Below are 57,671 nucleotides of genomic sequence, written 5' to 3'. Positions count from 1 at the left end.
CATTTGGATAAGAATAGAGCGTTTCTTGCGTATATTACCTTATACGAAGGACGGTTACATGAAGATGGGAAGGATACCATATGAGAATTGCATATTTAATATTGGCACATACAGATGTCAAACAATTGAATCGATTGTTAAAACAGTTATGTGAAATGCAGGATGTGTATTTGCATGTGGATCAAAAGGCTGATTTCTCCATCGATGAAATAAATGACTATTCATCCTTATATATCCTTACACAACGCACAAGGTGCTATTGGGGAGATATCAGCTTAGTAGAAGCTACCTTATTACTGTATCGTGCCGCATTACAGAAAAAATATGATCGCTATGTTTTATTATCCGGACAAGATTATCCATTGTATGCACAAAAAGATTTGCAGACTTTTTTTGCAAAGCATGCCGATGTAGAGTTTATCAGAGGATTTGCAATCACGGATAAGAACCAAGATTATTTTAAGATTCAGCAACGACATTTTATGAAGCCTTTTTTCCATAACAAAAAAGCGGATAGATTTCTTCATCACCTGTTACGTTATGGTATTACAAAGAATCGTCTGTTTTATAAAAAAACGGACTTAATTCTACAAGGACAAACTTATACGGTGTATGGTGGAGGACAATGGCACGCGTTAACGCATGCGTTTGCAAGCTATATGATGGATTTGATTGATACCCAGCCAAAGTTATTAACATATTTTCAAACTTCATATGCACCGGATGAAATGTTGTTTCAAACGATCCTCTTTAATTCACCTTTTCGTGATCATACGTTTAAAAAAGGTGTTGAAGCGGCTTATGTTGATGATATCCATCGGTGGACAGCTTTGCATGTGATGAAAATCAATGCATATGGTGAAGTCTCGCCATATAGTAATGACGATTACGCATATCTTAAAGCAAGTGAAGCATTATTCTTTCGCAAAGCAGTTAGTGGAATCAGTGATACCTTGATAGATCGATTAGAAGAGGAGTTTTATGCAGCAAGCATATGAGCAACGAAATCAGTACTTTGATTTCATAAGAGGAATCGGTTGTTATCTGGTCTTTTTTGCACATGTTTGTATCCTACATCTGGATTTTGTGATGAACTCTGTTTTCTTACATACCCTTTTCAATGCGATTGTCTATGCAATACCGATTTTTATCATCATATCGGGAAAGTTGATGTTGCGAAGAGCGTATAGCTATCGCGAAATATCTAAGAAAATCATGCATTTTATCGCTTTGATTGCGTTTTGGAATTTCTTATATGCTATAGTTGTCTATTGGCAACAAGGGATTCTTACTATCTTACAAATGACATTGCTACAGATGATAAAAGATGTATGGCAGGGGAGTTATTTTTATCAATTTTGGTTTTTATATCTCTTGATGTTTTTATACAGTATCACCCCATTACTATATCGCTTATATACCACGCACAAAAAACGTTATCTTCAAGTAGTTATGTGGTTGGGGCTACTGTGTATCTTATTTGATAGTATTAATTTGGGATGTGAAATACAAGGATATGCTTGCATAATGCGAATACCACAAATATTGCGAATGTGGATATGGCTATTTTATTTTATGCTTGGTGGCTGCTTATCGGATGTTTGTCAAAGGATGGAAAGGTGCATGATCGTAACGAAAAGTAAGGTCTTGCTAAGTGTGTTTATTACGCTTTTTCTGCTATTGATAGCAAGTGAGCGAATAGACACTTGTATGCCTGAAATGTTTTATGGTTCGATACTGGTCATATGCAGTCTTTGCCTTTGCTTTACGTATCGGCAGCAAGCTGCTTTACAATTGCATAGGTCATTGCATATCGCAACTTATTTTATAGGAATCTATATCCTGCAATTGCCATTATTAACGATGACATCTCCATTATTTCAGTTCATATTGCAATGGCCTTTCAGCACGATATGGTATTTTCTTTTCAGTAATTTCGTATTTGTTGTGCTTGTAGTGGTATGTAAGGTTTTATATAAAAATAAATACTTGCGTGAAACTTTGCGTTAATAGGGAAGGAGGATGAAAAAATGGAGATATCAGTCATTGTACCAATGTACAATTCTGAAAGCACGATAAAAGCTTGTGTAGAATCAATCTTACAACAACAAGGTGTTGCGGAAATTTTACTTTGTGATGATGGTTCTACGGATAATACGGCACAACTATGTCAACACTTAGCGACATTATACCCATGCATACAGTATTTGTCTTGTCCACACCAAGGCCCTTCAGCTGCTCGTAACATCGGCCTGCAACATGCAAAAGGTAAGCTTATTTCTTTCATTGATTCAGATGATACGATTGATAAACACATGTATGAAGAAATGTCGAAACAATTTCACAAGGACGTAGATTTAGTCATGTGTTCCTATGAGTTATCTTTTCGTAATATTAAACAACCGATGTTATTTCCGTTTTCACAAGAACAGCAGGAATACACACATGAAAAGGTTATGCAGGAAATTGTTCCTGCTATGGTATCGGAATATTCAATAACGAATACACGACAGAAGATTATCATAGGAAGTGTGTGTCGGTGTTTATTTCGTAAGGAGCTCATTCAGAAAAAACAGCTCACGTTTGATACCGCTGTGCGGTTTACAGAAGATTTACAATTTTTGGTGGATTACATTTTACAATGCCGAACTGTCGTTTTTATGAATCAGCCGTTTTATCATTATCAAAAAACCAGACGGACGACGACGCAAAGCTATATGCCTCATTATTTTACAGATATGGTGCATAGTCATGAGCTATTGCTAGAGAAGATCACGTTGCATCAGCCTGCTTTGGCAAAGCAATTAAAAAAGAGTTTTGCTTATCGCAGGCTCATGAATTACTATGAGGAAATCGTGAATCAAAGTAAAGTCGATGCAAAGGCCTCCTTTTGGAAACGTAGAGCCTATCTAAAGCAGGTTTTTAAAGACTATCATATACAAGAGGAACTTTCTTTATTTCATCTTGAGGAACTATTCAGTATTCCCCGAAAATATCGCAAAGGATTTTATCAGGGACATGTCACACTCATGTTCGCTGAACAATGCATAAGAAATAGAATAAAATGGATTTTATATGCCACAGAAAGGAAAAAGAGATGAAATTTGATTATGTAATCGTAGGTGCAGGGATTGCCGGTTTGTGTATGGCAGAACGTATTACAAATGTTTTGCATAAAGAGGTTTTGATTATTGAAAAAAGATCACATATAGGTGGCAATCTATATGATTGCTATGATGAGAATGGGCTTCTCATACAAGCCTATGGACCGCATATCTTTCATACAAATGATGCATCTGTATTTTCTTACTTAAGTACATTTACCACTTGGCATGAATATCAACATAAAGTGCTTTCTTATGTAAATGGCGAATATGTTCCATTTCCTGTAAATCTATGTACACTTAGCCAAATATTTCATGAGCCGTTTACGAAAGAAAAAGCACAACAATATTTTCAAAAGGTACAACAGGATCCTCAATCTTGCAAAACTTTTGAGGATATAGCAATAGCCAGTGTGGGAGCTGATTTATATGAGATGTTTTATAAACACTATACGGAAAAGCAATGGGGTATGCCATGCAAAGAATTGGATGCTTCCATCTTTTCAAGAATACCGATTCGTCTGAATAATGATCAACGTTATTTTTCTGATCGTTACCAGGGAATTCCCAAAGCCGGCTTTACAGCCATGATGAAGCGAATGTTAAATGCGAAAATGCATATTCTTCTGAATACAGATTATCAACAGATTAAAGATGAAATATCCTATGAAAAACTAATCTATACAGGACCATTGGATGCCTATTATGATTATTGTTATGGGCACCTTCCTTATCGTTGTTTACGTTTTGCGTTTGAAACACATGATACCCCATCGTATCAACAAGCAGCGGTAATCAATTATCCCAATGATTATGATTACACACGTATCACCGAATTTAAAAAGCTGACGGGCCAAGAACATAAGCACACGGTCATACTGAAAGAGTTTCCCGTGCAAGAGGGAATCCAATGTTATCCGATCTTACAACCTAAAATAAATGCGATATTAGCACAATACCAGAGATTGGCAGAACAGGAAAAGGATGTTATTTTTTTAGGACGATTAGCAAATTTTAAATACTATAACATAGATCAGATCGTAGCTGAGGCATGCAAATGTTTTGCTCAGCTGTGTGAGAAAAGCGATGCATAAAAGATTAATTAGCAATTATATTTATAACACCCTTTATCAAATTCTGATCATTTTCCTTCCTTTGTTGACGACCCCTTATCTGGCAAGAGTTTTTGGTGCTGAAGGAATAGGAAGTTTAAGCTATGTACAATCGATTAGCTCATATTTTATTTTATTTGGAACATTAGGAACCGGGTTGTATGGACAAAGAGAAATCGCTTATTATCAAAATAAACAAGAAGCGCGTTCGCAAGTCTTTTTAGAAATACTGATTATTCGCTGTCTAATGCTGATGGTAAGCATCATAGTATACGTATTGTATTTGCGACAGGTACAGGAATTACAGTTTTTGTTTTTACTGCAGATGATTGAAATTATCGCGAATGTGTTTGATATTTCTTGGTATTATCAAGGAATGGAAGATTTTCGCTATATCACATTTCGTAATATAGCCGTAAAGCTCATCGGAGCAATTTGTATCTTTACATTTATCAGAAGGAAAGCTGATATGTGGCTGTATATCGTATGTTTGGGGATGGTTGGACTCATCGCTAATCTATCCTTATGGTTAGCCTTACATAAAACGATGCAGTTATCAAATATTACAAAGCTTCATTTAAAACGTCATCTTTTTCCTATTTTCATGGTATTTTTACCTCAGATTGCCATGCAGATCTACACCTTATTCGATAGGACCATGTTAGGGTATTTATCTACCTATGCGCAAACCGGATATTATGATCAGACACAGAAAATCATTCGTCTGATTCTCATCTTTATCACATCCCTTGGCACGGTCATGATGCCACGCATTGCAAGTATTCAGGCAGAAGATCAGGACGACAAGATTCTTCATTATCTTTATATATCCTATAAATTTGCATTGTTATTAGCAATGCCTGCGATTTTTCTATTGCTGTGCATTGCCAATCGTTTTATCCCATGGTTTTTAGGACCATCTTATGATGCGGCAATCAGCTTATTAAAATGGAGTACACCTTTGCTGTTGCTGATTGGCTTAAATAATGTTACCGGCATGCAATACTTGATATCTACAAGAAGACAAAATGCATTTACATGCACGGTAGTGTTAGGAGCTGTTTTAAATTTTATCATGAATGCCTTACTGATACCGCAATTTGCTGCCAAAGGGGCAATTCTTTCAAGTGTCTGTGCAGAGTTTTTGATTACCGCAGTGCAATTTTATATCGTTCGCAAGAAGATAGCATTTCGCAAAGTTTTCAGAGAATGCGTTCATTATGGTTTATGTGCCGGCATTATGTTTCTTTGCATCATTTGGATCAACGTTTTGGATATTCCCATCATCCTTTATATGGTATTGGTGGGGGTTATGGCGAGTGTTTCTTATGGAATAGCTTTATATATAAGCAAGGACACCTTATTTGGCAATATGTTACACTTCTTGTCGCAAAAGCTGGGTAGGTGTAAAAAGGAGGTCTGATGGATATGAATTGGCGTAATTTTCGATTTATCCAATATTTAAAGCATATCAAAAAGTTGTATCAGAAACATCAGCGTTTATTTGAAAGAGAAAACGATTTGCTGTTTTTATGCAAGGCTTTCTTAAAAACAAGAATCGTAATGAGAAGTGATGATGCAGCAAAAGACTTCCAAAATTTATGCCAAAAAGCATCCTTTCACAAACAAGGGTGTTATCAATATTTTTATTATTATATAAATCCCTATCTATCCTTAAGCCAGCGACATCATGTGTTTAGTAATATCACGATTGCATATGAAAAATTCATTCAAAATAGTTTTCAAGCCTTGTTAGCAGAAGGCGAGAACTTACCCAATACATCATTTAAAAAACAGCAAAACTGCGTGTTATTAGCTATCATGACACAAATTGAAACAATCAGCACAAAGCTTCATGCTATGCAACGTTTTGATTTACAGCAGCTGTTTGCCGAAATGGTGCAGGGTGAAGCTAGACATCTACAAGATGGGATGCAAAGAATATTGTTTTTGAATCAGATGCTTTGGCAAAGCGGTCATGAATTGGTTGGATTGGGACGCTTTGATGCATTGTTGTTTCAATTATATGAGCAGGATTTACAGACTGGGTATATCACAGAAGAAAAAGCAAAGTCTATGCTTTTGGAGTTTTGTCATATTTTACATCAAGATTATTGGTTTAAAAGCAGTGAGTTATTAGGGGATACGGGGCAAATTTTGATTCTTGGTGGAAAAGATCTCCAAGCGAATACGGCCTTTACGAAGCTTATCTTACAAGTTTTTGAAAAATATGATAAACCAGAGCCAAAGCTGTTGTATCGATATACCCAAACCTGCCCTAATGTCATAAAGGAACAAATTTTTAGGGTTCTAAAAAAGGGGAATGGATCGCCTTTGCTAAGTAATGACGATGTTATTCTAACTTGTTTGCAACAAGCAGGTATTGCACAAGTTGATGCTTTGCATTATGGAACATCCGCTTGTTGGGAACCTTTGCTTATCGGAAAAGATAGTTCGCAAAATAATACATCGATTCTGAATTTCCTTGTTCCTATCGTAAAACTTATGAACGATGATCTTTTGACGATAGAAGAAGTCTATCAACGATATTTTAGTTACTTAAAGGAAGAAATTTTAAGAATTTGTCAGGCTTCAAAAGCATTGGTATATGAAAAAGATGCATTTTTATCTTTATGTATTGATGGTTGTTGGCAGTCTGTAAAGGATGTTGCAGAAGGTGGTGCCTGTTACCATAACACCGGTATTACCACGGTGGCTATGGGCAATGCGATAAATGCTCTTTTCAATATTGAAGAATTCGTGTATAAGAAAAAACTTTTCACGCTTGCTCAATTGCAAATGTATTTAGAAGATGCAGAATATGGAGAACAATTTCGCTATTTTCTGCAACAAAAAGGTGTTTTTGGTGATGATGAACAGAAAACGATGATTTCACGCATCAATCAAATAACGGCCTATGCAGCACAAGTATTTGCCGAAGAAAAAAATCAATGGGGCGGTCATTTTGTTTTTGGTCTTAGTTCTCCAGGCTATGTAAGTAGTGCTGCTACCTTTCCTGCAACGGCAGATGGGCGCGCATATGGAGAGCCTTTCATGACACATATTTCCGGAATCGCAGGCAGAGCTTATACGTCATTATTAAATTTTGCGGCAAAACTACATTATGATCATGGCAGGTGCAATGGTAATGTGGTAGATATCATGATGAATCCTCAATTATTGAATAATTTCGAAGATAAATGTCGGACACTGCTGTTTTGTGCCTTGGATCAGGGAATCTTTCAATTGCAAATGAATGTATTACAAAAAGATGTTTTACTGGATGCACAGCAACATCCTAAAAAGCATGCAGATTTGATTGTTCGCGTATGGGGATTCAGTGCGTATTTCATTGATTTACCAAAAAGCTATCAGGATATTGTCATAAGGAGGTGTGAAGAATATGAAACTGTGTATCACTGACATACAACGCTTTTGCCTTTATGATGGTCCTGGTATACGTACGACGATATTTTTAAAGGGATGTCAATTGCGATGTCCTTGGTGCTGTAATCCGGAAACACAATCGCTGCAAGAACAAATGGCCATCGATATGGATAACTGTTTCTATCCAATTTGCCCCAGTCGTAAGTCAAATGCTGTTTGTCTAGCTATGCGTTCAATTGGAAAAAGGATCGATGTGCAAGAATGTCTTGCGGCCTGCATGCAAGATCGAAAGTATTATCAAGCTGATGGAGGTGTCACCTTTAGTGGTGGTGAGCCATTGTTACAAGCAGATGTTTTGGTAGGTGTCATGCAAGCCTTAAAAAAAGAACAAATAACGATTTGTGTGGAAACCTCATTATATGCTTCGCTAAAACAGTTGCAATTGCTGCTTCCCTATGTGGATACATGGTATGTGGATTTAAAGAGTTTAGAACCTGCCTGCATCAGTAAGCTAAAAGGGAATTTAAATGAGTATATAACAAATCTAAATTACTTAACTGCTCAGCAAAAACATATCATCCTACGGATTCCGTTAGTAAAACCTTACACGTTCACAAATGCCAATTTGGAAGCTATCAAACGGTTTTTACCCAATTACCAATTTGAAAAGATTGAACTATTTTCAATACATAAGTTAGCGACAAAGAAATATCAAGTATTGGGAATGACGCAACCTGCATATGAAGGTGTATCTGAGGAAGAGTTACAAACATTTGCACAAGCAATTGCGCAAAAGGATCAAGTGATTGAGGTGATGCGTATATGAGGGTATTACATGTCGTATCTGTATTGCAAAGCGGTGGCATTGAAACCATGCTTTATCGCTATCTTCACTATATGAAGGACAGGAATATCACTTTTGAAATTATGACGCATGATGAGAATGAGCAAGGTATGCTTTATCAACGATTTTTACAATTAGGTATTCGTATATATCGCATTCCCTCCAAACATACTTCGTTAAGAAAAAATCTGGCTGCCATGAATAACATTATTGCCCACGGTGCGTATGATGTCATTCATGTTCATCAAGGCTATCTGTCATGTTTCCCTTTACTGATTGCACGTTTCCATAACGTTCCTTTGCGTATTACCCATGCGCACTCCACCTACGCTTTGACAACACAACGACCAAATCTCATGATTCGCCTAATGAAATTTCTGAATGTGCATATGGCAAATGATTATTATGCGACAGGGCCAACGTGTGGAGAGTTGTTGTATGGCAAAAAACGTTGGAAAGAACATGGGTTTCTTATGTACAATGCCATGTCTCTTTCTGATTTTCAATTTGATGAAGCCACACGTATCCAATATCGCCGTCATTATCAGTTACAGCACAAAATGGTATTGCTTGTAATTTCACGTTTATCCAAAGAGAAAAACATCGCCTTCACTATTCGTCTAATGAAGTTGTTAGATGACCAATATCATTTGGTCATTGTCGGTGAGGGGGAACAAAAAGCAGCGTTGACATCTTTGACTATGTCATTAGGTTTACAAGAGCAAATTACATTCCTTGGGCAACGAAATGATGTTTGTGCCTTACTCGATATGTCTGACATCCTATTGGTGCCTTCCTTCTATGAGGGTTTTTGTATATCGGCAATTGAAGCACAAATCAATGGATTACAAGTTATTTTATCAGATACGATTCCTCAGGAAACCGATATCACACATACTTGCCTGCGAGCATCCATTCAAAGCAAGGAAGAATGGGCTGAAAAAATTATGAACTTGCCTCGTATGTGCAGACATAACAACGATAAAATGGTGTTTCGTGAATTGTCAATTGAGACAGCGGCTGTATCTTATGAACGTAGGCTGAAGGAGATGATAAAATGAACATATATCAGTTAGAGGATTATGATGTGCAAGGTGTTGATGCGGGCAGTAAAGCGCGTATTGATGTATGTCAGATTCTGCATGAACAAGGCATCGAAGCCCTTTTGCATCATTATGAAAAAAGTCGGTTGAAACGATTATTAGAAAGCATTAAACTGACTTTTATTAAGAAAAAGGACAAGCGTTTGATTGTCCAATATCCCATCAGCAGATGGAATCAGAAAATCTTAAGACGCAGCAAAGGACAAGGAATTATTTATTTGATCCATGATTTGCAATCCATACGTTGTGGGCGTTTGCTGCAAGAAGATCTGCAAAACTTTACGTCAATGGATACACTGATTGTTCATAATAGCGTGATGGCAAAACTAATCAGACAAACTGGTTTTCAAGGGAACATCATAGAACTTATGGTATTTGATTATCTAAGCAATCCCATACCTTGGCAACAAAGAAAGCTGACAAAGGAAATTGTCTATGCGGGCAATTTAGAAAAAAGTCATTTTATATCGCAATTGCATCATTTGGACAATCTTATTTTTCGTTTATATGGAAGATATATAAAGGCAAATCAGAGCAGACATATTTTATATGAAGGAGCATATCCGGCGAATACATTACCGGCTGCTTTAAAGGGAAGCTTTGGACTCATTTGGGATGGTGATGATTTAAATGGCTGTCGTGGGTTAAATGGAGAATATATGCGTTATAATAATCCACATAAATTATCCTTATATATCGTTTCATTATTGCCAATTATAACATGGTCAAAAGCGGCAATCGCACCATTTGTAATACAGCACAACATTGGTTTTGTCGTAGATAGTTTAACGGAAATAGAAGGTCGAATCCTAACGATGCATTCATCAACCTATCAGCTATATGTAGATAATCTTTTACGTTTACGTGATAAGCTGCTTATGGGAATGTATACAAAGCAAGCAATAACAAAGGCTTTGCACGTGTATGAATAACAGTTTCCAGAAATTGATGCATTTTATAAACAAACTGCTCTTTCTTAGTATTGCATGCATCAGTTTTACGCCTATTCTATTGCATAACACATCGTATATGTTCATGATTGGTCTGCTGCTGTTATGGTTTGTGACAGCCTTCTTGCACGATGCAACTTATTTTTTGACTTTTCGTCTCATGCATCTGCTTCTGCTTTTTTGGATCTTTTATTTAATGTTATTACAAATCTTACACATCTCAGATAATAATATCGGAAATTTGTATACTTGTCTGACCTTTTGGCTATGTATAATTTTTTATGATTATTATCGCAATCATATGCAAATGGCAGAAAAAAATACATGCAAAAGAGTGCTCTATGGTATTCTGATTATCAATATGTTCAGTAATTTCATTCAACTCATCCAAGATCCATATCTATCAAAATATGTAACAGGTGGTCAATTTGCAGGTAACGTCACACAATTAAATATTTTTACCACCACGGAGCTATTAGGGGAAATCGTCTTATGTCTGTTATTCTTACATCGTTACTTAACGATCAAAACACGCATTCGTTATTTACATTTGCTTCTTGCTCTATGTACCTATTTTACCATTATTCTGTCTTCCTCTATGATATCAATCATCATATGTACATGTAGTTTGATAGGCATGCTGTTATATTATTTGAGACAGCGAAATGAACAACTTTTTCTATGTATATTGGCTATCTTTGGCATACTGCTTCTCTATTTTGTGATAAATTCCGATGCGATCATGAATGGCTGCAATGCTTTAGTTTCTTCAATACCGGATGAGATGATCAAGAAACGTGGTTTAGAAATCCTACATATGTTGGATAATCAATTTCAATCAGAAATCACGATGTCTGGTCGTCTTACACTGTATCAAGACAGCTTGCATACTTTCATTACCCATCCCTTCTTTGGCATAGGAAGACATCACAGCAATGTTCAAGGGCTCATTAGCTTACATAGTCAAATATTAGACGATTTTGCATACTATGGCGGTATCGGTGTGACCTTTTATATATTGAGCATCCGTTGCTTTTTAAAGCAGATACGATATCGTAGCATGCAGAAGGGAGCCTGTATCATATGCATGCTTGCCATTGGCTTTTTCTCATTAATGAACCCAATATTAAGCGTGGCAAATGGGTTGATTATCTTCGTATTATTGCCTTTAGAAATAGAAACAGGGCACCATCGTATTAAGCTTCCTAAAAAATTTTTAGCAGACATAAAAGATATCCTGCAGCAACGTCAATACTATTTGCAAACCATTATGCTTATAGCGGTGATGATCTTTGTAAGTCAATATAAAATAAGTGATGATTATTATGGTGATGTGGCATATTATTTGCAAAATGAAATCAGTCCTAATGCTTCAGTGAATGCAAATACGATTCTTGTCAATCAGGGGTTATTAACAGATTATAGCTATATGATCAATAGTGATGACGCTCATATGGAGATAGCGGAAAAGATGCATGTGAAAACGGTCAAATATCATGCAAAAAGTAGCGGAAGTGTTTTACATATATCGATTCAAGCTGAAAAGCAACAGGATGTCTTAAAAATAGACAAGCGTATTGAAAAACGCATCTTGCAGGATTTTAAAAAGCATAATAAAACATTGTATAAAATTAATGAAGAAGTAGCAAAGCATCAAGAGACCACCCAAGAGAGCATAGTTCGTTATCTCTTATGTGCCCTAAGTTCCTCTTTCCTCATCTTGCTTGTTTTCTACATACGAAAGCGCCAGCACAATACATTTCAATCAAAGGATGAAGTTGAAGATTTGACTGGTTTTGTTGTTTTAACGCAAATCGCGTATCAGAAAGATATAGAGGTGTAATAAATGGATGAAAAAGAAATAAAGCTTCGCTTAAATGATTTAATCGGGATATTTAAAAAGCATTACAAAGTCATTCTCTTTTGTACTTTGCTGTGTATGGTGTTTTTAATGGTCGTTTCTTTGTGTATATTGCCAAAGAAGTATGCGAGTGATTCCAATATATATTTAAAACCAAAGACAACCTCTGAAGGAATTATTGATAATCAAACCGTCATTACGAATCGTAATTTGGTAAAAGATTATGAAAAAATCTTGCAGGGGACAACCGTCTTGTCACAGGTAGATAAAAAGCTGCATTTGGCGGATGGTACATGTAGCAAAGCTATCCAAACAAATGTCGAAGATAATTCCAATATCATCACCATAAGGGCAAATAGTGAGGACCCGTATTTATCCCAAAACATTGTGAAAGAGACCATTGCTGTTTTTACACAAGAAATGATGAAAATCAGTGAAATAGATAACATCACAGTAATTGATAAAGCTACCTTACAAACGCATTATATTTCGCCAAACATTAAATTGAATAGTATTGCAGGCGGTATTTTTGGCTTTGCTTTATCCTATATTTATTTCATCTTGGTATTTTTGCTTGATAATCGCATTAAATCCAGTGATCAGGCGGAAGAATATTTTGGTTATCCGGTGTTGGGAAGTATTCCTTTTGTCGATGAATTAAACCAAGAGAATCATCCAAGAAAAAGCATCAAAAGGAGGGTCAAAGCATATGTCAAAAAATAAAAATACCTATAAATTTGATAACATGGAAGCATTTCGTAAATTGAAAACGAACATCGAGTTTTCCGCAGTAGAAAAACCGATCAAAGTTGTTAATATTACTTCTTCCTGTGCGAATGAAGGAAAATCAACAGTGGCTTTTCATCTTGCGCAAGTGTATGCGGCAAAGTATAAAAAGGTATTGGTCATCGATTGCGATTTACGCAGACCGAAAATGCATCGTTATTTTCAAATCAGTAATCAAGTAGGCTTATCTGATTTGCTGGTGTTTATCGATAAACAGCCGGATTTAAGCACTTATATTCAAGAAGTTACAGTAACGGATTGTGAGAATGCTATTTCCGTTTTGACATCTGGAAGTAAAGTGCCAAATCCTCAAGAATTGTTAGGATCATCCAAATTCAAGAAGCTGCTGCAGGCTTTATCCAAACAATATGATTTCATCATTTTGGACTGTCCTCCTATCAGTATGATCAGTGATACTTTTTATGTAAGTAATGTCAGTGATGGAACTATTTTTGTCATATCCATGAAAGATACAAAAAAAGACATAGCACTATCTTCGATACGGCAATTAGAACGCAGCCGGTCAAAGATATTAGGAATTGTTTTAACAAAAACACAAAATTTATCATCCTATGATTACTATTACACCTATGAATAATCAAATAGCTGTATGGCAAATGAATCTAAAGAGTGCTTATTGCAAGATATCATCCTGTCTATACAAGCTAAGAAAATGGAGAACCTTATGAAAGAACTATATGTGGTAGAACAAGATGTCGTACATGCCCTAGAGCGTATTGAGGCTGAACAAAACGATTCGTATTATGATATATGGCACTTTGAAATTGATCGAAAAGCAATCAGTAAACAAATACTCATATGTCGTTTTGAAGATTTCTTTCGTATATGGGAAATGTTAACTACAAAGAGTATTGAGAAAAGTGTGCGTTTTATCCTGCGTCAGGATGAGAATGAACGATATTGGATGGTGGTGGAGGATAAGGAGTTGCTTTTATCCGTGTATGAACGTCTGTCTAAGTTGAGGAAAAGTGCATTTTATCAGAAATTGGTTAAAAAACCCGGATATCGCTATACAACAGGGTATGAAAGTGATATTAAAGAAACATTAAAGCGTATGAAAACAGCAATAGGTCAAGCCATTGCCATGGATGGATCCCTTTTTATGCTGATTCAACGATTTTAAGTTGTAAGCTCATCGCCAACATAGAAACTACGATGTTAAAAAAGGAAGTTTTAAACGTGCATGGATGCGTTTGTAACTTCCTTTTACATTTTGCTATACTGGAAACGATATGCTGAACAAAAGTCAATTTTATTTTAAAGAATGCTTAGGTTTTTTCAACCGTGCTTCTTGCACACAGATCATTCATCAATTGTTGTGCCGCTCGACCACTCATACCGCCATGACTCAATTCCCATTTACGTGCTTCGGCAAGCAATTCTTCTTCTGTCAAAGTAATTTCGGGATAATGTTTTGCCAATTCTTTTACAATGTGGAAATAATTTTTCTGATTTGGGCGCTCATAACAGATACTTAAACCAAAGCGAGCAACCAAGGATAGTTTTTCCTGCATGGTATCACTGTGATGCAGCTCATCTTGACTCATATCACTGCGATCGCCCCATGTTTCCCGAATGAGATGACGTCGGTTGCTAGTGGCATAAATGAGTACATTATCTGGCTTAGTTTCGACACCGCCTTCAATCACGGCTTTTAAAAACTTATATTCAATTTCGAACTCTTCAAAAGACAAATCATCCATATAAATGATAAAACGGTAATTACGATTCTTAATCTGTGAGATAATGGCCGATAGATTTTGGAACTGATGCTTATAAATCTCAATCATGCGTAATCCATCTTTGTAAAATTCATTGACGATTGCCTTAATGGATGTGGATTTACCGGTACCGCTGTCACCATATAATAATACATTATTCGCATTACGTCCTTCCACAAAAGCTTTTGTATTATCCACAAGCAACTGTTTCTGAAGCTCATAGCCGATGAGATCATCTAGATATACATTTTCCATATTATTGATTGGTAAGAACTTTACACTGCCATCTATATTGGGTTGTATACGAAAGGCTTTATTCAGACCAAACATACCGACGCCGTATTGGGCGTAAAAGTCGGTAATAATGTGAAAGATATCTTCTTCATCTTTGGCTTGTTCAATTTGTTTACTGATCTTGCGGACCATTTCAGAGACATTTTTATTATACATGCGTTCTTTTTTTTCAATGGCATGATACTGGGTGATGATGGTGAAACAATCGATTTGCAGGGTTTCTTCCATTTTTGAAAAATCATAATCAAACAAGTTTTTAAAGATTTTAAAATCATTTTTCGCGAAATGATTCACACTCCCTTGTTGAGCACCTCGTTTTTCACTGACTAAAGAAAAAGAATTTTCATTCATCAGTAATAGGTATGTCAGATAATTATGCCATAAATTATCATCAAAGCCATAACTCGTTGAAAGATCCAAAAGGGCTTTGATTTGTACATAGATACGTTCAATTAAGACACTTTCCTTATACTGTCCTTCATCAAAATCACGACAAATTTCACATAACTGTTGAAAGATACTGTCATTTCCAAAATTGCGATATAAAACTAGCTTAGCACTTTCTTTATACATAGGCACGCCTCACTTCCTGAATTGTCTTTATTATACCGAAGAGAAAGTGTTTTGAAAAGAAAATGAATAAATAAAATATAATTTTCATGAATTACTGTAAATAATTTACAGTTTTATTGAAAATATTATCAAAAATCATTGACAACGTTTCAAAAAAGATTTAAACTATATGCAATCAGTAACTTGAGTGAGGCAATAGAAAGGAAGTGGACTCATGGTGACTATAACGATTAGCGTCATTATTATTATTCTCATAGTCCTAAGTAAGTCTGTTTTTCTTTCAAGACTCATATGATGAGTCACTCACCAACAGATCACTTTTGTCGTATGTACAAGGGCGTAAGAGAACGAAAGAAAAGCAGCCATGAGAAAATGTGCTGCTTTTTTGATTAAATAGGAGGAAGTCTTATGAATAGCAAGGAAGTCGAGATGGCAGCCGCGAGGTTGCAGGGGAATATCCATAACGTTAAGGTCACAAGCTCGAAAACTTTTTCGGCGATGAGCGGCTGTGATTTATTTCTAAAATGTGAAAATCGTCAGAAGACAGGCTCCTTTAAGGTTCGCGGAGCATTTAATAAATTGGCGAAATTGAAAGAAGAGGGAAAAACCAACGAGGTCATAGCGAGCTCAGCTGGAAACCATGCACAGGGGGTCAGTTATGCGTCCAGTAAGCTAGGTATGCATGCAACGATCGTTATGCCCAAAAGCACACCGATTGCGAAGGTGTTGGCAACCAAAGGGTATGGTGCTGATGTCGTGCTCGCTGGTGATAATTATGATGAATGTTATGAAGAGGCCTTGCGTTTACAAAAAGAAAAAAAGGCAACCTTTATTCATCCTTTCGATGATGAGGATGTGATCGCTGGACAAGGTACAATTGCTTATGAAATCTGTCATGATTTACCTAATGTCGATATGATCGTTGTTCCTGCGGGAGGAGGCGGATTACTTGCCGGTATTAGCTATTATGCAAAACAAATCAATCCGCGCATCAAAATTGTCGGGGTACAGGCGGAAGGCGCTGATGCAATCGTTCAATCGTTTCAGCAAAAGAAGCATTGCTCAACAAAACGTGTCAATACGATTGCGGATGGAATTGCTGTTATGAACCCCGGTGAAAAAACAGTAAAGCTCATACAGGAAAATGTCGATGAAATGGTGAGTGTCAGTGATGACGAGATTGCCGCAACGATACTGCTTTTGTTAGAACGCGAAAAGTTGGTAGTAGAACCGGCCGGAGCGAGTTCTTTAGCAGCGGTGCTGAATCATAAGATGGATGTTACCGCAAAACGTGTCGTTTGTGTGTTGTCCGGAGGTAATATTGATGTTTCCTTTATTCATAAGGTCGTAGAAAAAGGCCTTGTAACACGAGGTCGTAATATAAAGTTTAAAACATTAATGTTAGATGTACCGGGAAGTCTGGAACATTTTGCTCATATCGTCAAAGAGGCAAATGCCAATATCATTGAGGTTCAATATGATCGCATTCAAGCGGATTTGAATTTGAATGAAACAATTATCCATGTGGCCGTTGAGGTTTCCAGTAAAGAACATGGGGATGCGTTAATCAAAGCATTAAAACAGAAAGGTTATGAAATTACAATGGAATAATAATTGATGATAACCCGTTTTTAAGGTGTTATTAAGGATAAAGATGGTAAGGGAAAGTTGTGAGGAGGTTTACACACATGAAGATGAATGGTTCGCAAATACTGATACAAGCCTTAATTGATCAAGGAGTGGATACCATATTTGGATATCCAGGAGGTTCCGTTTTAAATATTTATGATGCTTTATATGAGCGAAGTGATGATATACATCATATTGTTACATCACATGAACAAGGTGCTGCGCATGCCGCCGATGGTTATGCCAGAAGTACCGGGAAAACCGGTGTGTGCTTGGCAACCAGTGGCCCGGGTGCTACGAATTTAGTTACGGGAATTGCGACAGCTTATATGGATAGTATTCCTGTTGTTGCCATTACAGGTAATGTGCCGAATGATTTATTAGGGAGAGATTCCTTTCAAGAAGTGAATATTGCTGGAATCACGATGCCAATCACAAAGCATAATTTTATCGTACAAAATGTTGAAGATCTGGCATATGTCGTAAGAAAAGCATTTGTAATTGCCAATTCAGGAAGAAAAGGACCGGTCTTGATTGATATTCCAAAAGATGTCACAGCGGCGCTTACTGAATATGTAAAACTGCCAAGATATCGGATTCGTAAGCTGCCAAAGGTTGATGATGCAAAATTTGAAGAAGCATTGGAAGCGATTCGGCAGGCTAAGCGGCCAATGATCTATGCCGGCGGTGGTGTGATCAGCTCAAATGCAACAAGAGAGCTATTGAAATTTTCTAAACACATGGATATACCAGTATGCTGTTCCATGATGGGATTATCCTCCGTACCTTATGATTATGATTTATACTTAGGCATGATTGGTATGCATGGAACCCCTGTTTCTAATTATGCAACTTTGAATACCGATTTGATCATTGCCATCGGTGCGCGTTTTTCTGATCGTGTAGCAGGCAATCGTAAAGAATTCGGTAAGGATGCCAAAATTATTCATTTTGATATCGATGCTTCAGAAATTTCTAAGAATGTCGCAACCGATATTTCGATCGTTGGCGATGCTCGCTATATATTGAAAAAAATGATTGCCCGTATGCCGGAAACAAAGCATAAAGAGTGGACAGATACTTTAAAAGCTTTTAAAGATAAGAAAGACTTACCAAAACCTAGAGGTGATGATAAAGTAGATCCACGCGATTTAGCTTTGACCTTACACAATATTGTCGGAGAAGATGCCATCATAGCGACAGATGTTGGTCAACATCAAATGATCATGGCGCAATATTATCAATTTTCACGTCCGCGTAGTTTTATTAGCTCTTGTGGTTTAGGAACCATGGGCTATGGTATGGGCGCAGCTATTGGCGCAAAGGTCGCAAATCCACATCGTCCGGTTATATTGGTAAGTGGAGATGGCAGTTTCCATATGAATATGAATGAGATGGCAACAGCTGTCAGTGAACAGTTGCCAATTGTTATTCTGATTTTTAATAACACCGTACTTGGTATGGTACGACAATGGCAAACCTTATTTTATGACCATCGCTATTCAAATACAAGCATTGAACGTAAGACAGATTATGTCAAGCTTGCAGAAGCATTTGGCGGGAAAGGGTTACGTATTAAAACACATCAGGATATTGAACCGGTTATGAAAGAAGCATTGAGCAGTAAAGTGCCATGCATCGTCGATTGTTGGATCGATAAAGATGATTGTGTATATCCGATCATTCCACCGGGAAAAAGTGGTAAGGATATCATCTTATATGGAAACTAGGAGGTGGACAGAATGGAGAGAAGAGTAATCTCATTACTTGTGGAAAATCACTTCGGTGTGCTGACCAGAGTGACCAATCTATTTGGACAACGAGGCTTTAATATTGATACTTTATCGGTTGGTGAAACGGAAAATCCTAAGTTTTCGCGTATTACGATTACAACACGCGGAGATGAGGGAATCATCAATCAAATCAAATTGCAACTGGCCAAATTAGAGGATGTTAAAAAAGTTGAAGAGATACCAGAGGATCTACTGTTTATCCGTGAAGTTGTATTGATCAAGGTTGAGGTAAATAAAGATCAAAAGGATAACTTCTTAAAAGCAGTAAAAGATTTTGGAGGACGCTGTCAGTTGATCGAAAAGGGATGTTGTGTCGTGGAATTGACAGATACACCGGCAAGCATTGATTATTTCATTGAAGAATTACAGGATTATAAGATTGTGGAAATCAGCCGCACCGGTGGTGTGGCGATGGAATTATCCAGAAACGATTAGTCTTTTCAAGCATCTTTTGATGCTATAAGATAGGAATTACCAGAACAGGAGGAAAAAGATATGGTAAAGGTGTATTATGATGCAGATTGTAATTTGGATTTATTGAAAGGAAAAACGGTTGCTATTATCGGATATGGCAGTCAGGGACATGCGCATGCGCAAAACTTGAAGGATAGTGGTGTCAAGGTCGTTGTAGGTTTGCGACCAGGCTCTAAGAGTCGTGCCAAAGCAGAAGAAGCTGGCTTAACAGTTATGGATACCGCAGATGCCGCAAAAGCAGGCGATGTTGTAATGATCTTGGCTCCGGATCAGAATCAGCCGGATATTTATGAAAAGGATATTAAACCAAACTTGGAAGAAGGCAATATGTTGATGTTTGCCCATGGTTTTGCAATTCATTTTAATCAGATCGTCGCACCGGAAGGAGTCGATGTTACCATGTGTGCCCCAAAAGGTCCGGGACATACCGTTCGCAGTCAGTATTTAGAAGGAAGAGGGGTACCTTCTTTGATTGCCATCCATCAGGATGCAACCGGTAAAGCACGTGAATATGCATTGGCTTATGCAAGTGGAATCGGTGCTGGTCGTGCCGGCATCATAGAAACTACCTTTAAAGAAGAAACAGAAACTGATTTATTCGGTGAACAAGCTGTCTTATGTGGTGGTGTCTGTGAATTGATGCAGGCTGGTTTTGATACGTTGGTTGAAGCCGGTTATGAACCGGAAATGGCATATTTTGAATGTATCCATGAAATGAAACTGATTGTTGATTTGATTAATAGCGGTGGTTTTGCAATGATGCGTTATTCAATTTCTGATACTGCGGAATATGGTGATTATGTAACTGGTAAACGTTTGATTACCGAAGATACAAGAAAAGAAATGAAGAAAGTATTAGCTGAGATTCAGGATGGAACCTTTGCTGGTAATTGGATTACCGAAAATAAATCCGCAGGCCGTGCTCACTTCTTGGCAATGCGCCGTGTCCATGCCCAGCATCCATCAGAAAAGGTTGGTGCACAGCTGCGTAAGATGATGAGCTGGTTAAAAAAATAAGAAGAGCAGGTGAAGAAGGATGAGTAGAGCAAGTGATCGAGTTTTAAAGGGAGATGCCTGCGCGCCGCAGCGCTCCCTCTTCTATGCTTTGGGATTAACCGAAGAAGAATTAAATCGTCCCTTGATCGGTGTTGTCAGTGCGTATAGTGAAATTGTTCCGGGACATTTGCATTTGGATAAGATTAGCGAGGCCGTGAAAGCCGGTATTCGCATGGCAGGTGGTACGCCAATCATGGTACCTAGCATTGGTGTATGTGATGGTATTGCCATGGGGCATATTGGAATGAAGTACTCCTTAGCATCTCGTGAATTGATTGCGGATAGTGTAGAAACCATGGCTAATGCGCATGGGTTTGATGGTTTGGTACTTGTACCGAATTGTGATAAGATTGTTCCTGGTATGTTGATGGGCGCTTTGCGCGTGAATCTGCCAGCTGTAGTCATGAGTGGAGGAGCGATGCTGCCTGGTAATGATAAAGGCAAAGATATGAGTTTATCGACCATGTTTGAAGCGGTAGGAGCGAAAAAAGCAGGACTGATTGATCAAGAAGAATTGACGTACATTGAACAAAATGCTTGTCCAGGATGTGGATCTTGTTCCGGTATGTTTACAGCGAATTCGATGAACTGTCTATGTGAAGTGTTGGGAATTGCCTTGCCTGGCAATGGCACCATACCAGCCGTTTATTCGGCTCGCATGCAGTTAGCTAAAAAAGCCGGTATGGCAATCATGGATATGGTAGAAAAAGATATCAAGCCTAGAGATATCATAAATGAGCAGGCTTTACGTAATGGATTGGCTTGTGATATGGCATTAGGCTGTTCCTCAAATACGGTCTTACATCTTTTGGCCATTGCGAAAGAAGCGCATGTGGATATTGATCTGGATATAATCAATGAGGTATCACAAAAAACTCCAAATCTGTGTAAATTAGCACCTGCCGGACCGGATCATATCGTAGATTTGTATCGTGCCGGTGGCGTACAGGCAGTTATGAAAGAATTGCAGAAGAAACAATTGATTGATGATTCTTTAATGACCGTAACTGGCAAGACAATCAAAGAAAATTTAGCTAAGGCTGTCAATTTAGATCATAAGATCATCAAGGATATTGATACACCTAATTCACCTACTGGTGGCATTGCCGTATTATTTGGTAACATAGCACCAAAAGGCTGTGTGGTAAAGCGCAGCGCTGTGGATCCTAGTATGTTGGTGCATACAGGACGTGCCCGTGTCTTTGATAGTGAAGAAGATGCTATTGATGCTATTTATCAGGGAAAAATTGTCAAAGGCGATGTTGTCGTTATCCGCTATGAAGGACCAAAAGGTGGACCGGGCATGCGAGAGATGCTGAATCCAACAAGTGCATTGGCTGGTATGAAACTGGATAAAGAAGTCGCTTTGATTACGGATGGAAGATTCTCTGGGGCAACTCGTGGGGCAGCTATCGGACATGTATCACCGGAAGCCGCAGCGCATGGCCCGATTGCCATCATTCAAGAGGGAGATACCATCAGCATCGATATCAATGCCGGTAAGATCAATCTGATGATTGATGAAGCAGAAATGCAAAAACGGATGGATGCTTGGGTGAAACCAGAAGCGAAAATCAAAGAAGGCTGGCTGTATCGCTATGCACATCTTGTAACTTCGGCGGATGAAGGTGCTGTTTTAAAATAAGAAAATAAGAAGCAGACAGTATAATTGAGACTGTTTGCTTTTTCTCTGGCATGATGAAAGAGGTTGTTGCATATAGTAAGAAAGTGGATGAAACATATGTAAAAATTGATTGTAAAAAATTTCAAAAAAAGATATATTTTGTAACATAAATGCGGTATAATAAAAGACATGAAAGTGAGTTGATAGTATGGCAGTTAAGGATTTGATCCTTCCATCACATTATGAAAATAAATTAGATGTCATCTCAACAGAGGTTGCCATTAAATATGTAAAAGATTTATTTGAACGTAGATTGGCTCATCATTTGAATCTTATGCGCATTTCGGCGCCGCTGTATGTAAGAAAAAGTAGTGGATTAAACGATAATTTAAATGGTGTTGAGCGTCCAGTAGGCTTTGATATTAAAGAGATTGATGAAGATGAAATGGAGATTGTCCATTCACTTGCTAAATGGAAGCGAATGGCATTAAAACGTTATCATATCGGCTATGGAAAAGGTATTTATACGGATATGAATGCCATCCGTCGTGATGAAGATTTGGATAATCTGCACTCCACATATGTTGATCAGTGGGATTGGGAAAAAATTATCGATCGTCATGATCGTAATCTTGATTTCCTAAAAATGACAGTGCGTAATATTATGAAGGCGCTTAAAGAAACAGAGAAAGAATTGGATATCATCTTTGAAAATTTAGAACCGTTTATACGCGAGGATGTGTATTTTATTACCGCACAAGAACTCGAAGATCGCTATCCGGATATGACGCCTAAAGAAAGAGAATATACGATTACAAAGGAACATAAAACAGTATGTATCATGCAAATTGGCGATATTTTATCCAGTGGGCAGAAACATGATGGACGTGCACCGGATTATGATGACTGGTCATTAAATGGAGATATTCTTATTTACTATCCTATTTTGGATTGTGCTGTCGAAATTAGCAGTATGGGCATTCGTGTAGATGCTAAGGCACTACAAGAACAGCTGAAAAAAGCTGATTGTGAAGAACGTTTAACTTTGCCTTATCATCAAATGTTGTTACATGATGAATTGCCGCTTACAATAGGTGGAGGGATTGGGCAATCAAGAATATGTTTGATTCTTTTAAATAAAGCACATATCGGTGAGGTGCAGGTATCACAGTGGAGCGATGATATGATTGCCGAATGTGAACGACATCATATATATTTATTATAGTGATAAGTATCAATATTTGAGAGGCATATTATTGCATATGATAGTAACTATCATTGCTATTTTAATTCATAGTATGATGGTTTAAAAAGTGCTTACGTAAATAAAGGTTGGAACAATAGCACTGTGTGTTTTGGTAAAGATAAAGCTAGTGAAAAAAAGTGAAGAGGACACATGATCGTATCCTGTTCACTTTTTTGATGTGTTCTTAAGTAGGATAGCATTTTTACTAGCATATTCATTTTGTTGTTTTACACTGTATGATTTTTTATTCATAGCATGCTCTAATCAACAGCATGGATTTTAGCTGACAATGCCGTGAAAAAGCTATTTTCTTTTGTTTTCTCTGTGTTCATCTAGCAATCGTTGAATGACGGCTGCATCTGGATCGATATAAATGGTCTTATAGGTCGTTAAGGATACAAAGCTTCCTTTATTGCCAGGAATCTTTTTTAATTGTCGTTGTTGGCAGTAATTGATTGGAACACTGGAGGAATAGCGCCCGATAGAATACCAGGCAGCTAACATGGCCGCAGTCCGTAAAGCAGCTTCATTTGGCTGTTCTAAAGTAAGGATGACATGAGCACCATGCAAATCTTTTGCGTGCAACCATGTATCTTTTTTTCGTGCGAGTTTCCATGTGACATAGTCATTCTGCAAATTGTTTTTACCTACATATATGCGATAATCATCAAATAGAAACGTTTCATAATGAGGAAGCTCTTGCTTTTTCTTTTTCCGGATACGACTTTTCTGTGCACGTAAATACCCTTGTTTTACCAATTCTTCCCGTATCTCAATGGCATCTTGAACACCAGCTTGCGATAATTGCGTTTCCATAGCCTCAAAATATGCAATTTCTTTCTCACACAAAGCGATTTGTTCCCTTAAAATACTCTGTGCTCGTTTGCTTTTATGATATTTCTGATACCAGCGATTGGCATTACCTTTTATATCAAAACGCATATCGATAGGAATCGCAATCTCTTCTCCTGTTTCAAAAGAGGGCAGCGTAATTATCGGTTGTTTCTCAATTTCATGCATATAAGCAAATAATAAATCCCCATATTCTCGATATTTATCACAATCCATAGATTCAGCTAAAGATTGCTTAAGTTTTGGGAGCTTTGAGGTGTTTTTATGCAACTCGCGTTTGACACTGCGATATAAATCTTGACTTTGTTGTTTGATGCGCACTTTTTCTTCTTTTTCATAAAACAGAATATCCATGCCATGCATTAAAGGATATTGACGATACGTATCTGTTAGATGTGTAAGTGGAATACAATGAAAATAAACCTGATCTTTAACATCGCTAATATATAAAGTGTTGGAATCGTGAATCTTCTTTAAAATATCGTTGAATGCCTCACCTTTGTGCATGCGGTATTGTACCTCTTTAGACAAGAGTGGGGAAAAGCCATGAAACTGTTTGCTGAAAGATTCTTCGGCATCAAATGGTCCGTGATGATATGGGTCTTGTTTGTTACTGTGTGGCTCTGGCAAGGTAAATACTGCACCGGGTAAAATGGTACGTTTACTGTTTTCAAACGGCGGGATACGTTTTAAGGCATCAACGATGCGTCCATCTTCATCTACCAAAATGATATTGGCATATTTGCCCATTAATTCAATATATAAGTGCTTTTTATGAATATCACCTAATTCGTTGCGTGCTTCCAACTCCATATGGAGGATACGGTCAAGACCAAGCTGTTCTATGGTATGGAGGATGCCGCCATCAATCTGTTTTCGCAACAACATTAAAAAGTTGCTGGGAACCTCCATTGTCGTATAGGATTCTTTTGTGAAATTTATACGATTATAAACGCTGTGCAAAGAGATTAACAGTTTTTGATTGCCTGTTTGGGTACGTAATGTAAATAATAATTCAGTATCACTTATTTGTTGCAATTTTAATAATTTAGCTGGTAAAGCTTGCGCTATTTCTATTCGTAACTGTCTTAATAATAATCCATCAATTGCCATGCTTATCACCTCGTGAGTAACATTATAGCATAAAAGCAGAAAATAGCGAAAACATGTTTGACAAGCGAAATCACTACTAGTAAAATAAGTATAAAGAATAGAGGGTGTGCAAATGAAAAAAGGTCTGTTAATTATTATCAGTGGTCCTAGTGGAGTAGGAAAGGGAACCGTGCGTAATTACTTTATGAATGATGCGTCATTGAAATTGGCATATTCCATTTCCATGACGACAAGATCACCAAGAGCTGGTGAACAGGATGGCGTTGATTACATATTCACTACGAAGGAAAAATTTGAAGAGGCAATCCAACATGGTGAACTTTTAGAATGGGCTGAATTTGTTGGCAATTATTATGGCACTCCCATGTCACAGGTAGAAAAACTGCGCAATGAAGGAAAAAATGTCCTTTTGGAAATCGAAGTGCAGGGGGCTACGCAAGTAAAAGAAAAATGTCCAGATGCTTTAACAATATTTATTATTCCACCGAGTATGGAAGAATTGGAAAATCGAATTCGCGGTCGTCGAAGTGAGCCAGAAGAGGTTGTACAGCAGCGTTTGGCGAAAGCTGGAAAAGAAATGAAGATGGTGAATAATTATAAATATATTGTTTGTAATGATGACCCTAAATTGGCTGCAGAATTAATCAGTTCGATCATTAGACGTCACATGGAAACGGATAATAAATAACTTTATACGCACATGGTTCATGTGCGTTTTATTAAACATTTGAGTATCCTACAAGAAGCGCATGGAGGGTATATATGCAGATAACGAAAGAGGAAATAAAACGTGTCGTTAGTAATGTACAAAATTATACTTTGGCAAAGAAATATCTGAAGGCTGCTGATATAGAAAGCATGGTCGTTTTATGTGATGCATCCGGACAATATCATGTGGATGCCCATATAAATCAGGATGTTTATAGTAATCATATTACCATTACCATAGATGAAAATTATCATGTGACGGCATATGAATGTAGTTGCCCTTTTTGTACGCAAGAAAGTGGCTGTGCTCACGTTGGTGAAGTGTTGATGATCATCTCTATTATGGAGCCATGTATGTTCCCTTATCATTTTCAAAGACAGAAATTCTTACTTCGTTATCAGGAATATCAGCAAACCAGAAATAATGAAGAAGAGCAAAAACAGCAAAATAGCCTATTACAGCGATATGAAGAACGTAAGGCAAGACGGTTGCGTGAATACGAGGAATATCGGCGTCAATTAGAACTTGAACAGCGTAAGCGTCTTATGGAGAAAGCGCATGAATGGCTGGATGAGCAGTGGCATAAGGATCAACAGTTTCCCATTCTGCAAGGACATCAGGATATCCATTTATATGTGCAGTTAGAGAATATAGGTAGTGAATATGGAAGTCATTTAAGGGATTGCTATATTTCATTAAAAATTGGCAAAGGCCGTAAACGCATGTACATCGTTAAGAGAATACAGGAATTTCTGGAAGCTATCGCTCATGAAGAATATATCAGTTATGGAAAAGAGCTAGCTTTTACTCATACGATGGAGCAATTTGATGTAACATCACAAGAGCTTATTCAACTGTTAAAGGATAATATGTCCGATCATCTTTATTATTATTCAGGACGTGAAATGCGGATACAAGAAGAAAAACTGGATGCTTTTTATGACAAGATGCTGGATATACCAAGGGAGTTTCGTGATTTTAATCTTGTGGAAGAAAAAGGAAAGATGTGCATTGAAATACTTCCTAAGGATGAGGATTATCAGATTGTTCTGTTAAGCCCCAAACGCAATATGATCTTGGGGAAAGAGCATGTGTATAAAATTAAGGAAAAGACGCTGATTCGTAAAACGATGAATCATTACAGCGTTTCTTTATTAAAACAACTACTAGAAGAAGATTTTTGGATTGGTAAAAACGATATTCGTCGTTTTCAAGGCCATATCATAAAACAGTGTAAAGGCTATCTTACGGTGAAGAATAAAGAATGTCTGCCTGTTTATATGGAAGAAGACTATATACAGCTATTTGCGGATATGGATGAGCAAGGATTAATTAGTATCCGCATCAAAGCACACATGCCTGATGGTACCATAGTGAATGGCTTTGATGATACGGTGAAGGAGCAACTTTTGCATGTACAGTTGGTATGTGAATGCGTACAGGCATATGCACAAACGATTGATTATGATGGACATGTTGCTTATCTAAGCCAACAGCAGGATACAACATTAGTCTTTCTACAGGAAGGCTTACCATACTTAAGCCGTTATTGTGATATCTTTGTATCCGATGCGTTAAAGAGCATCAATGAACCTATGGCCATGCATGTAAGTGTTGGCATTGGCATGTCAAATGATCTTTTACAGATTGATATTGCCAGTGTTGATGTTACAGCGGATGAGTTATATGATATTTTAAGGGCATATCGAAAGAGACGGAAATATTATCGTCTGATGGATGGACGCTTATTATCTTTAGAAGGAAAAGAGCTAGAAGAAACCAATGCTTTATTAGATGATTTAGCAATTGATTTAAAAGATATTAAAAAAGGCAGTGTACAAATGCCAGCATATCGCAGCTTTCATATGGAAGATGTTTTACAGCAAGATCATGATGTCGATATTACAGCGAAGCAAAGCTATGTAGATTATCTTTCACAATATCACAAAAAGGATATCAAGCTAGCGGACATTGCTTCTCGTTATGAACATGTGCTGCGTGATTATCAAAAAGAAGGTGTGAAATGGATGCAGACATTGCACCATTATCATTTCGGTGGTATTTTAGCAGATGATATGGGCTTAGGAAAAACTTTGCAGGTCATTGCTTTATTAGAAACAATGAAGCAAGAAGGACAGGTTTCCTTGATTGTTACTCCAAGCTCTTTGGTGTTAAATTGGGAAGATGAATTGCAGAAATTTCAGGCGGATTTGCGTGTACAATGCATTATGGGAAATGCCAAAGAAAGATGCATGCAAATAGCATCTTTCTCACAATATGATGTATTGATAACATCTTATGATTATTTAAAACGTGATATTACACAGTATGAAACCATTCATTTTTACTATCTTGTATTAGATGAAGCACAGTTCATTAAGAATCAAAAGACGAAAAATGCGGAATGTGTGAAGCAGCTTAAAGCTGTGCATCGCTTGGCATTGAGTGGTACTCCGATTGAAAATACATTAGCTGAATTATGGAGCATTTTTGATTTTTTAATGCCGGGATATTTGTTTAATTATCATTATTTTCAAACACATTTCGAAAAGAATATTGTACAAAATCATGATGAGCAAACACAAATGAAACTGAAAAAGATGGTGGAACCGTTTATTTTAAGACGTACCAAAAGCAAGGTCTTAAAGGAGTTACCAGATAAAATTGAACATACGCTCATGATTCCATTTGAAGATACTGAAAAGAAACTATATTTGGCAAATTTATCTCAGGTCAATCAAGCATTAAGCAAACATCTGCAGATGGAACGTCCGGATAAATTTGCGATTCTTGCCATGTTAACGCGGCTTCGTCAGATTTGTTGTGAACCGCGTATCCTATATGAGAACATTACTACTGCAAGTAGTAAATTACTATATTGTTTGGATTTGTTAGAAACTTTACGGGAAAATCATCAAAGAGTCTTGTTGTTTTCATCATTTACATCTGTATTAGATATCTTGGAAGAGGAACTTATCAAGCGTCGTTTTTCTTATTTGAAGCTGACAGGCAACAATACAAAACAACAGCGCCGCGATATGGTACAGCAGTTTCAAAATGGTTTGACAGATGTTTTCCTAATATCTTTAAAGGCCGGGGGAACCGGATTGAATTTGACAGCAGCAAGTGCTGTTATACATTTTGATCCATGGTGGAATGTGTCTGCGCAAAATCAAGCAACTGATCGTGCGTATCGCATCGGTCAGAATCAGAATGTACAGGTTTACAAGCTGATTATGAAAGATAGTATTGAAGAAAAAATACAAACATTGCAGAAGATGAAAAAAGATTTATCAGATCATTTTGTAGAAGAAAATGAAGGCAGTATTTATCATATGTCTTATGATGAAATTGTTTCCCTTTTTGATATGGAATAAGCCATTCCAAATAAGAAACATGCTCGTATCCTGTAGAGCAGAAAGGACATTTTGTTTATGAAAAAAACCATGGAAAGATTATCGAATTTTGAAATTTTAAGAATCATCAGCATGTTGTTGATCATATGTCATCATTTTGCGTTGTATAGTGGTTTTCGATATCCTTCATCCACGATAACAATGAATAGCGTCTTCATTCAATTTTTATCATATGGGGGTCAGCTTGGCGTTAACTTATTCGTATTGATCAGTGGTTATTTTTTGGTAAAGAATGAATTCAAAGTAAAAAAAGCGGTGAAGCTGTGGATGGATATTTCTATATATGCGATTATCATCATGCTTATATTTGCTATTGCCGGTACCGATTTCAACTTCTTTGAAGTCGTAAAGAATATCTTTCCGATACCTTATAACATGTGGTGGTTTGCGACATCTTATTTCATGATGTATTTGCTATCCGGATATATCAATAAACTAATTTGTGCTTTATCTAAAAGGGAATTGGATCATCTCATCTTATTGTTAATCGTCATATGTTCGATTCTGCCTACGTTTATGGCAGCACGTATGACATCTACCCTTATGTGGTTTTTTCTGTTATATATCATCGCTGCCCGAATACGTTTATATGCATTGACAAATAAAGTTTTTGATCACAGTTTAATGATTGGGGCAATAGGATATGTTTTCTGTTTAGGATCTTGTGTACTATTTGATATCATTGGTACAAAAATTGCTATTTTTAGTGATTATGCTACTTATTTTGCAAGAATAGATTCCATCACGATGTTGTTTTGTTCAATCTTCTTATTTATAGGATTCAAAAATCTAAATATTAAGCATTCTAAGGTGATAAATACGATTGCCGCAACAACCTTCGGTGTTTATTTACTTCATGAAAATGAATATATTCGACCATTCTTATGGAAAACGGTATTTCATAGTGCGGAACATGCGAACGATAATCGTTTAATTTTATATGCGATAGGGGCAATCCTAGCTACGTTTGCGCTATGTTCTTTCATTAGTTATACATATAATAAAACAATCGGGCGATGGATAAATGCCCTATTAACCAAAGCAAAATAGGTAATCATAAATTTAAGCATCCATTTGAAAAAAGTCTTATACATAAGCTCAAAAAAAATCCCCGCACTGCCAACTAGCGAAGGGCAAGTGTAGGGGATTTTTTAGAATAGGTGATTAAACGATACCTTGTTCAATCATAGAATCCGCAACTTTAATGAAACCAGCAATATTTGCGCCAACCATAAAATTATCAGGAGCGTCATATTCTTTTGCTGTTTCACTCACTGTCTTATAAATGTTTTCCATAATATCTTTTAATCTAGCATCCACTTCTTCTGCTGTCCAAGAAAGGCGCAAAGAATTCTGTGACATTTCTAATGCAGAAGTGGCAACACCACCGGCATTGCTTGCTTTACCTGGAGCAAACAGGATGTGATTTTGCATCAGTACATCAATCGCATCTGGCGTTGTTGGCATATTAGCACCTTCGCATACGGCGATAACACCATTTTTGATTAATGTTTCAGCATCTTCTTTGTTTAATTCATTTTGCGTAGCACATGGGAGTGCGATGTCGCAAGGGGTATTCCAAATACGACCATCCTTATGGAAAACAGAACCTTTCACGCTTTTTGCATATTCAGAAATGCGTCCGCGGCGAACTTCTTTGATTTCTTTCATAACATCTAAATTGATGCCGTTTTCATCAATGATGTAGCCACTGGAGTCACTCATAGCGATGACCTTGGCACCTAGCATCGTTGCTTTTTCCGCTGCATAAATAGCTACATTTCCACTACCGCTGATAACAACTTTTTTTCCTTTAAAGGAGTTACCTTTATCTTGCAGCATAGCTTCTGTAAAATAGCAAAGGCCATAACCTGTAGCCTCTGTTCTTACTAAAGAACCGCCCCATTTCAAACCTTTACCGGTCAAGACTCCGCAAAACTCATTGCGGATGCGTTTATATTGTCCAAACATATATCCAATTTCACGTGCTCCAACACCAATATCGCCAGCTGGAACATCTGTGTTAGGACCGATATATTTGCATAATTCAGTCATGAAACTTTGACAAAAGCGCATAACTTCAGCATCACTTTTTCCTTTTGGATCAAAATCACTTCCGCCTTTGCCTCCGCCGATAGGCAGTCCAGTCAAAGAATTTTTGAAAATTTGTTCAAATCCTAAGAATTTGATGATTGATATATTTACGCTTGGATGAAAACGAAGACCACCTTTGTATGGTCCGATAGCGGAGTTAAACTCAATGCGATAACCGCGATTCACTTGTAGTTTTCCCTGATCGTCTACCCAAGGCACACGGAAGATGATTTGACGTTCTGGCTCAACGATGCGCTCAAATACACCTTTTTTTATATATTCCGGATGTTTCTCTGCAACCTTTTCCAGAGAAAGTAATACTTCGTCAACAGCCTGAATGAATTCCACATCATTTGGGTTGCGTTTGATGACAGCTTCTTTAATGTAATCTAATTTAGCCATAGTATTCCTCCTTTTAGCCTGCCTATATTATATACGCAAAAAGAAAAAATGAAAATAAAAAATTTAATTTTTTCATATTTTTGAAAATATATTCATTTCTTATGAAAAATAGAACCATATAATTTCGTGTTATTCCGACGCATTTTGAAACCTGCATCGCTTACGATGATAGCGGTGATAAGATGAAAGCAAGTGAAATGCGGGAAGGGCAGCGTGCTATAATTCAGCATATTGAAATGTCAAAGACAGATAAAAAACGTTTATTCTATTTAGGCATCTATGAAGGAGGCGTCCTTACGATGCTGCAAAAAGCGCCCATGAAGGATCCTATATTATATTTTGCACAAGGCAATCAATTGATTCTAAGAAAAAAAGATGCTCAAAACATTCAGGTGGAGGTGATTTAATGAAACAGTATCAGGTGGCCTTTGTAGGCAATCCAAACGTTGGGAAAAGTGCCTGGATCAATGCGTTAAGTAATGCGCATTTCCAAGTGGGGAATTGGCCAGGTGTTACCGTTGAAAAGAAAGAAGCCATCGTCACATGGGGAGATGCTCAATATCATTTTATTGATCTTCCCGGCTGTTACAGTTTAGAAACAATAGGGAATGAAGAACGTATAACCACACAGTTCCTAAAAGAAGCACACGTAGATATCATCGTAAATGTGCTTGATGCAACCAACCTGTCTAGAAATTTATTACTCACTTTGTCATTGCGTGAATTGCAGCTGCCCATGCTTTTATTGTTTAATTTTATGGATGAAGTAGAAAAACAACATATTCACATCGATATGAATGCATTACAGCGACGCCTTCAAATACCAATATTGCCTTACAGTGCTTTGGATAAAAAACATTATGGAGAAGTAAAAAAGGCAATCATCCAAATGACGAAACAAAAGGTCTGTTATTATCCATTGTTAGAAAAACAAGAATTACAGGTATACATACAGTTGTTTGAGCGTATCGAAAAGGCAGTTCCTAAAGATAGCGTTTATGAAGAAGATGAATTGCATCGACTTTGTATGCGTTTTATCCATAAGGATGCTGCAACATGGCGGCAATTAAAAAACTGGGGGATACAAGAGATAGAATTACAAGCGTTTGCACAAAGGTTGGATGATAAAACGATGCAGCAACACCGCTATGAGATCATTCATTCCTTTATGAAGTATGTAAAACAAGATGAACATCAACGCTATGCAATATCACGGCGCATTGATCGTATGATTTTGCATCCATATCTTGGTATGCCAATCTTTTTGGCTATTTTTACAATAGTATTGTTATTTGTTTTTCAAGCCAGTGCCCCATGGACGACTTTTATTGATTATCTGATTCATGACATTTTATACAAATATCTGGCAGTTGGAATAAGTTTTTTACCAATAGCAGTGCAAAAACTGCTTCTGGATGGTATTCTTGCCGGTGTTGGCGGAGTACTGGTTTTTCTTCCTTTAATGGCTTTTCTCTACATGGTCTTATCGATCCTAGAGGAAAGCGGTTATATGTCACGCATTGCTTTTCTATTAGATCGAGCTATGCGAAGTTTTCATTTAAGTGGGAAAAGCTTTGTGTCCTTATTGTTAGGCTTTGGTTGTAATGTACCGGCAATCTATTCTACCCGCACCTTAGATAATGAAAAACAGAAAAAAATGTGTGCTTTATTAATCCCTTTTATGTCATGTGGAGCGCGTTTACCTATTTATGTTTTATTCGCTGCGGCATTCTTTCCCCACAAAGCCGGATTGATGATTGTTACCATGTATGCATTAGGTGTCTTTTTGGCCCTTATCTTAGCCTTTGTCTATTCACGATTTACGGCGTTTAAAGAAGATGCTATCTTTATCTTAGAGCTGCCTCCTTACCGTCTTCCTAAACTACGCATGGTCTTTGCCAAAGTAGTCTTGGAAGTAAAAGGTTATATCAAAAAAGCCACTGGGATAGTTTTATGGGCCATGGTTATTTTATGGGGTCTATCTTATTTCCCTAATGGACAGGTATCAACTAGTTATTTAGCAACTATATCGCAGAAGGTAGCGCCTCTTTTTGAGCCATTAGGCTTTGGCAATCGTTGGGAATGTGTGGCAGCATTGCCTGGAGGTATCATTGCGAAAGAAACAATTGTCGGCTACTTTGAAACGCTTTCCCATCCATTGAAAGAGGAACAAACACAACAATCCTTACAGCCGCTGGAAGATATGGCGGCAATTGGTAAACATGCCCAAACGGCATTAACGGATAGTATTTTTGCCTTCATCCGACCACAAATTCGTCTGAAGCCGGATAACGATGCCCAGGTATCTATGATACAATCCTTATGGTCAGATGAACATGCGAATCTTAGAGCTTTTTGTTTTATGGTTTACGTCTTATTAAGCATTCCTTGTATTATGACCTTGCAAGCGATGTATCATGAATATGGATGGAAACTGATGAGCATATCGATTGGCAGTATGTTATTAATACCATATCTAGTTTCCTTACTTATCTTTCAGATCTTTTCTTTATTTTAATACTAATACAAAGGAAAGCTGTGCAGGAGTATAAGAAATCAGGAATTTCCTGATTTTTTCTTATTTGATGAAGGATGATTGTTATTCACAGTAATTGTCCTTCCTTATGATGTATAAAACCGTAAAACAAATAGCAATTCCTTGATTTTTGTTTCCTATTTTGAAAAAAAAGACTATAATGATAAAGAATAAATTTTTTAAAGGAGAATCTTTCTTATGGCAAGAGTTAGTGAAACTTTTTTGAATTCGTATCAAGCAATGCAGATGGACAAGCTTCAAAAACCAATCATTTTTGTTGTGGATATGATTAATGGATTTGTAAAAGAAGGCGCATTACATGATGAAGCAATTCATGATATCACTGCGAATATCCAACATTTGCTTCAAGATAAAGCGTGTCGGTGTATCTTTATCGCAGATGCCCATCCGCCAAAGACAAGAGAATTTAATGCTTATCCAAGCCATTGTGTCATTGGTACAAGTGAAAGTGAAATCATTGAGGAATTACAACCTCATGTAGATGAAGTAATGCATAAAAACAGCACAAATACCTTTACATGTCCAGACTTTCAAGCATTTTTGGGAAAACGTATTCAGAATTACCAGGATATTGTCATCACCGGTTGTTGTACCGATATTTGTATCCTACAATTTGCGCTGTGTTTGAATGCCTGGTTAAATGAACATAATTATGATGATATGCGTATTATTATTCCTATTGATTGTATTGATACTTTTCATATCGAAAATGTTCATGAGTGTGTTACGCATAATGAATATAGTATCCGCAATATGGAGAGTAATGGAATCTTAATGGTTTCAAGGATAGAAAGAGGGTAAGCTGTATGAAAAGTCTAGATTATAAGTTTGATTTTCGAGATGAACGTAACTTGAGTTTGGTCATGGATTTTTATGAATTGACCATGAGCCAATGCTATTTTAATTCAGAAGCGCGTGAGCGTATCGTAACCTTTGATTTGTTTTATCGTAAGAATCCGGATAATGGTGGATATGCTGTATTTGCCGGCTTAGAAGAAATCATCGGCTATATTCAAAATCTTCATTTTGAAGATGAAGATATTGCCTATTTGCGTTCCTTACATAAATTTTCAGATGCCTTTTTAGATTATTTGCGTCATTTTATCTTTACGGGTGATATTTATGCCATCAAAGAAGGAACACCAGTCTTCCCCTATGAACCATTAATTCGTGTAAGAGCAAAAATTATTGAAGCACAGCTGTTGGAAACAGCAATGCTTTTATGTGTGAATCATCAAACCTTAATTGCGACAAAAGCACGAAGAATTGTCAAAGCTGCAAAGGGAAGAGCAATCATGGAATTCGGTGCACGCCGTGCCCATAATTTTGATGCAGCCAATTATGGAGCAAGAGCTGCTTATATCGGTGGTGTAGCAGGTACGGCAACAACATATGCCGGTCAAAAATTTGGTATGCCTGTCTTAGGTACAATGGCACATTCTTTTGTTCAATCTTTTGATAATGAATATGATGCATTCTTAGCTTATGCAAAAACATATCCGGATAGCTGTACCGTTTTGCTAGATACCTATGATACTTTAAAAAGCGGTCTGCCGAATGCGATTCGCGTCGCTAAGGAATATTTGGAACCTAATGGCTATCGTATGCAGGGTGTGCGCATTGATTCTGGAGATATGGCATATTTGTCTAAGAAGATTCGTAAAGCTTTGGATGCGGCGGGAATGGAAGACTGCAACATCGTTGTGTCCAATTCATTGGATGAGTATTTGATACAATCCTTGATTTCGCAAGGGGCCCAAATCAATAGTATGGGTGTTGGCGAAAATCTTGTGTGCAGCAAATCCACGCCAGTGTTCGGCGGTGTTTATAAAATGAGTGCGGTTTATGAAGATGAGAAAATGATTCCTAAAATCAAAGTCAGTGAAAATGTCGAAAAAGTAACGAATCCGGCATTTAAGGATTTATACCGGATATATGATAAAGAGACGATGAAAGCTATTGGTGATATCATGACGGTTCATGGAGAAGTGCTTGATCCTAATCAGGATTTGACTATTTATCATCAGATGAACAGTTGGAAAAATAAAACGATTCCAGCTGGAACCTATATCATAAAAGATTTATTAGAGCCAATTTTCATAAATGGTGAGCTTGTATATGATGTGCCGGAATTATCCGCAATACGTGATTACAGCGAAGCAGAATTCTCACATATGTGGGATGAAATTCTGCGCTTTGAATATCCACAGACATACTATGTGGATCTGTCGAAAAAGCTCTTAGATCTAAAACTTAAAATGTTGGAGGATGTTAAGCATGTCAATGCCAATAAATAAACGCGAACGTTTTTTGAAACGTCTGCTTTATGGTTGTGCTGCTGTTTATATCATCACGTTGTTTCTTGCCCTTTATCATAATTTTATGGTCAAAGATTATAATGCGCTAGGCATGGGGTTTGTAGCAATGCTGACACCGTTGATCGTTCCTGTCCTATTTAAGGTATTGCATTTTCAACCCGTATATGAAATCTATATCATATCGACTGTTTTCACCTATTTTGCGTCATTGATCGGCAGCAGTTTCCATTGGTATTCTTTGACAGGATTTGATAAGGTTCTGCATTTTTCCAGTGGTTGGATGTTTACAACAGTAGCCGTTATTCTGTTTTTCTTCATTCGGAAAAGTAATACCTTTCCTGAAAAAAAAGATTTCACTTTATTTTTAGTGTTTATTAATGCTGTGAATATCGCGATTGGAGAAATATGGGAGTTTTATGAATATGCGATGTTGATCTTCTTTGACAACGATTGCATCAATCATTATACACAAGGTGTACATGATACGATTACCGATGTTATGTGCGCTACCGTTGGCGGTATCTTATTAACCTTATTGATTGTTAGGTATTATAAGAGTGGGAAAAGTAATTTCTTTACGAATGTGTATGAGAAATTTTATGAACGTAATATCAAACCAAGAATGAAGGCGTAAAGCCTTTTTTTCTTCATTAAGCGATATGCATCTACGGCTTGGATGTTGCAAATATTTTTGGTTATTTTCTTGTTTTTTTGGTTATTTTCATGAAATTCATAGGATTATTGCTATGAAACACTTGCGTCTGTATATGTTTCGCGTTACTATGAATGTAGGGAAATGAGGGAATAGTTATGAAATTAAAAAAGATAATTGTAGTATTGCTAGCATGTATGTTAGGAATGGCAATGGGAGAACAACCGTTTTTCCAAATGAAAGCGAAGGAAAATGGAAATATCTCGTTTGCTGAACGAGAATCGCAAAAGACTTCGCAGACGAATCCAATAAACAAAGAGGCATCGAAAGGTTATCAACTAACAAGACCAGCCAGCAAGGTCAAAGCGTTAAAAAGTGTCAGTGCTTCTACAGACAGTAAGACTTATACACTGACAGCAAATATTCATGCAGTATTACAGGGGGATACTCTGACAATCAGTGGAACTGGTGAAATTCCTGATTATGATAAGAGTACGGCACCATGGGGCGATTATGATTATGATATTAAGAAGGTCATTATAAATAAAGGGATTACCAGTATTGGACAGCAAGCATTTCGCTATCTATATGCATTAGAAAGCGTAAGTCTGCCAGCAGGGCTTACGAGCATTAAAGATTCCGCCTTTTACAGATGTCGCCGATTACAAAAAGTAAGCGGTGGAGAATCTTTAAAAAGCATTGGTGAAGGAGCTTTTGTGTTATGTAGCGATCTTACTTCTTTTACCTTTCCAGAAGGACTGACAACAATCGAGTCTTTCGCTTTTCAGGATACAGCATTAAGCACTGTTACATTGCCTGCATCATTGAAAACCTGTAAAGAACTAGCATTTATGCGAAGTGTATCAACATTTAATGTAGCTGCAGGAAATCCAGTGTATAGTAGTAAAGATGGAGTGTTGTATAACAAAGATAAGACAGAATTAGTTGCTTATCCAGCAAATAAAACATCAGCTTCTTTTACGATACCATCCAGTGTGACAACAATAGCATCTTATGCCTTTAGTGATGTTGAAGAATTACAAGCTATATACATCCCTTCATCAGTTAAAACAATGAAGGATTGGGTATTTGTACGCTCAGGCATTACTTCTTTGACGTTACCATCCTCTTTGAAAGAGTTAGGTTATGGTGTTGCGGAAGATTGCCAAAATCTGACTACAGCAACGATTCATGCTTCTTTGGATACTTTACCTTATCTTTCATTTTCAGAATGCAAAAAATTAAACAGTGTAGTGTTTGATGGGAAAATAACGACCATTTTTGCAAGAGCTTTCTATCGTTGTGATAGTTTAAGCAATATTGTATTCCCTAATAGTCTTAAACAAATTAATGTGTATGCCTTCTATGGTTGTAAAAAATTAACTTCTTTAAAATTCCCAAGTTCATTGGAATATATTGAAGCAGGAGCCTTTGAAGCAGCCGGTGTGGATTTAGCGAAAGTGGTACCATCTACTTTATCTAAGATGAGCGATGGTAGTTATATTCAAATAGAAAATTTAAAAATTAAAGGAACTTCCATGTACACGGAAGCGAAAAAAGTGCTTGATCTAGTTAATAAGGAACGTCGGGCAAATGGCAGAGCTGATTTGATCATGGATGAAACATTGTTTGAAGCAGCCCAGCAAAGAGCAGCTGAGCTTGCCGTATATTATAGTCATACGCGTCCTTCCGGTTTAAGCTGTTATAGTGTTTCATCATTGATCGATGGTGAAAATATAGCAGCGGCTCAATCTAATGCAAACAGTGTAATGAATGATTGGAATCATTCACTTGGGCATCATTCTAATATCATAAATGGAAGTTTTCAGTCCATCGGTATTGGATGCTTTTATCATGATGGAGTACATTATTGGGTGCAAGTTTTCTCAAGAAGTAAAGGTACCAAAAAAACGACATACGCATCTGACGCTTTAAAAACTTATCAGATACAGGCAAAATACAATTCTCAGAACTATTCTATCAGCAGCACGAGTAAAACAATAAAACCAAATGCTTCAACTACCTTAAGTGTATACGGTCAAAACAATGGATGGAGTTTAGTAAGATATGAAGTAGAACCAAGTGTAATTCAATGGTCCAGTGGTGATAGCTCAATTGCAAACATCCGTAATGGCGTAGTTACTGGTGTTAAAGGAGGCAGTACAAAAGTATATGCACTTTGCCCAAATGGGAAGAAACTTACTGTGAATATCACCGTACAGCCCAATACTTATAAAATCACATACTATCTAAATGGCGGTACACAACAGGGAAATCCTTCTACTTATAATAATACTAGCAATACCATAACCTTAAAAAATCCCACACGAAAAGGCTATACGTTTAAGGGATGGTACAGTGATAGTAAGTATAAATACAGAGTAACGTCTATCAAGAAAGGCAGTACCGGAAATAAAACACTGTATGCAAAATGGAGCAAAAACACCTATAAACTTAGCTATCAACTGAACGGTGGGAAAAATGGTAAGAATCCATCCTCTTATACGGTAACCAGCAATACGATTACCTTAAAAAGTCCTACACGAAAAGGCTATACGTTTAAGGGATGGTACAGTGACAGTAAATATAAATACAAGGTAACATCCATTAAGAAAGGCAGTACCGGAAATAAGACACTGTATGCGAAATGGAGCAAAAACACCTATAAACTTAGCTATCAGCTAAACGGTGGGAAAAATGGTAAGAATCCTTCCTCTTATACGGCAACTAGCAATACGATTACCTTAAAAAGTCCAACACGAAAAGGCTATACGTTTAAGGGATGGTACAGTGACAGTAAATATAAATACAAGGTAACATCCATTAAGAAAGGCAGTACCGGAAATAAGACACTGTATGCGAAATGGAGCAAAAACACCTATAAACTTAGCTATCAGCTGAATGGTGGGAAAAATGGCAAGAATCCATCCTCTTATACGGTAACCAGCAATACGATTACCTTAAAAAGTCCAACACGGAAAGGCTATACGTTTAAGGGATGGTACAGTGACAGTAAATATAAGTATAAAGTGACATCCATTAAGAAAGGTAGTACGGGCAATAAGAAACTGTATGCAAGATGGAGTAAGCTTAGTGTAGGTAAGGGAAAAACACCAACTTTAAAAAATAGTGCAAAAGGGAAACTAAGTGTGAAATATGGTAAGGTAACCTACGCAAAGGGATATCAGATTACGTATTCCACGAGTTCAAAGTTTACGAAAAGTACAACCAAAAGCTTGTATACCAGTGCCACTTCAAAAACGCTGAGCAATATGAAAATAAAGAAAACGTATTATGTTAAGGTACGGGCCTATCAAACAGATTCTTTAGGCAGCAAAGTTTTTGGTTCCTATAGTACTGTTAGAAAAGTATATATTAAATATTAGTTAAGGAAGGGCATCCTTCCTTTTCTTTATAATATTATTTACATGATCACTTCTTTAAGGAAAAAGGAATCGATTACGATGTAACCGATTCCTCATGTATCGTCACTTGTTTTAAGTTTTCTTTTTCAGCATCCAAGCGATGTTTCTTTTCAATTAGCTTATCCATGATATCTTCTGCCATCTCTATTTTTTGTTCATTTAATAGATGATCATCAAAAAATAATTTCATAATTTGATAAGCTTCCCAGTTTACTTTTTCATCCATCAAAAGACGATGATGTCCTTCGTGAAGAATAATGAGCTTTTTACGTTCATGTGGGACTTTATCGTATGCATTTATGGAGCTTTTGATTGAGATAACTTCATCTTCATCACCATGTAGAAATAAGATTGGGCAATCAACCTTTGTAATATACTTTTTAAGGTTTTTAATGAGTTCACTAAAAGCACTATAAAAGGAACGGGGAAGTTGTATTTCTTCTTTTTTATCATTGGTCCATAAAGAAATTGCCGATTTGGTGATCGCATCCGTAATCATATCCATATTTATATAGCTAAATGCCGGCGCAAGTAAAACTAATTTTTTTACAGGTACCATAGCGGCTAAATAAGAAGCTATAACACCGCCCATAGAAAAGCCCACTAGGTAAATATCGCGATTTGTTTTTTTATATTGATCTAGCTGATCTTTTGCACGTTGTACCCAGCACATCCAATCATGATCTTCTTCATCAAATAAATCATACATATCAAACTGGACGATATCATATCCATCTTTTTTACCCCATAAGGCAAGATTATCAAATTCATGTTTACGTCTTCTTCCATAGCCATGAATTGTTAGGATTACAGGCTTTGTTTTTGGGGTTGTTGCTAGATTCTCTTTCTCGAAGTGTTTTTTTAGCCAATCAAACATAACATCCCTCCTTTACTTGTTTAATTATATCATAATTTACTTTTCTTTCTGTGTGAAATTGTCATATAATAAGAGAAGTCTATAAGGAGAATTCATGAAGAAAAAAGCAACGTTACTCATTACAAATCTTGAGAAAATTTATACTATGCAAACAATTAAACAAAAAGATGTTATTTATTCACACGCCTATTTGGCAATGCATCATGATGTCATATTGGAAATCGGTGAGGGAAGCTATACACATCTTTTGGATAAAGATACGCGAATCTTAGAAGGACGCAGTCATTTTGCGATTCCAGCATTTATTGAAACTGATGCAGTTTACCCTGCATGTGATGAATGGAATAAAACCAGAAAGTTGCAAGAATATCGCATGCAGTATATGCAGCATGGGGTCTTAACGATGGCGATGGATAGCCATGCACAATCCTTTCTTGAAATGGATATTGTCCCCAAACAAGCATTGACCTATCCTATTCTATATGGGAATGCTATTATCAAAGCATCAACAAAATATACCAAAAAACGGTTCTGTATTAGTACCAGAGATAACCATTTCATCATGCAGGATCCATTATTGCTGGCACAGTTGCTACATATCAAGCAGGGCATGGATGCCTTATTGCTTTTAAAGGCATTGACATGCTATCCTGCTAAAGCGCTACAATTACCCCATGTTGGTGTATTAAAAAAAGGAAAACAGGCGGATATCTTGATTTGTCATGGTAATTCTTTATCACATCTGTTTCAAGGTTTATATGAGAATCATATAACGCAAATCGTGAAGAAAGGTGTCCGCATCTATCCAAATCTGCTCATATAACACAAAGTTCGACAGTTTTTCAGCTCTTCGTCATATAGTATGTTAGAGAGGTGAAAACAAGTGGAAATCATACAACATGAAAAGGAAAAACAGAATGTGCTTCTGACAGGTGATTATTGTCCTAATCAGGCTCTCATTAATGAATTTCAAACAATCTTTTTTACTTGCAAGGTGACAAAAATTGAATTACCGGGTAAGGAATTAAAAGATTTTGTAGTTGAGGAGCAAGCGCAGTTTCTAATGCTGCATGTCCGCATCAAAAATATAACAAATGAAATATTAAATATGTATAAGGATGACTTTATGATAACTTTTGATGAGGAAGGCCCATTCGAAGCAGAAGATTATTTTGGTGTAAAAAATCAGCTTCCTGATGAATATGCGTTAAAACCAATGGAAGAAATATATGGCTCTTTGATCTTTATCATTTCATCTACAGCAAAAAAAATCATCTTTAGCTATACGGAATATTTTGATGATGAAAGTGAGGGGAAAACGTACAAGCTTAAATATAAAATAGGGTAAGATCCGTCTTAGGGGCGGATTTTATATTACAGAGTTCTTTAAAGCTATTTGCATTGCATTTACAGCTATAGCAAATCGCTTTTCTTTATTATCTGTGAAAATAAGGTAAATGTTGCTTTGGCTAAGATTTTTCCATAAGCTTTGCTTTCTCTCTGTGCTAGACGATGCTTCTTTTGCTGTTGGATATAAGAAAACTTTCGACAACTAGATAGCTGCTTTTATTATCTTTTTATGTGTCTTTTGTAAACAATGCATAAGGGTGTAAGGATGGCGTTATGCAAAGTACACTTGCTATAAGCTTTTAAAATGTGCTAAACTTTATTTGACGTTTGATAAAGGATACGATGATACTACATCATAGGAGAATGACAGGGGAATAAGACATGGAGAAAGAAGAGCTATTGCAGAAAGCGCGCAAAGAGAATCAGCATGGTGATGAGCGAATAACCTATTTGGATGAGCGTTCCAGTTCATGGAGCTTTCGTGTTATTATGAGTGTGTTGATTGTATATGATGTTGTGGTTTGGCTTATAGGGCCGCCATATACAGATCGCTATTATTATCTTCATAGCTTTGCCCAAATAGGCATGTTTTTATATAATTTGGCGCAATTTTATTACACTCGAAAGAAAAGCAATTTTTTCTTTGTCATTATTTTTGGAGTCAATGCTGTTTACTTCTTATACTGGTTAGTGACAGGAACTTTCCTCTGTGTTGTACGATGAAATAAGAGTGAATCAACATCATTATTGTGTCGTATATGCTTTTGTTGGTATGAGCAAAGTGTCTCGCTATATGGTTTTTCCAATTGAAATAGGTTCGTTTTATCCGAAAGCTATATTGGTGGCAATCTTATGTGTGACAGTAAACAAAACGTTTGAAGAAGCGTTTATTTGGAATAATTCAGAATTTTGTTTTATTTCACTTGACGAATCTAGGAAAATAAAGTAACATTATTCACGTAAACAAAATGACGTAGAAAAGAAGAGTAGACAGTGTATACTTTCTCAGAGAGTTCTCATTTGGTGCAAGAGGATAAAGCGAAGCTGTTGAAAATGGTCTTGGAGTCGCATGGTCGAAGAACGTTTAGGCTATGACGTGTTCGCTCGTTACAGCGATAGAGTATAACTTTCTGTTTGAAGGCGTACTTGATGAGATCTATCTTGCAAAAGATGGGTGAATTTAGGTGGTAACACGATAAGCACAAGCTTTCGTCCTAATGGATGAGAGCTTTTTTTTATAAGAAGGAGGTAGTTGGATGATTCGTTTAGAGCATGTCAGTAAAACATTTGATACCGTTTCTGGTGATGTGCATGCAGTAAAAGAGGTCAATCTGGAAATCCAGGATGGTGAAATCTTTGGCATCATTGGTTTCAGCGGTGCCGGTAAATCGACCTTGGTACGTTGTATCAATCTGTTGGAACGCCCTAGCAACGGCAAAGTTTGGATTGACGACGAGGAATTGACGAAAATGAGTGAAAAGGCATTACGTGAGGTGCGTAAGAAAATCGGTATGATCTTTCAGCATTTTAACTTGATGCGTTCACGTACCGTATATCAAAATATCGCCTTTCCATTAAAGGGGAGTGGCTTATCAAAAGAGGAAATGGATAAGAAAATCACTTCATTATTAGAATTAGTCGATTTAGGCGATAAAAAAGATGCGTATCCATCACAGTTAAGCGGTGGACAGAAACAACGCGTGGCAATTGCCAGGGCCTTGGCAAATGATCCAAAGGTCTTATTATGCGATGAGGCAACCAGTGCCTTAGATCCGCAAACGACGAAGAGCATTTTGAAATTATTAAAACAGGTAAATGAAAAACTGGGGATTACCATCGTTTTGATTACTCATGAAATGGCTGTTATAAAAGAAATTTGCGACCGTGTTGCGGTAATGGAAAAAGGTAAAGTCATAGAAGAAGGAAATATCTTAGAAGTTTTCTGTAAACCACAGGCGAAGGTAACCAAAGATTTCATTGCGACTACAAGCAATATATCCCGTATTTACGAAATGGTAGATGAGGGTAGTGCATTAACAGAATTAAAACCAGGACAGCATCTAGTGAAATTAAATTATGATGCGGTAAATACTTCGAAGGCGTTAATATCCGAAATCTCCCGTGATTTCCATGTGGATACGAATATCATCTTTGGCAATGTAGAAATCATCAAAGACAGCCCATTAGGAGATTTGGTTGTAATCTTTGGTGGCCAAAAAGAAGATATTCAAAATGCAATTGCTTATATGGAAAAACATGATGTGAAAGTTGAGGTGCTGAAAGAATGTTAGAAGTACTAAATGATTTAATTCCAAACATTATGAATAAACTTCCGGAATTCTGGCAAGCCATTCTTGACTTCTTTATCATGTTGGGAATTACCGGTGCTGTATCCTTTATTTTTGGTACATTATTTGGTGTTATTTTAACTGTTACAAGACGTGGTGATATTTTAGAGAATAAAGTGATTTATTTCATTTTGGGAAAAATTATTGATTTGTTTCGTGCGATTCCCTTTGTTATCTTGATTTTCTTCTTAGGGCCAATGACACGCATTATTGCGGGAACGACGATTGGTTTGCGCGGAGCTTTGTTTCCTTTAATGGTAGGAACGATTCCTTTTTTTGCCCGTCAGGTAGAGAGTGCATTGGCTGAAATCGATCGCGGATTAATTGAAGCCAGTCAGGCAATGGGAAGCTCGCCAATGGAAATTATCTTTCGGGTATATTTGAAAGAAAGTATTCCTGGCATTATACGTGCAACAACGATCACCTTGATTTCACTGATTGGTTTGATCACCATGGTCGGTGCTGTCGGCGGTGGTGGCATCGGTGATTTTGCTATTCGCTATGGTTATAATAGTATGCAAAATGATGTGACTTATGTTTGTGTGATTATCTTATTGTTGATTACGACAACGATTCAGGGTGTAGGAAATATCTTAATCCGGAAAACCACCCATTAGAGGTGAAATATGAAACATATATTAAAACAAGGAAGCCGAATCTGTCGAATGTGTTGTACCTGTCAGGCAGGTTTGGATGAAATATAAAAAAATAGAAAGAAAGAGGGAAAAAACAATGAAAAAATTAGTAGCAGGATTCTTAGCTGTTGTCTTACTTGCAGGCTGCGGCGCAAAAAGTGATGATACAGGTAAGGAAGATAAGACATTGCGTATTGGTGCTAGTACAACACCTCATGCAGAAATTATTAAGCATATTCAGCCGGCTTTGGAAAAAGAAGGCTATACGGTGAAAATTACGGAATTCACAGACTATGTAAAACCAAATCAGGCATTAGTAGATGGTGATCTGGATGCAAACTTCTTCCAGCACAAACCATATATGGATGATTGGGCGAAAAAAGCGGGTGCTCAAGATAAGATCACAAGTGTGTTCTCTGTTCACTTTGAACCAATCGGTATTTATTCGGTAAATCATAAATCATTGGATGAAGTGAAAGATGGTATGAAAATTTCAGTACCTAACGATCCTACCAATGGTGGACGTGCTTTAAAATTATTAGCGGATAATAACATCATCACTTTGAAGGATGGAAAAGGTGTAGATGCAACAAAGAGCGATATCGCCAAATATAATGTTAAAGTCGAAATTATCGAGATGCAGGCAGAAACATGTGCAGCCAGCATTCAAGATGTTGACTATGCCGTTGTTAATGGGAATAATGCTTTAAATGCCAAAATCAGTGAAAATGTTCTTACAACCGAATCAAAAGACAGTGAGGCTGCAAAAACATATGGCAATATCATCGCTGTACAAACAGCACATAAAGATGATGAGAAAATTAAAGCATTGATCAATGCCTTAAATACAGAAGATGTGAAAAACTATATTGACGAAACATATCATGGGATTGTCGTGCCTTTAGTTCCGACAAAATAGGCTGAAAAAGTGTCCATTACGGATGCTTTTTTTTCTTAAGAGCCGTCTGCCATTATTAGGAAAAGCTAAGGGAATTGTTGTAAAGGCATGAGAAAGAGTGGTTTTTTTCACCAAAAAACAGTATAATAAATAAAAACATGAACAGGAGGAGATCGTATGGATAAAGAAAAAGGGTTTATTCGCAGAAACAAATTTTTTGTATTACTGCTGAGTGTCTTATTGCTAATCATCCTATCTTTAACGATCTATATCCTAACCCAGAAATTAGTAGAGAAAAACAATACACCGATTGATGTACCGACACAAGAAGAACCTACGCAAGAAGATGCTATGATTACCGAATTTTTAGGAACCTATAATCGCATGGATGATCAAATTCATTTCCATTGGAGCTATTCTGCAGGAAAAACTGAAATCGAAAGTGTTCATTTGTATCATTCAAAGGATAATCCCATTGATGTATCTTCCTATAGCTCTTGGACTTTACCAAGAGATAGCTATGGCTTAACGACAGGGGATAATGATTTTACCTTGATCATTACACAGGCAAATGGTAAGGAAATCAAAAAGACAATAAATGTATTTGTGAAATATGTCGTTCGTTTTGATCAACAGGTGAAGCAGGAAGAGGGACGTACTAGAGTAACACTAACATATCAATATCAAAAGGAACATCCGGTTAAGGTGCCCAAATTGATCATGTTGGATGATACGATTAATTATAATCGTATGGATTATATTGATACGAAATATAAAGAAGAAAATGGAATGATTATCGCGAAAACAACATATGAATTCCAATGGTATGAATATCCAGTCGAGTATCAGCAATTTTCCATCCGCTGGGCTTTTGAGGATATTAATGACAGTGTTGATTTTACATTAGAAAAGGGAAACGCAACGCAGGCAAATCCTAATGAAAATTAAATGGTTCGTGATAAAATGACCGCGTTTCCTCAGCTTTTTACAATGCGTAGTTCACAAAGATGTGTGAGAGGATCTTTCGCCATCTTTTTTCAATTTTTTATAGAAGGGTCAAACGATGTAAGCTGGTAGCAAATAGAAAGAGGAATACCTATTTGCATATAATATCAAAATGCTATCAAATAGAATATGAGAATAGGGCATCTTGATTTACTAGACGAAAATAATGCGAAGAAATAAAAGGAAACGGGGTATCACAATGAAAATATTACATACGGCGGATTGGCATCTGGGCATTGATTTGCATAAGGTATCTTTACTGGAAGATCAAAAATATGCTTTATGGCAAATAAAGAAAATCGTTATGAAAGAAGATGTGGATGTAATCGTAATTGCTGGAGATGTGTACGATACGACCTTGGCAAGCAAAGAAGCAATTGAACTTTATAATCGTTGTATGAGCATGTTATGCTTAGAATTACTAAAGCAGGTCATAGTAATTGCCGGTAACCATGATTCGGCTGTTCGCCTGGCTACCTGTGCAGAATTGTTGGCACCTATGGGACTGCATATTTATGGCAAGTTGGAAGAGAAGGTCAAAGGATTACGGATCAAAGATACAATGTTTTATCCAATTCCTTATTTACATCCTGCACAGGTAGCTCAAGTGTATGAACAACCATGTGCAACACAAGAAGAGGCTTTTCGTATTATTTGTGAAGATATTCATCTGCATAAGGAGAAAAATTTATGCCATGTTGCAATAGCGCATGCTTTTATTGCGGGCTCCAGTGTATGTGAAAGTGATCGATTTGCTCGTGTGGGAGGCAGTGATCTGGTGCCTGCCACACTATTTGAAGAATTTGATTATGTAGCTTTGGGGCATCTTCATCGTCCTCAAAAGGTTGGGGAACATGTATATTACAGTGGATCATTATTGCCGTATTCTTTTTCAGAAGCTGAACAGCAGAAACAGGTGCTGCTATATGATACATGCAATCAAAAGGTATATGCACGTACCATAGAACCTTTACATCCCCTTTATGTTCTAAAAGGCAGCTTATCATATCTGCAACAGCTAAGACAAGTTGATGACGGATATCCACAGGGCTATGTAAAATTGCAATTGTTAGATGTGTGTGTATCGTATGAAATGCTGACTTATTTTCAGGAACATTATCCAGGACTTTTACAGTTGAGTGGGAAAAATGAGCAGATAAAGAGTAAAATTTCATTGGATGTTGAGCAACTAGATGGATTAAATGATGTCAATATCGTGAAACGCTACTTTCAAGACATGTTTCAGGAAACTCTTTGTGATGAAGATATTCAGCTCTTGCAAGAGGGTCTGTCTATGCTTGAGGAGGTGTAGGGAATGCTGCCAAAACGATTGGAAGTACAGGCATTTGGTCCATATGTAAAGAAACAGCAAATTGATTTTACACAATTTATGAAGGATCGCCTATTTCTTTTGGAAGGAGAAACCGGAAGTGGCAAGACGATGTTGTTAGATGCCATGACATATGCCTTATATGGAAAGAGCAGCGGTGGACAGCGGGAAGATCTGGAAAGTATGCGTTCTCGCTTTGCTTCTGAGCAAATGCCTACGATTGTTGATTTTACGTTTACGATCAAGGAGAAGGAATATCGATTTTTTCGAAGTGTTGAAGTTCGCACCAAACGAAATAAAGAAAAGGCATATAAAGTGAATGTCGATGCTGGTGAAATGATCGATGGTTGCTTTCATCCTTTCTTTGAGAATCCTAAATTGCGTAGTGTCGAAGAAAAGGCACAAGAACTGATTGGTTTATCCTATTTACAATTTGTGCAGGTGATGCTTTTGCCACAAGGAAAATTTGAACAATTTTTAACAAGTCGTAGTGAAGAGAAGCAAGATATCCTGAAAACATTATTTCAGATGGAACGCTGGAGCTCTATAAATGGATGGCTTACAGATAAACTGAATCAGAAACGGAATGCCTTAGATCTTTTAAAACAGCAAATGGCAGCGGATTTACGTTCTTTAAATGAAGAAAGCATGCAAGCAGCACAGCAAACCTATGCTTCGCTCACGGAACAGATTGTACAGGACAATGAACAAAAAAACGCACTTTTACAGCAACAGGAAAACGTTCAAGCAGATCTTCTACAGCAGAAAGAATATCATCGTTGGAAAGAAGACTATAAGCTGAAACAACAACAATATGAAAAAGAGAAGCAACAAGAAGGGCAAATGAAGCAACAAAAAGAGCAGGTACTGCGTTGGAAGCAGATGCAGCAACTGCGACATATGTATCAGGAAATGCAGCGCTTGCAAAAAGCGAAGGAATTACGTAAAGCACAATATATACAGGCAAAGGACAGAAAACAGAAAGCTAGCCAGCAATATGCTTGTTTGGATGAGCAAAATAAAAGCATTCAGGGCTATGAAGAGCAAATACAGACTGCAAGAGAACAATTGCTACAGTGCGAAGAGCAGCTGCGGTTGTTAAAAACCTTTGATAAGCAAAAACAACAAAGTGAACAGCTGGCAACAGCATACCAGGCAATACATAAACAGAATATCGAATGGAAGCAAAAGAATATGGCATTACAAAAGACACAGCAGTTGTTGCAGCAAGAAATACAAGCGTTTGAGCAAGAAGCAAAGCAACATGAACAACTCAAAGCAGATTGGCAGTATTACGTGCTAGCAGAAAAACGTTATCAAAAACAAACAGCGTTACAAGAACAGATGAACAAGCAGAAACAGGCATGGATGAATGCGCAATCTGCGTATCAGCAACAACAGGAAACTTTAAAAAAACGGCAGCAGCAACATGATGCATTGTATCAGCAGTTTTTAGAACACAGTGCTTTACAGTTGGCAGAAAGCTTGCAGGAAGGAAAGCCATGTCCTGTCTGTGGTTCTTTTCATCATCCAAAACCATATGTAGCACAAAAAGCCGCCGTTGATTTGCTTACGCTTCGCTCTTTGAAACAACAGTTGGAAGAAGGAAAGCAAAAGGAAGAACAACTGTATCGTTTAGAAGAAAAGCAACAAGCTGCCTATGCCTTGTTAAAGAAACAGCTTAAGGATATCCAAACGCAGATACAGGAATTATTACAAAAACCGTTCCTTTTGGAAGAATATCACCAGATCAAAAAGCAGTATAAAGAGCTAATTAAAGCAGAAGAAAGGCAGAGCCAAAGGCGGCAAAAGTTACAAGTATTACAATCCAGTGCTTTGCAAAGACAAGAACAATTGGAAGCTTCCCTTCTACAAGAGCAGACAAAGCAACAAAACTATCTAATGGCCAAAGCAGAAGTGGCTGCCTTACAAAAGCGACTACCACAACAAGATTTAAAGCAGTTGCAGACACAATATGAACAACAGCAAAAGAGTCTGAAATACTTACAAGAGCAAAAGAATCTACAGCTTCAGCAAAGGGAAGCAAGCATCATTGAATACAATAAGGCTATTGAACATTATCAGACCAGCGAACAGGAATATAGACAGGCGCAGCAACAGTTACAGCAACAACAAGAACAACTGGAAGAAGAAGTTATCAAACAACAGGTCAAGATAGTGGAACTGGAAACAATGCCATCTGATACGGATATTGAAAACAATGCAAGTGAGGTTGAACGTTATTTCTTGAACCTTACTCATTTAGAAAAAGAAATACGAAAACAAGAAGAATACTTGGCTAAGATCATATGGCTTGATCTAGATAAACTTGTTGCACAAGATGCTAAACTTAAGGAAGAACTGTTGCAAATACAGGAACGCTTAGCGCAAAGACAAAGTGAACAAAAGATCTATGCGCGCACTTTGTCTGCATTACAAAATCAAATGAAAGAATTAGCAATTATTGAACCAGATTATCTTCGCATGCAGCACTTTGTAAAAGCTATGCGCGGAGATCAAGGCATTGGCATAGAACGCTATGTCTTAGGGGTATTATTAGATAACATCACCACCCAAGCCAATAAGCTGTTAGCCCATATCCATGAAGGTCGCTATCAGATTTTTCGCAATGATGATACAACTGGAAGAAGTCGCAAATATGGCTTAGAGCTATCCATTTTTGACACCTATTCCATGGAACCACGAAATGTGGTATCCTTAAGTGGAGGAGAAAAATTCTTAGTATCCTTAGCCATGTCCTTAGCACTATCCATGGTCGTACAAGCAAGGAATGGCGGAATCCGTTTTGATTGTATGTTTATTGATGAAGGTTTCGGTACTCTGGATGAGCATAGCATAGCGGACGCATTGGCTATCTTGCAGACAATGACACAAGGCAAAGGCATGATTGGTATCATTTCCCATGTGGAAATTTTAAAGGAAAATATTCAGGCAGGTATCGCTGTTGTTAAAACCAGAGAAGGCAGTTATATCCAAATACGAAAGGGAGCATAAATATGTATGATAAATTAAAAAGAGTTATAGAAGAAAATAAACATATCGTCTTTTTTGGTGGAGCTGGTGTATCCACAGAAAGTAATATTCCCGATTTCCGTTCACAAAGTGGTATATATAGCAAAAAAACATATCCTTATCCTGCGGAAACAATGATATCTCATGATTTCTTTTATGAGCATACAGAAGCTTTTTATGATTTTTACTTTCATGAGATGGTCTATCCGAATGCGCAGCCAAATCCAGCACATCTCGCTTTAGCAAAATTAGAAGCATTGGGGAAATTAGATGCTGTGATTACCCAAAATATTGATGGACTTCATCAAAAAGCAGGCAGTAAAAAAGTGTTAGAACTTCATGGCAGCATACATCGTAATCGCTGTCAGAGTTGTCATAGTTTTTTTACATTGGAGGATATGCTGAAGCAAAAAGATGGCATTCCTAAATGCCCGAACTGTCATCATACCATCAAACCAGAAGTAGTGTTGTATGGTGAATCACTAGATATGCAAGTAATGGAGGAAGCTGTGACAGCGATTGCCAATGCAGATGTGATGATTATCGGTGGTACCTCTTTAGTTGTCTATCCGGCTGCGGGGTTATTGCGTTATTTTCGAGGTAAGACCTTGGTGCTGTTAAATAAAGAGGTAACAGCAATGGATGATCAAGCAGATATCGTAATTCATGATCCAATTGGCGAGGTGTTACAGGAAGTAGTGCTCCATAATACGAAGCTTGTTGATTGATGCAAATGGATCGAAGAGAAAAGAAAAACTTCTTTATGATAGAATCAAGTAGGAAGCATTTCACAATAGGACATGACATTGTGCTTGTCCTTTTTTCTTAAACGCATCGATTTCCTTGTACAAATTGTAAAAGTATACAACAGTATCCGCAATTTTCAGAATTATTAATAGCTTTCTTGCAATCAGCTATTGAGAAACGTTTGTACATCCTTTATAATAAATAAGATTCCTGTCTTATTCAAAAGAATTATCTATATGAGACAAACAGGATACTGGAAGATAACGCATGAAATAGCGTAAAGAGGTGTTAACAATGTGTGGATTTACGGGTTATTACGGTTTTGGTAATTACGATCGAAAACAGATATTAGATGCGATGGGTGAATGTATTGCTCATCGTGGCCCTGATAGTGATGGAACATTTTTAGATGATCATGTAGCATTGGGATTTCGTCGTTTGAGTATTATCGATTTAGAAGGAGGCTCTCAGCCTATTCACAGTGAGGATGGCAGACATGTCATCGTATTCAATGGAGAAATTTACAATTATCAGGATATTCGCAAAGAACTGATTGAAAAACATGGCTGTACATTCGCGACACATAGCGATACAGAGGTTATCTTACAGGCATATAAAACCTATGGTGAAGATGCCGTAAAGATGTTAAGAGGTATGTTCGCCTTTGTGATTTATGATAAGGAAACACATACGATGTTTGGCGCACGCGATCAATTTGGCATTAAACCATTTTACTATGCTAAGATGAACGACACCTTATTATTTGGTTCAGAAATTAAATCTTTCTTACCTCATCCAGCTTTTCACAAAGCGGTGAATAAAGATGCTTTAAAAATGTATTTGATTTTTCAATACAATCCATTAGAAGAAACAATGTTCAAAGATGTCTATAAATTAGAACCAGGTACATGTTTTACCTATGATGGTAGTGACTTTAAGGTGAAACGCTATTTTACCTTTGCCTTTGAGGAAACGTCAAGATCATTAGAAGAAACGGTAGAGTGCATTCATCAAAGTGTCAAGGATTCTGTTGCTTATCATAAGATAGCTGATGTTGAGGTAGGTTCTTTCTTATCCGGCGGAGTAGATTCTAGCTATATTGCATCTGTTTTACGTCCGGATAAAACATATTCTGTTGGTTTTGAAGTACAAGGGTTTGATGAAACGACCCATGCTAGAGATTTATGTGAGACACTACATCTGAAAAACAAGAAAAAAACATTAACTTCAAAAGATTTCTTCGATGCTTTACCAAAGGTGCAATATTATTCAGATGAACCTCATGCCAATTTATCGGCTGTACCTTTATTCTATTTATCTGAAATGGCTGTAGAGGATCTGAAAGTTGTACAAAGTGGTGAAGGTGCCGATGAGTTGTTTGGCGGATATGATGCTTATAAAGAAAATAAAAATGATGAACTTTATAAAAAAATCGTACCTGCTGCATTACGCAAAAAGTTAGGGCATTGGGCAAAAGGCAGAGCTGAAAAACGAGGTATGGGCTTTTTACAACGCAATGCTACTTCTTTAGAGGATTCTTATATCGGACAGGCATTTATTATGGATAATGAAGATGCGGATGAGGTCATGGCAGATGGTTATAAGACAGCTTTATGCTATCAGGATGTTACACGACCTTACTTTGAACGTGTAAAAGAACAAGATGACCTACATAAGAAAATGTATTTAGATATGCACTTATGGCTGCCTCATGACATCTTATTAAAAGCCGATAAGATGACGATGGCACATTCCTTGGAACTGCGTGTTCCTTTCTTAGATAAAGAAGTTTGGAACTTAGCAAAATCGCTGGAAAGTGAATATTGTATAAAAGGCGAAGAAAGCAAACGTGCGTTCCGTATGGCGGCTATGAAAAATATACCAAGTGATTGGGGCAAACGTAAAAAGATGGGCTTTCCTGTTCCATTGCGTGTATGGCTGCGAGAAGAAGCGTATTATGCAAAAGTGAAAACGATGTTTGAAAAACCATATGCGGCAGAGTTCTTCAACCAGAAGTTAATCTTACAATGGCTTGAAGATCATAAAAATAATTTGGGAAATTATCAGCGTAAGATTTATACAGTCTATTCTTTCTTATTATGGTATGAGCAGTATTTTGTTTTACATTAAGGCGCAGTGAAGACCGGTTTAACCGGTCTTTTGTGATGCAACTCAAGGTTGATAACTTGGATGAAAAAGTAAGGTGTAAGCGAAGATCCCAACCGTTTTAAAGAAAACACCAGGAATGGACTTTACGATTCCATTCCTGTCTTTATAAAAAAATTAAAAAAACTATTTACAAATAAAAAGGGATAAGATATAATATAACTCGCCTGATGAAAGAAATCATGGCGGATGTGGTGAAGTGGTTAACACAGCGGGTTGTGGTCCCGTCATGCGTGGGTTCGATCCCCATCGTCCGCCCCATATAAGAACAGGTAACCGGCATCGCCGGTTTTTTTATGCGCGGACGATGGGGATAAACGGTACGTGTCGTAAAAATAAGAAAGAAGAAATGACGTAGCTCAAAGAGGCTGCCCTTGAAAACTTTGTAATTCTTAATTCTGTATTGTGATTTTAAAGTAAAATTGCTATAATTGCACGTAAGGAGTGATTCCATGAAAAAGATAGCATTAATGTGTGATTCCAGCGCAGATATCACCAAAGAACAAGCAAAAGAGCTGGATATTCATGTCATCCGCATGCCGATCAGCATGAACGGAAAAGAATTTATTGAAGAAGAGACAATATTTGACAAAGATATCATTCAGGCATTAAAGAATGGTGATCAGGTAAAAACAGCACAGCCCATCATCGGAGATCTTACGCGGATGTGGGATGACTTATTGCAAACATACGATGAAGTATTTTATTTACCTTTATCAAAAGCACTAAGCGGAACTTGCCATGTTGCTATCGGACTGGCTGATGCATATGAAGGAAGAGTCATAGTAGTAGATAGTGAATATGTTTGTTATCCTGTTGTCAAAATGTTGCAAACGGCCCGTAAGATGTTTGAAAAGGGATATACAAGCTTACAAGTAAAAGAAAAACTGGAGAAGGAAGGCAGCCTATTTGCCGTTTTGATCCCAGAAAATTTGACGACATTAAAGAATGGCGGCCGAATTTCGCCAGCTGCTGCAGCGTTAGCAGGTTTATTAAAAATTCAACCATTGCTAAAGGTTGAACATGGGGCAATTGATTTAGTAGATAAAGTACGTACCTTGAAAAAAGCATACAAAGAGGGAATTGCTTATGTTACAAAGGACATTGATCCGGCAGAATATGATTGGATGATCATTGATGCTGATAATCGTGAGGTAAGCAATGAATTAAAGCTTCAATTGGAAGAGGTAATTCATCAACCGGTAGAACAGCATGTGTTTAAAGCGGTTATTATGTCTCATGCCGGACCTGGCACGATTGGTTTTGGACGCATTAAAAAGATATGGTATTAGCATATGATAGATGCACATGTATCTTTACAGGGATCCTACAGCAAAGCGTTGTTGATGGAATATAGCAAGGCAGCACAAAAGAAACACATTGATGAGCTTTATGTGTTAGAGCCAACCTATAAGTTTCAAGAATGTGAATTATTGTATCAGGAAATACGGGCAACTTATCCATGTCAGAATCAATGGTATAATAATATAACCAAATGCTCTATTCGTGAATATCAAAATTTTATTGATGAAATGAAGCAAGAGGAGTTCCCAATAGCAATAAAATTCGGTCTATGTGTCAGTTATCTGCCGCAACACGAACGTTTTCTTGAGCAGTTGAAGCAAGCGTATCCATATGATGTTTTTGTCGGCAATATTGAATTTATTGATAATGTTGCTTTTTCATGGAATGAATCTTATGAGATGATGTGGAATAAGTATAATGCTAATTTCTTATATCGTCGCTATTATGAAACTATGAACGCCTTGTTAACAAGTCAATTATTTGATGGGGTTGCAGGGTTTGATGCGATTAAGATTTGTCAGATAAAACCAAGTTTTTCTATGGATCATACATTTCATAAATTAGCGAAAATATTAAAAGAGAAAGCTATTTATGTTGAACATGATACAAGCATGGCTTATCGGTATCATCATGGGGATGATGGCTTGCAAGCGGACTTTTTACAAGTGTGCAAGGCGTTGGGAGTTAGTGTTTTACGGGCAAGTAATGCCAGCGTTCCTGAAGAGGTAGGAATGGGATTTTAAGATAATATGAAGGCTGTGATAACGGGTTTGTCAAGAAAAGTGTGTAAGTAAAATTGATTAAGACATCTATTTAAGATATTTTTCAATACGAGATGTAAAAATTTCATTAACCATAAGT

Annotated in this window: 46 protein-coding genes, 1 tRNA gene and 1 other annotated feature (1 of these 48 running past the window's edge); of the genes, 43 read left to right on the top strand and 4 right to left on the bottom strand. The window is 37.1% G+C overall.

The genetic code is table 11. The features are described 5' to 3' along the window. The 14 genes from EDD61_RS07800 to EDD61_RS07735 form a co-directional block, all read left to right on the top strand. On the top strand, positions 1–84 hold the 3' end of the coding sequence (locus EDD61_RS07800; protein ID WP_128125155.1) for a glycosyltransferase. It extends 1,104 nt beyond the left edge of the window; only the last 84 of its 1,188 coding nucleotides appear in the window; the start codon falls outside the window, past its left edge; the stop codon is at positions 82–84. Beyond that, positions 81–998 carry a beta-1,6-N-acetylglucosaminyltransferase gene (locus tag EDD61_RS07795; protein WP_008687836.1) on the top strand — a complete coding sequence of 306 codons (918 nt, stop codon included), beginning with the start codon at positions 81–83 and terminating at the stop codon, positions 996–998. Before EDD61_RS07800 ends, EDD61_RS07795 begins: the two co-directional genes overlap by 4 nt. Next, positions 982–2,010, top strand: coding sequence for an acyltransferase family protein (locus EDD61_RS07790; protein ID WP_128125154.1), 1,029 nt, complete (start codon positions 982–984; stop codon positions 2,008–2,010). The genes EDD61_RS07795 and EDD61_RS07790 overlap by 17 nt, the downstream gene beginning before the upstream one ends. Before the next feature lie 20 nt (positions 2,011–2,030). Further along, on the top strand, positions 2,031–3,101 hold the full coding sequence (locus EDD61_RS07785) for a glycosyltransferase family 2 protein (RefSeq protein WP_128125153.1): 1,071 nt from the start codon (positions 2,031–2,033) through the stop codon (positions 3,099–3,101). Then, positions 3,098–4,198 carry a UDP-galactopyranose mutase gene (glf, locus tag EDD61_RS07780; RefSeq protein WP_008687840.1) on the top strand — a complete coding sequence of 367 codons (1,101 nt, stop codon included), beginning with the start codon at positions 3,098–3,100 and terminating at the stop codon, positions 4,196–4,198. Before EDD61_RS07785 ends, glf begins: the two co-directional genes overlap by 4 nt. After that, positions 4,191–5,639 (top strand): flippase, encoded by a 1,449-nt coding sequence (locus tag EDD61_RS07775; RefSeq protein WP_132224907.1) that lies wholly within the window; start codon positions 4,191–4,193, stop codon positions 5,637–5,639. The genes glf and EDD61_RS07775 overlap by 8 nt, the downstream gene beginning before the upstream one ends. Continuing rightward, positions 5,639–7,639, top strand: coding sequence for a pyruvate formate lyase family protein (locus EDD61_RS07770; RefSeq protein WP_132224905.1), 2,001 nt, complete (start codon positions 5,639–5,641; stop codon positions 7,637–7,639). The genes EDD61_RS07775 and EDD61_RS07770 overlap by 1 nt, the downstream gene beginning before the upstream one ends. After that, positions 7,620–8,429, top strand: coding sequence for a 4Fe-4S cluster-binding domain-containing protein (locus tag EDD61_RS07765; protein ID WP_132224903.1), 810 nt, complete (start codon positions 7,620–7,622; stop codon positions 8,427–8,429). Before EDD61_RS07770 ends, EDD61_RS07765 begins: the two co-directional genes overlap by 20 nt. Further along, positions 8,426–9,508 carry a glycosyltransferase gene (locus tag EDD61_RS07760; RefSeq protein ID WP_132224901.1) on the top strand — a complete coding sequence of 361 codons (1,083 nt, stop codon included), beginning with the start codon at positions 8,426–8,428 and terminating at the stop codon, positions 9,506–9,508. The genes EDD61_RS07765 and EDD61_RS07760 overlap by 4 nt, the downstream gene beginning before the upstream one ends. Then, a complete protein-coding gene (locus tag EDD61_RS07755; protein ID WP_132224899.1) occupies positions 9,505–10,482 on the top strand; it encodes a glycosyltransferase in 978 nt (325 codons plus the stop codon). Before EDD61_RS07760 ends, EDD61_RS07755 begins: the two co-directional genes overlap by 4 nt. Before the next feature lie 214 nt (positions 10,483–10,696). Next, on the top strand, positions 10,697–12,343 hold the full coding sequence (locus EDD61_RS07750; protein WP_243642701.1) for an O-antigen ligase family protein: 1,647 nt from the start codon (positions 10,697–10,699) through the stop codon (positions 12,341–12,343). 3 nt (positions 12,344–12,346) lie between these two features. Next, on the top strand, positions 12,347–13,084 hold the full coding sequence (locus tag EDD61_RS07745) for a YveK family protein (RefSeq protein WP_119983589.1): 738 nt from the start codon (positions 12,347–12,349) through the stop codon (positions 13,082–13,084). Further along, on the top strand, positions 13,071–13,745 hold the full coding sequence (locus tag EDD61_RS07740) for a CpsD/CapB family tyrosine-protein kinase (protein ID WP_008687848.1): 675 nt from the start codon (positions 13,071–13,073) through the stop codon (positions 13,743–13,745). The genes EDD61_RS07745 and EDD61_RS07740 overlap by 14 nt, the downstream gene beginning before the upstream one ends. 87 nt (positions 13,746–13,832) lie before the next feature. After that, a complete protein-coding gene (locus EDD61_RS07735; RefSeq protein ID WP_008687849.1) occupies positions 13,833–14,291 on the top strand; it encodes a hypothetical protein in 459 nt (152 codons plus the stop codon). Between the two features lie 145 nt (positions 14,292–14,436). Here EDD61_RS07735 and EDD61_RS07730 read toward each other — a convergent pair whose 3' ends face one another. Continuing rightward, the gene (locus tag EDD61_RS07730) at positions 14,437–15,756 is read right to left on the bottom strand and encodes an ATP-binding protein (protein ID WP_020990818.1); all 1,320 of its coding nucleotides are present in this window, start codon (positions 15,754–15,756) and stop codon (positions 14,437–14,439) included. A gap of 408 nt (positions 15,757–16,164) precedes the next feature. On the opposite strand from EDD61_RS07730, the gene ilvA reads away from it, so the two are divergent. The 6 genes from ilvA (at position 16,165) to asnA (ending at position 23,557) form a co-directional block, all read left to right on the top strand. Then, entirely contained in the window at positions 16,165–17,367 is a 1,203-nt protein-coding gene (ilvA, locus tag EDD61_RS07725; protein ID WP_008687851.1) for a threonine ammonia-lyase, read from the top strand. Between the two features lie 77 nt (positions 17,368–17,444). Next, positions 17,445–19,115 carry a biosynthetic-type acetolactate synthase large subunit gene (gene ilvB / locus EDD61_RS07720; RefSeq protein ID WP_008687852.1) on the top strand — a complete coding sequence of 557 codons (1,671 nt, stop codon included), beginning with the start codon at positions 17,445–17,447 and terminating at the stop codon, positions 19,113–19,115. A gap of 12 nt (positions 19,116–19,127) precedes the next feature. Further along, positions 19,128–19,613 (top strand): acetolactate synthase small subunit, encoded by a 486-nt coding sequence (gene ilvN / locus EDD61_RS07715; RefSeq protein WP_008687854.1) that lies wholly within the window; start codon positions 19,128–19,130, stop codon positions 19,611–19,613. Between the two features lie 60 nt (positions 19,614–19,673). Then, entirely contained in the window at positions 19,674–20,669 is a 996-nt protein-coding gene (gene ilvC / locus EDD61_RS07710; protein WP_008687856.1) for a ketol-acid reductoisomerase, read from the top strand. A gap of 19 nt (positions 20,670–20,688) precedes the next feature. Then, complete coding sequence (gene ilvD / locus EDD61_RS07705; RefSeq protein WP_128125151.1) at positions 20,689–22,353, top strand: dihydroxy-acid dehydratase; 1,665 nt, start codon at positions 20,689–20,691, stop codon at positions 22,351–22,353. Between the two features lie 187 nt (positions 22,354–22,540). Next, entirely contained in the window at positions 22,541–23,557 is a 1,017-nt protein-coding gene (asnA, locus tag EDD61_RS07700; RefSeq protein ID WP_008687865.1) for an aspartate--ammonia ligase, read from the top strand. Positions 23,558–23,881: 324 nt separating this feature from the next. On the opposite strand, the gene EDD61_RS07695 is transcribed toward asnA, so the two are convergent. Then, positions 23,882–25,543 carry an Rqc2 family fibronectin-binding protein gene (locus tag EDD61_RS07695; RefSeq protein WP_132224895.1) on the bottom strand — a complete coding sequence of 554 codons (1,662 nt, stop codon included), beginning with the start codon at positions 25,541–25,543 and terminating at the stop codon, positions 23,882–23,884. A gap of 112 nt (positions 25,544–25,655) precedes the next feature. On the opposite strand from EDD61_RS07695, the gene gmk reads away from it, so the two are divergent. The 3 genes from gmk to EDD61_RS07680 all read left to right on the top strand — a co-directional run bounded on the left by gmk (position 25,656) and on the right by EDD61_RS07680 (position 30,718). Further along, positions 25,656–26,231, top strand: coding sequence for a guanylate kinase (gene gmk, locus EDD61_RS07690; protein ID WP_008687868.1), 576 nt, complete (start codon positions 25,656–25,658; stop codon positions 26,229–26,231). A 74-nt stretch (positions 26,232–26,305) separates the two neighbouring features. Next, on the top strand, positions 26,306–29,629 hold the full coding sequence (locus tag EDD61_RS07685; RefSeq protein WP_132224893.1) for a DEAD/DEAH box helicase: 3,324 nt from the start codon (positions 26,306–26,308) through the stop codon (positions 29,627–29,629). Between the two features lie 57 nt (positions 29,630–29,686). Further along, a complete protein-coding gene (locus EDD61_RS07680) occupies positions 29,687–30,718 on the top strand; it encodes an acyltransferase family protein (protein WP_132224891.1) in 1,032 nt (343 codons plus the stop codon). Positions 30,719–30,832: 114 nt separating this feature from the next. Here EDD61_RS07680 and gdhA read toward each other — a convergent pair whose 3' ends face one another. Beyond that, the gene (gene gdhA / locus EDD61_RS07675) at positions 30,833–32,164 is read right to left on the bottom strand and encodes an NADP-specific glutamate dehydrogenase (protein ID WP_132224889.1); all 1,332 of its coding nucleotides are present in this window, start codon (positions 32,162–32,164) and stop codon (positions 30,833–30,835) included. Between the two features lie 182 nt (positions 32,165–32,346). On the opposite strand from gdhA, the gene EDD61_RS07670 reads away from it, so the two are divergent. From EDD61_RS07670 to EDD61_RS07645, 6 genes are all read left to right on the top strand, one after another. After that, complete coding sequence (locus EDD61_RS07670; protein WP_008687876.1) at positions 32,347–32,571, top strand: FeoA family protein; 225 nt, start codon at positions 32,347–32,349, stop codon at positions 32,569–32,571. Continuing rightward, a complete protein-coding gene (gene feoB / locus EDD61_RS07665; RefSeq protein ID WP_132224887.1) occupies positions 32,571–34,682 on the top strand; it encodes a ferrous iron transport protein B in 2,112 nt (703 codons plus the stop codon). The genes EDD61_RS07670 and feoB overlap by 1 nt, the downstream gene beginning before the upstream one ends. A gap of 216 nt (positions 34,683–34,898) precedes the next feature. Further along, positions 34,899–35,522 (top strand): cysteine hydrolase family protein, encoded by a 624-nt coding sequence (locus EDD61_RS07660; protein WP_132224885.1) that lies wholly within the window; start codon positions 34,899–34,901, stop codon positions 35,520–35,522. A 5-nt stretch (positions 35,523–35,527) separates the two neighbouring features. After that, positions 35,528–37,018 (top strand): nicotinate phosphoribosyltransferase, encoded by a 1,491-nt coding sequence (locus EDD61_RS07655; protein WP_008687882.1) that lies wholly within the window; start codon positions 35,528–35,530, stop codon positions 37,016–37,018. Then, entirely contained in the window at positions 36,999–37,673 is a 675-nt protein-coding gene (locus tag EDD61_RS07650) for a DUF2238 domain-containing protein (RefSeq protein ID WP_008687883.1), read from the top strand. Before EDD61_RS07655 ends, EDD61_RS07650 begins: the two co-directional genes overlap by 20 nt. Before the next feature lie 176 nt (positions 37,674–37,849). Continuing rightward, complete coding sequence (locus EDD61_RS07645) at positions 37,850–41,077, top strand: leucine-rich repeat protein (protein ID WP_132224883.1); 3,228 nt, start codon at positions 37,850–37,852, stop codon at positions 41,075–41,077. A 73-nt stretch (positions 41,078–41,150) separates the two neighbouring features. Here EDD61_RS07645 and EDD61_RS07640 read toward each other — a convergent pair whose 3' ends face one another. Then, the gene (locus EDD61_RS07640; protein ID WP_120136516.1) at positions 41,151–41,993 is read right to left on the bottom strand and encodes an alpha/beta hydrolase; all 843 of its coding nucleotides are present in this window, start codon (positions 41,991–41,993) and stop codon (positions 41,151–41,153) included. 94 nt (positions 41,994–42,087) lie between these two features. On the opposite strand from EDD61_RS07640, the gene EDD61_RS07635 reads away from it, so the two are divergent. The 14 genes from EDD61_RS07635 (at position 42,088) to EDD61_RS07570 (ending at position 57,553) form a co-directional block, all read left to right on the top strand. Continuing rightward, positions 42,088–42,816, top strand: a complete 729-nt coding sequence (locus tag EDD61_RS07635) for an amidohydrolase family protein (RefSeq protein ID WP_008687890.1) — start codon at positions 42,088–42,090, stop codon at positions 42,814–42,816. 60 nt (positions 42,817–42,876) lie between these two features. Beyond that, complete coding sequence (locus tag EDD61_RS07630) at positions 42,877–43,341, top strand: hypothetical protein (RefSeq protein ID WP_008687893.1); 465 nt, start codon at positions 42,877–42,879, stop codon at positions 43,339–43,341. A gap of 383 nt (positions 43,342–43,724) precedes the next feature. Next, entirely contained in the window at positions 43,725–44,066 is a 342-nt protein-coding gene (locus EDD61_RS07625) for a DUF6442 family protein (RefSeq protein WP_008687895.1), read from the top strand. A gap of 242 nt (positions 44,067–44,308) precedes the next feature. After that, positions 44,309–44,563 (top strand) — a binding site (T-box leader). A gap of 36 nt (positions 44,564–44,599) precedes the next feature. Next, complete coding sequence (locus EDD61_RS07620) at positions 44,600–45,634, top strand: methionine ABC transporter ATP-binding protein (RefSeq protein ID WP_008687897.1); 1,035 nt, start codon at positions 44,600–44,602, stop codon at positions 45,632–45,634. After that, a complete protein-coding gene (locus EDD61_RS07615) occupies positions 45,628–46,308 on the top strand; it encodes a methionine ABC transporter permease (protein ID WP_008687898.1) in 681 nt (226 codons plus the stop codon). Before EDD61_RS07620 ends, EDD61_RS07615 begins: the two co-directional genes overlap by 7 nt. Positions 46,309–46,423: 115 nt before the next feature. Next, positions 46,424–47,245 (top strand): MetQ/NlpA family ABC transporter substrate-binding protein, encoded by an 822-nt coding sequence (locus EDD61_RS07610; RefSeq protein WP_008687899.1) that lies wholly within the window; start codon positions 46,424–46,426, stop codon positions 47,243–47,245. A 156-nt stretch (positions 47,246–47,401) separates the two neighbouring features. Beyond that, positions 47,402–48,172, top strand: a complete 771-nt coding sequence (locus tag EDD61_RS07605) for a hypothetical protein (RefSeq protein WP_008687900.1) — start codon at positions 47,402–47,404, stop codon at positions 48,170–48,172. A gap of 256 nt (positions 48,173–48,428) precedes the next feature. Then, complete coding sequence (locus EDD61_RS07600; RefSeq protein WP_132224881.1) at positions 48,429–49,541, top strand: metallophosphoesterase family protein; 1,113 nt, start codon at positions 48,429–48,431, stop codon at positions 49,539–49,541. A 3-nt stretch (positions 49,542–49,544) separates the two neighbouring features. After that, the gene (locus EDD61_RS07595) at positions 49,545–52,574 is read left to right on the top strand and encodes an AAA family ATPase (protein WP_132224879.1); all 3,030 of its coding nucleotides are present in this window, start codon (positions 49,545–49,547) and stop codon (positions 52,572–52,574) included. A 2-nt stretch (positions 52,575–52,576) separates the two neighbouring features. Then, the gene (locus EDD61_RS07590) at positions 52,577–53,320 is read left to right on the top strand and encodes an NAD-dependent protein deacylase (RefSeq protein WP_132224877.1); all 744 of its coding nucleotides are present in this window, start codon (positions 52,577–52,579) and stop codon (positions 53,318–53,320) included. 313 nt (positions 53,321–53,633) lie between these two features. Beyond that, complete coding sequence (gene asnB, locus EDD61_RS07585) at positions 53,634–55,469, top strand: asparagine synthase (glutamine-hydrolyzing) (protein ID WP_008687905.1); 1,836 nt, start codon at positions 53,634–53,636, stop codon at positions 55,467–55,469. Between the two features lie 221 nt (positions 55,470–55,690). Continuing rightward, positions 55,691–55,766 (top strand) — tRNA-His (locus EDD61_RS07580). Between the two features lie 191 nt (positions 55,767–55,957). Continuing rightward, positions 55,958–56,797: a DegV family protein gene (locus EDD61_RS07575; protein ID WP_132224875.1), complete on the top strand. Its 840-nt coding sequence runs from the start codon at positions 55,958–55,960 to the stop codon at positions 56,795–56,797. A 3-nt stretch (positions 56,798–56,800) separates the two neighbouring features. Beyond that, positions 56,801–57,553, top strand: coding sequence for a PHP domain-containing protein (locus EDD61_RS07570; protein ID WP_132224873.1), 753 nt, complete (start codon positions 56,801–56,803; stop codon positions 57,551–57,553). The last annotated feature ends 118 nt before the right edge of the window (positions 57,554–57,671 follow it).

It is taken from the genome of Longicatena caecimuris, assembly GCF_004341945.1.
GTDB classification, from domain to species: domain Bacteria; phylum Bacillota_I; class Bacilli_A; order Erysipelotrichales; family Erysipelotrichaceae; genus Longicatena; species Longicatena caecimuris.
The sequence above is the reverse complement of the archived record's forward strand: the minus strand, read 5'-3'. Positions and strand labels throughout refer to the sequence as shown.

Excerpts from the sequence above, each read along its gene's own strand:
- EDD61_RS07795 (WP_008687836.1), top strand. The coding sequence starts at position 81 with ATGAGAATTGCATATTTAATATTGGCACATACAGATGTCAAACAATTG.
- EDD61_RS07790 (WP_128125154.1), top strand. The coding sequence starts at position 982 with ATGCAGCAAGCATATGAGCAACGAAATCAGTACTTTGATTTCATAAGA.
- EDD61_RS07785 (WP_128125153.1), top strand. The coding sequence starts at position 2,031 with ATGGAGATATCAGTCATTGTACCAATGTACAATTCTGAAAGCACGATA.
- glf (WP_008687840.1), top strand. The coding sequence starts at position 3,098 with ATGAAATTTGATTATGTAATCGTAGGTGCAGGGATTGCCGGTTTGTGT.
- EDD61_RS07775 (WP_132224907.1), top strand. The coding sequence starts at position 4,191 with ATGCATAAAAGATTAATTAGCAATTATATTTATAACACCCTTTATCAA.
- EDD61_RS07770 (WP_132224905.1), top strand. The coding sequence starts at position 5,639 with ATGGATATGAATTGGCGTAATTTTCGATTTATCCAATATTTAAAGCAT.
- EDD61_RS07765 (WP_132224903.1), top strand. The coding sequence starts at position 7,620 with ATGAAACTGTGTATCACTGACATACAACGCTTTTGCCTTTATGATGGT.
- EDD61_RS07760 (WP_132224901.1), top strand. The coding sequence starts at position 8,426 with ATGAGGGTATTACATGTCGTATCTGTATTGCAAAGCGGTGGCATTGAA.
- EDD61_RS07755 (WP_132224899.1), top strand. The coding sequence starts at position 9,505 with ATGAACATATATCAGTTAGAGGATTATGATGTGCAAGGTGTTGATGCG.
- EDD61_RS07750 (WP_243642701.1), top strand. The coding sequence starts at position 10,697 with ATGTTATTACAAATCTTACACATCTCAGATAATAATATCGGAAATTTG.
- EDD61_RS07745 (WP_119983589.1), top strand. The coding sequence starts at position 12,347 with ATGGATGAAAAAGAAATAAAGCTTCGCTTAAATGATTTAATCGGGATA.
- EDD61_RS07740 (WP_008687848.1), top strand. The coding sequence starts at position 13,071 with ATGTCAAAAAATAAAAATACCTATAAATTTGATAACATGGAAGCATTT.
- EDD61_RS07735 (WP_008687849.1), top strand. The coding sequence starts at position 13,833 with ATGAAAGAACTATATGTGGTAGAACAAGATGTCGTACATGCCCTAGAG.
- EDD61_RS07730 (WP_020990818.1), bottom strand. The coding sequence starts at position 15,756 with ATGTATAAAGAAAGTGCTAAGCTAGTTTTATATCGCAATTTTGGAAAT.
- ilvA (WP_008687851.1), top strand. The coding sequence starts at position 16,165 with ATGAATAGCAAGGAAGTCGAGATGGCAGCCGCGAGGTTGCAGGGGAAT.
- ilvB (WP_008687852.1), top strand. The coding sequence starts at position 17,445 with ATGAAGATGAATGGTTCGCAAATACTGATACAAGCCTTAATTGATCAA.
- ilvN (WP_008687854.1), top strand. The coding sequence starts at position 19,128 with ATGGAGAGAAGAGTAATCTCATTACTTGTGGAAAATCACTTCGGTGTG.
- ilvC (WP_008687856.1), top strand. The coding sequence starts at position 19,674 with ATGGTAAAGGTGTATTATGATGCAGATTGTAATTTGGATTTATTGAAA.
- ilvD (WP_128125151.1), top strand. The coding sequence starts at position 20,689 with ATGAGTAGAGCAAGTGATCGAGTTTTAAAGGGAGATGCCTGCGCGCCG.
- asnA (WP_008687865.1), top strand. The coding sequence starts at position 22,541 with ATGGCAGTTAAGGATTTGATCCTTCCATCACATTATGAAAATAAATTA.
- EDD61_RS07695 (WP_132224895.1), bottom strand. The coding sequence starts at position 25,543 with ATGGCAATTGATGGATTATTATTAAGACAGTTACGAATAGAAATAGCG.
- gmk (WP_008687868.1), top strand. The coding sequence starts at position 25,656 with ATGAAAAAAGGTCTGTTAATTATTATCAGTGGTCCTAGTGGAGTAGGA.
- EDD61_RS07685 (WP_132224893.1), top strand. The coding sequence starts at position 26,306 with ATGCAGATAACGAAAGAGGAAATAAAACGTGTCGTTAGTAATGTACAA.
- EDD61_RS07680 (WP_132224891.1), top strand. The coding sequence starts at position 29,687 with ATGAAAAAAACCATGGAAAGATTATCGAATTTTGAAATTTTAAGAATC.
- gdhA (WP_132224889.1), bottom strand. The coding sequence starts at position 32,164 with ATGGCTAAATTAGATTACATTAAAGAAGCTGTCATCAAACGCAACCCA.
- EDD61_RS07670 (WP_008687876.1), top strand. The coding sequence starts at position 32,347 with ATGAAAGCAAGTGAAATGCGGGAAGGGCAGCGTGCTATAATTCAGCAT.
- feoB (WP_132224887.1), top strand. The coding sequence starts at position 32,571 with ATGAAACAGTATCAGGTGGCCTTTGTAGGCAATCCAAACGTTGGGAAA.
- EDD61_RS07660 (WP_132224885.1), top strand. The coding sequence starts at position 34,899 with ATGGCAAGAGTTAGTGAAACTTTTTTGAATTCGTATCAAGCAATGCAG.
- EDD61_RS07655 (WP_008687882.1), top strand. The coding sequence starts at position 35,528 with ATGAAAAGTCTAGATTATAAGTTTGATTTTCGAGATGAACGTAACTTG.
- EDD61_RS07650 (WP_008687883.1), top strand. The coding sequence starts at position 36,999 with ATGTCAATGCCAATAAATAAACGCGAACGTTTTTTGAAACGTCTGCTT.
- EDD61_RS07645 (WP_132224883.1), top strand. The coding sequence starts at position 37,850 with ATGAAATTAAAAAAGATAATTGTAGTATTGCTAGCATGTATGTTAGGA.
- EDD61_RS07640 (WP_120136516.1), bottom strand. The coding sequence starts at position 41,993 with ATGTTTGATTGGCTAAAAAAACACTTCGAGAAAGAGAATCTAGCAACA.
- EDD61_RS07635 (WP_008687890.1), top strand. The coding sequence starts at position 42,088 with ATGAAGAAAAAAGCAACGTTACTCATTACAAATCTTGAGAAAATTTAT.
- EDD61_RS07625 (WP_008687895.1), top strand. The coding sequence starts at position 43,725 with ATGGAGAAAGAAGAGCTATTGCAGAAAGCGCGCAAAGAGAATCAGCAT.
- EDD61_RS07620 (WP_008687897.1), top strand. The coding sequence starts at position 44,600 with ATGATTCGTTTAGAGCATGTCAGTAAAACATTTGATACCGTTTCTGGT.
- EDD61_RS07615 (WP_008687898.1), top strand. The coding sequence starts at position 45,628 with ATGTTAGAAGTACTAAATGATTTAATTCCAAACATTATGAATAAACTT.
- EDD61_RS07610 (WP_008687899.1), top strand. The coding sequence starts at position 46,424 with ATGAAAAAATTAGTAGCAGGATTCTTAGCTGTTGTCTTACTTGCAGGC.
- EDD61_RS07605 (WP_008687900.1), top strand. The coding sequence starts at position 47,402 with ATGGATAAAGAAAAAGGGTTTATTCGCAGAAACAAATTTTTTGTATTA.
- EDD61_RS07600 (WP_132224881.1), top strand. The coding sequence starts at position 48,429 with ATGAAAATATTACATACGGCGGATTGGCATCTGGGCATTGATTTGCAT.
- EDD61_RS07595 (WP_132224879.1), top strand. The coding sequence starts at position 49,545 with ATGCTGCCAAAACGATTGGAAGTACAGGCATTTGGTCCATATGTAAAG.
- EDD61_RS07590 (WP_132224877.1), top strand. The coding sequence starts at position 52,577 with ATGTATGATAAATTAAAAAGAGTTATAGAAGAAAATAAACATATCGTC.
- asnB (WP_008687905.1), top strand. The coding sequence starts at position 53,634 with ATGTGTGGATTTACGGGTTATTACGGTTTTGGTAATTACGATCGAAAA.
- EDD61_RS07575 (WP_132224875.1), top strand. The coding sequence starts at position 55,958 with ATGAAAAAGATAGCATTAATGTGTGATTCCAGCGCAGATATCACCAAA.
- EDD61_RS07570 (WP_132224873.1), top strand. The coding sequence starts at position 56,801 with ATGATAGATGCACATGTATCTTTACAGGGATCCTACAGCAAAGCGTTG.